Source organism: Marinifilum sp. RC60d5 (genome assembly GCF_052400665.1).
GTDB lineage: Bacteria > Bacteroidota > Bacteroidia > Bacteroidales > Marinifilaceae > JBQTGK01.
Window position 1 is genome coordinate 1 of the sequence record NZ_JBQTGK010000010.1, and the last position, 57,671, is coordinate 57,671.

Below are 57,671 nucleotides of genomic sequence, written 5' to 3' on the forward strand. Positions count from 1 at the left end.
TTTCGTGATTATTCTAGATCAGGTAATCTCCAAATCCTCACAATCAAGCTGCAAAAAATATCCCGAACCATAATTACTCCACGATTAGCTCGATCTCATGATTTTCCCAAAATCAAACATTCCCATAATCTTTTAAATCATGGTTCCGACATTTTTAACAAGTGTGAATTTATAAACAATAATGCTTAAACAAAATAATTTTAGAACATAGCTAAGGAACATAGTTGTGATTTGCTTACAAAATGTATCTTTGATGTGTTAACTTACAACGTTCAGAAAGTATTGGAGTACTTCGGGCCTGTTGTGATTTGCTTACAAAATGTATCTTTGATGTGTTAACTTACAACTTGAAACGACGGCAGCGGTTGTGGCACCTCGTTGTGATTTGCTTACAAAATGTATCTTTGATGTGTTGACTTACAACGATATGTTTGCAGGTGATTTCGATATTGGGGTTGTGATTTGCTTACAAAATGTATCTTTGATGTGTTGACTTACAACCATGCGGATAAGCTTTTGAACGAAATCAATGTTGTGATTTGCTTACAAAATGTATCTTTGATGTGTTGACTTACAACAAATCTTCCTTCTTCACTTTTACTTCGCCAGTTGTGATTTGCTTACAAAATGTATCTTTGATGTGTTGACTTACAACTTTGCAGGGATTAGAAGAAGAAATTAAGAAGTTGTGATTTGCTTACAAAATGTATCTTTGATGTGTTGACTTACAACCCAACCAACATACTAGCCGATCTGAAAACTGTTGTGATTTGCTTACAAAATGTATCTTTGATGTGTTGACTTACAACGTGTTGCATTTACATTCATTAAGGTTGTGTGTTGTGATTTGCTTACAAAATGTATCTTTGATGTGTTGACTTACAACAGAAAACTTTTTCGAAGTGTTAGGGCATGGGTTGTGATTTGCTTACAAAATGTATCTTTGATGTGTTGACTTACAACAGGGGAAATAAAAACGATTGAAAAGGCTATGTTGTGATTTGCTTACAAAATGTATCTTTGATGTGTTGACTTACAACAAAGAGAGTTCTAGAATTATTCAAGAATTGTTGTGATTTGCTTACAAAATGTATCTTTGATGTGTTGACTTACAACCGGAATTAAGGAGAATTGAGGATATTGAGGGTTGTGATTTGCTTACAAAATGTATCTTTGATGTGTTGACTTACAACGCCGTGTACATTGTCATACGTGGCTCCGTAGTTGTGATTTGCTTACAAAATGTATCTTTGATGTGTTGACTTACAACTTCCCTGTGTTTTCAAATACAGCCTTGACTGTTGTGATTTGCTTACAAAATGTATCTTTGATGTGTTGACTTACAACCCCACTCAGGATTATTGATTCTATTCTTAAGTTGTGATTTGCTTACAAAATGTATCTTTGATGTGTTGACTTACAACTGAAAAACATATAAATACAACTTTATCACAGTTGTGATTTGCTTACAAAATGTATCTTTGATGTGTTGACTTACAACGGTACATCAGAAAGCAATCCTGTTGCTGATGTTGTGATTTGCTTACAAAATGTATCTTTGATGTGTTGACTTACAACATCCCGAATAGACGGCATTCACAAATTCACGTTGTGATTTGCTTACAAAATGTATCTTTGATGTGTTGACTTACAACCGAAACAATTAACGAAGGTGTTGCAAGTAAGTTGTGATTTGCTTACAAAATGTATCTTTGATGTGTTGACTTACAACTATCAAATTATTCAATCTTTACAATTGGTTGTTGTGATTTGCTTACAAAATGTATCTTTGATGTGTTGACTTACAACAGCGTATGAAGAAATAATTGCAAAGAGTTGGTTGTGATTTGCTTACAAAATGTATCTTTGATGTGTTGACTTACAACTGATTGTGTTGTAAATAATTCCCATCCATTGTTGTGATTTGCTTACAAAATGTATCTTTGATGTGTTGACTTACAACATAAGGTGTGCAGCATCGAAAAACAATCGCGTTGTGATTTGCTTACAAAATGTATCTTTGATGTGTTGACTTACAACGATTTACGATGATTCGTTAGGTGATTCTTGTTGTGATTTGCTTACAAAATGTATCTTTGATGTGTTGACTTACAACAATACTTGATGCTTCTATTTGATTTGCCAAGTTGTGATTTGCTTACAAAATGTATCTTTGATGTGTTGACTTACAACCAACGGAATTAAAAGTGCATGAGTTATCAAGTTGTGATTTGCTTACAAAATGTATCTTTGATGTGTTGACTTACAACTTTGCTCTCATGTTAAAAAACCGGATGTTTGTTGTGATTTGCTTACAAAATGTATCTTTGATGTGTTGACTTACAACTTGGTTATTGTTGATGAGGTTCACAAGCAAGTTGTGATTTGCTTACAAAATGTATCTTTGATGTGTTGACTTACAACTGCATTACAGGGGCTAACATTGGTGCCATTGTTGTGATTTGCTTACAAAATGTATCTTTGATGTGTTGACTTACAACTCGCCTGTGGAGAAGTAGAATCAGTACTAGGTTGTGATTTGCTTACAAAATGTATCTTTGATGTGTTGACTTACAACAATAAAAGTAATTAGAAATAATAAAGAACTGTTGTGATTTGCTTACAAAATGTATCTTTGATGTGTTGACTTACAACTAGAAAAGGAATATTTTGCACACCATCACGGTTGTGATTTGCTTACAAAATGTATCTTTGATGTGTTGACTTACAACCTGGTATCCCGAATCAGTCGTTAACTATTGGTTGTGATTTGCTTACAAAATGTATCTTTGATGTGTTGACTTACAACAACATTTGGAATTTGGGCTTGTCCGGCATTGTTGTGATTTGCTTACAAAATGTATCTTTGATGTGTTGACTTACAACTTCGTTGAAAAAATAGATTTTGATTTGGAGGTTGTGATTTGCTTACAAAATGTATCTTTGATGTGTTGACTTACAACTTTTTCGTTTGTTAGTAAATAGATGTAGAAGTTGTGATTTGCTTACAAAATGTATCTTTGATGTGTTGACTTACAACTTTTGTGCGTTCGGTAACCTCTCCAAATAGGTTGTGATTTGCTTACAAAATGTATCTTTGATGTGTTGACTTACAACAAAATGGTTTTGGATATCCTTGTAGGTATCGTTGTGATTTGCTTACAAAATGTATCTTTGATGTGTTGACTTACAACATCTTCGAAATAAGGAAGTTTAAATACTAAGTTGTGATTTGCTTACAAAATGTATCTTTGATGTGTTGACTTACAACAGAATTAAAATAGGTCGATTGGCAGTTAAGGTTGTGATTTGCTTACAAAATGTATCTTTGATGTGTTGACTTACAACTCGTAGGTTTTAAATGTTTCTGTAAAGATAGTTGTGATTTGCTTACAAAATGTATCTTTGATGTGTTGACTTACAACAGTCATTTCAACCTGGGAACACAAAGAAGTGTTGTGATTTGCTTACAAAATGTATCTTTGATGTGTTGACTTACAACCGTAGGCGGGTTGTCCGTTTGGCTTGTTTGGTTGTGATTTGCTTACAAAATGTATCTTTGATGTGTTGACTTACAACAAAGGCGGTATTTCCGAAAGAACAAAGCCAGTTGTGATTTGCTTACAAAATGTATCTTTGATGTGTTGACTTACAACTTTAAAATCTCGTGTTGGTATCTACACACAGTTGTGATTTGCTTACAAAATGTATCTTTGATGTGTTGACTTACAACCAGAAGCTTACGCCGATCACGGAATACGAAGTTGTGATTTGCTTACAAAATGTATCTTTGATGTGTTGACTTACAACTCATAAACCAGGCACCGACGATGGCGATGTGTTGTGATTTGCTTACAAAATGTATCTTTGATGTGTTGACTTACAACCTATCAAAGAAAAGAAGCTTACAGTCAGCTAGTTGTAAAACGCATTAGAAATGAAAAAACCGAGGCCTTTGGGCTTCGGTTTTTCTTTTTGCGCTCGTTTTTTTGATTCTGTTTATATTACAAATTGAACAGATTGCTTCGTCGTTCCTCCTCGCAATGACAGTAAAAAATTAAGCAAAGCCGTACTAAAAAAGTTGCAATTGCTGCACCACTTCAGGCTTGTCTGCCTCTTCCCTACTGTAAAACAATTCCATCATGGCAAATTGTTTGTCGGTAATTTTCAGGATACCCACATGCCCATGCTCTGGCAACATATACTTTACTCGTTTGCTATGTACTTCGGCATTTTCGCGGCTGGGACAGGTTCGCATGTAAATCGAAAATTGAAACATGGTAAAACCATCCTGCAACAGTTCTTTTCGAAATCTGCTGGCTGCTTTCCTATCCTTTTTGGTTTCGGTAGGCAAATCGAAAAATACAAGCACCCACATACTACGATATTGACTTAAGGCTTCGTGACTCATAAAAATCGGGATATATAATTTTACGTCTATCTCCGGAAAAACATTCGTAAAGAGAACTGGTAGTGCGGCTTATGGCAACTAGTAATGGGCTTTTTTTACCACCAATTTCAACATCGGCAGTTAATACATTTAGCAATTTTGCTTTTTGTAAGGAATTTAGTTTGTCGGTACAAAACTCACCTTTATAATACATAGGCAAAACAACATCGTCGCAAAAGGGACGGTATGGCTCCATAATATCATCGGCCAAACAGTAGGCATTGTATTTGTTCCGATGAAAAATTCCAAAAGTAGGCAACAGTCCGCTGCTTACCAAAGCTCTGGCAACTGCTGCCCGTAATATGGCATAAGCATAATTCAATTGCGAATTGGGCGCATAACCAAAACGTTCGCGAACAAAATTGTCTTCCCCTAACAGTATCTGCCAATAGACTCGTGCCGCCCTTGCTTCCACATTATCGCTATCGCCCGATTTTATTTGCGGCAAAAGTGCAAACAAGCGTTTGGCATCTTTCCCCAAACGTTCCAGTAATTTGGCCTGATTTTCGACCTTTGCAGCCACAGTTTGCGCCCACAATTGCTTTTTTAAAGGCTCCGAAGCTGCAATTTGTACCCGAAAACGCTCCGTTTGCAAGGAGTTCCCCGCCAAAGGCAAAAACAAACCCACCGGATGGTGTTTATCGTTACAGGAAAGTACTGCCACATTACTGGCAATTAACTCAGAAAGTAAAGCCTGGCTCAAAGTAACCTGCGGATGATCCAATACCATCACCCCAATGTCTTCGATAGGAATACTGGCCAACTCTTTTCGAGGATCGGGCTGAATTACTTTTAACTGGCTATCCTGCCTACGCAAATAGGCAGGATTACCAAAATACAAAGTGCGTTTGATCATGATGATTTATTTTGATTTCACATACTCATTTCCAATTTTTATTTTTGATAAACTTCTTCTCCCACATATATTACTCTTCCTAAATGATCTAACCTAATTTTTACTACCCCTTCAAGATATGGAAGACTTTTAATCATCTTATATGAACAATCTTTTAATTCTTTTTTATCTAAAATCTGACTTTCGAGATGATGTCTAAACACATAATCTCTAACAGCACTTTTTCCATAAACTACTTTCGAAAACTTCTGAACCCTAAACAAATGCTTCGAAATCACCACTGCCTGCTTCTCATCCATTAAATCAATTTTATTTGGATCGAAACCATCAGCAGGAAACACAAACATTTCATTTTGTTTCATGGTAAACAGAAACTGCCAGCCTTCTTTCTTTTTATAATCGTAATCAATAACAGAAACCCCTGCATTTACCCTTGCTACAGCTTCATAGAATGAAACTACGACATCTTGCAAGTTTCCTTCTGAATCCCTGTAAATAGCCACATGATGATTATTTCCCGTACTTACAAAATCAACAGGTTTGGTTTTTCCCTCTGTATCTAATATCACATTACCTTTGTGATCTTTTTGATCATGTAATGCTTCTGCATTTTTCACGCCTGATATACTAACTCGTTTAATTTCTATACCTGCTTCCTTATTCATCCAAATTGGATTCTTTTCAAGATTGGAAAATGCTTCTTTAGCATTTCCTCCATATTGTTCCAATCTAGTTTTCAGAATTCTTTTAATTCCTTCATCAATTACCTTATCTAGCTTTAAATCTGGTCCAATTTCCTTTCTAATTGTATAATTCTCTTCTACTACATGAACTTTTACCTTTTCAGGTACTTGTTCCTGTTTTGAAATATCTGTGAAAACAGGATTTTTGGATATTGTGTTCTTGCCAGAAAAAGCCTTTTTAGGATCATTACCGAATTCAGCCAAGCGTCTTAAAATAGCATCTTTGTATTTAGGCTTACATACTTTTAATGCCATTTCAAAAGTCATTTTAGAACCCAGTTTCTCTTCCTTTGCTCCTTGTTCAATAATTCTGCTATATACTGTTTCTTTATGCAATTGCCCGCGCGGAGTCAACTGAACTTTTTTAATGGATTCTCCTCCTTTTTTATAATAATTCACATTCTGAGTTACCACCTTATTTTTGGCTTTAAACGAGATCAGCACTTGCTCTAAGTGGTTTTTGGCTTCTTGTCTAAAATTGCGCATTGGTGATTTAAATACACGTTTACTGTTACCAGAGCTTGTTTCACGTAACTCAGTAATTTTTTTTCGTATTCCATATAAATCACTTTGGGTATTACGCGATGCATGCAGATTATTCAGATACTGAACATGCGAATGAGAAGTAAAAGCAACAGTTAAGGCATCCATAGCATGATGACGATGATCATTACGCTTGGTCCAATCTTTAATTACCAATACTTTTTGATCATCCTTTCTCTCTTGTTCTTCTGTTAATCCTAAAGCTTTGTATTTAGGTAAATTCAATTCCTTCATTACATTTACCAAACCCCAATCCTCACGCAAACGATCAGTAATACTTCCGGAAGTAGAATTTACAGTTCGAATTACCTCCATTAGCATTTGCTTGGCTTTTTTGGCAATGTATTGACTGTTTCTAAGATCACGTTCTATAAAATCTTGAGGTAAATCTGCTTCTTTCATCAATAACTTCTCATACTTGCCCTTACTAATCCCTTTTACCTGTTTAGTATTGTGTGTTTTTAACCAAGCTGCATATAAGCTTTCTACCCTTTGCTTGTAATCTGGTAAATCAGAATGATATTTTTCGGTAATAAAATCAAGGGCAGTAGAATCATCTTTATCCAAATTCACTTCCCGATAGGCAAGGGTTTTATTGGTAAAGGAATCGTCAAATAATTTTGCTTTAGGGATGATGTGCTCAATATCAATGTCTTTTGAAAACAATTGAGTTGGTGCAATATAACGATTGGTAAAAACCGTCTTATAACCTATTTCGCTTAGTTCCTGATACAAACGATACTTAATTATATCATTTCTCGTTGGATTTGGTAAATTATATGGCGCTTTGCGAAGAATTTTAACAATTTCTTCATTTCTGCGTTTGGCATCATTAATCCCTTGGGTCATACGTTTGCGTTCGTCTGCATTTTTTTTCAGTTCGCGAGCCAATTCAACCCTTACTTCATCGGGCTTTCCATACACCTCAATCACTTGGTTTACCAAATTTACCATTTGGTTCAAAATCTTTTCAACCACAGGATTTCGCAAGCTATTTTTTGGCAGTAACTTCAACTGGTTCTTCAGTTCTCTACTTGCTAACTCTTCTGCATTTAATGAATGTGAATGATTATATCCTGCTTTTTCGCAAGCTTCAGAATACAAAAGCCCTTCTTTCAAATAAGGATATATTTTTTTGATTGCTCTTGCACTCAAATTTCCATAATCCTGTTGCAAATTCAAATTAGCTAGCATAGAAGCATACTCAGGTTTAAAACCAAAATCCTTATGTAATTTCTTTTTTAAAGCAACTGCAGAATTTCCATATATAAATTGATCTTCCTCAGATATTTTATCGTCATCTTCAACAGAATAAATCAAATGCCATAACAGGTAAGCTGCTTGCTTATCGAAAGCATTTCCTTTTACCTGTGCATCAAAATGCAATAAGTCTGCCGATAGACCTATTTCCGGAAATATTGCCTCCAATTCACTATTAATTTCTCCAGCAGTTTTCTTTGCCCAATCAAAGCCATACCCCTCAAAATCAGCAATCATCTGAAATGTATTATATAATTGCTGATTGGTTGTATTGCCCGATAAGCCATCCTTATAATTCAGTTTCCACTCCTTTTTAGATAAACCCAAAAGTTTTAAAACCTGATCTGATGTAAAGTCACCTCTAACATTCAATTCTTCAAACAGCAACTCCCTTTCTTTATCGTCTAACTTTCTTTTTTCTCTGTTTTTCTGATTTTGTATTTCAATACTATTTACCAGGCAAAGAATTTTAAATTCCTGAAACAATGGAGACGATTTTGGTATCGCTTTGTGCTGCTTTTCAAATTCACAATTACTTATTAAATGCTTTTGTGATTTGAGTTTCCTTTGGTAAAAAATAATAACATCTCTTACCTCTTCTTTTAAATCTGCTGTCAATTCAGAATGATATTGTGCCTGAGTTTCCCAGATCTGTTCAAACTCATCCAAATAATCCTGGCGATAGAACACTTTATTTTTTAAGCTGGTATGAAAATTCTCCTGTAATTTTCGATACAAATTTTGCCCAACAGTTTCTTTGTTAAAACGCAACTCTTTGCTTCTATCACTAATTGCACCTAAATAACCACTTGATTGATTTAAATTATTATTGATTTCTACTAATACATAAGCAACAATTTCTATTGGCAATTTTTGATTTACAGCATCAGCTCTCCATTGATAATGTTGTAATCTTTTTTCTTCTCTTTTTCCTTTATTTTCAGCAGTATAAATTTCGTGAATAGCTAAAAATAGTTTTCTACTATTTTGCAAACCTTGTCCTTCCAGTTTCTTATAGAACTCATCGTTTAAAATTTCAGGATAAAATTGCTTCTGAAAATCCCACACTTTATCAAACTCTAATCTCAAATCGGAGCGATAGAAGTCTGGAATATACTTTCTTCCTTCTTTTAATATATTCAACACATACTGTCCAGGAGTAAGTTCATTATCATACAGTTCTTTTGCAACAGACATTCCATCTATCACACTCCCTTCCTCTTCATTTTTTGCCTTTCGGCTACTTCTGTAACCTCTCTTTTTATTAATTGCAAACAATACTCTGGCAAAATCTTCTAGTTCTATTCTTTCACTTGCAGATTTTGATCGTAAATGCCAGGTTTCATGTGTTGTGAAATTTCCATCTTCAGTTAAAATAGTATCTTCAGTTATAACACCTGATTTTAATAGAAGCTCTTTGAGATTTTTTCTTCTTTGTTTGTAGCGTTGCAAATTTCTTCTGGCACCACGTTTTAACGTTCTGTCTGCATTTACCGATAAAGGGTTTCCCTTTTCAAAATCAGTTTGTTCGTCTGTACTTAGAGGATTAACACGAACACCTAACTTAATAATTTCAGATTTTTCATGTTCACTCTCTGCTTCATTTACCAAAGCCCAACCAATGGATGTTGTTCCCAAATCAAGTCCTAGTATTTTTTTCATGGTAGTATGTTGTATATTTAATTTATTGTTTCTATTTTTGATCTACATTTTGTAAGCAAATCACAATAAGGATTATTCCGTTGTGAAAACATTTAAGCCGCCTCGACTTTCCATTCGGGGCTTTTTTTATGCTTATATGTTTCATGAACTCGTTCAAAAAATTATATTGTAAATAAACATGTAAAACGGCTTTTGTTGCTTTTTTTATGCCTGTTATTTTCCGAAGTACATTTCCAGCTATAAGTGTCCATAGCAACTATACAGGCTGTTTCGTACAGACAATCAAGGTAATTATGAGAAGTTGTAATCATTTTTTTAATTGTTATTATTGGCACTTGCTGTTAACAGTATCTAAATATATAAATTTTTTTTTATGATCCCTTCCCACCCCAAAAAATCCCTTTGTAATACCCTAAAATAGCTTATCTCCTGAAAATGAAAACAGGAATAAGATTTTAATATCTTTGTAAAATCGTTACTGGATAAAAATAAAATACTACAATCCAAAAAACAGTAATAATCTGTCAAGTTATTTTAGGAAAAGTCAATTTCCGTGACACGAGGTATCCTTTCCGTGACACGAGGTACCCCTTCCGTGACAAGACCTTACCTCTTCCGTGACATAAAAAAGCTTTTCCGTGACAAGCTTTTGCTCTTCCGTGACACGCGGTGCCTCCTTCCGTGACACGATTTTCTTGTTCCGTGACACGATTTTTGCTTTCCGTGACAGCAAAAAGTTATTCCGTGACAGAGACTTTCTTATTCCGTGACATACGGAAGAGCAGGTTTGTGTCACGGAAGCCCTATTTTCACCAACGGAAACACAATGGCAGGTAACGCAAATAGTAACCTGTATAACTGAACATCTATTTTTAGATACGGAAAGCCTGCCTGGTGCAGCAAGCTAACAAACAAAAAAAAGGGAAGCACTTCTGCTCCCCTTACAAGTAACTACACAAAATAGTAATCATTATTACATCATTAATTTAGAGACTCCTAGTTTAGTTCATAATCCTCCTCGGCTTTTGATCTTCGATATTCTGCCTGACGATTTCTATTGTACTTACTGGCATAAGCTCTACGTTTCTCTTCATTTTTTCTGAAAACAAACTTTCCGTAAGACCGAACTTCGTCGACCACAGCTTTTGTAAGCGTGTAAGCTTTGTCGCGAATTAACTTGATATCATCTTCGAAATACATTCTACCATTAATTTCACCTAGCAATGTTCCCATTCGGTCGGCTATTTCGGCAGCGGTATCCAATTGGGTTAAATCAAAATTAATAGCCGTTAGCAAGTCGGGGTTTTCTTTTCCTAAAACCGATAAGCTGGCCATATCCTGTACGGTATCGGCATTAGAGTCTCCCTCTTTAATTTCTGCCAATTTCGCCAGCAAGCTATCTTCAGCTCTAAAGGCAAACTCCATATTGTCAATTAAATCATCGTGAAGGGCATACATAGCCGGGGCCTCTTTTTTCCAGTTCTCGAGGGCCATCGCTTTGGCTGTTTTTTTGGCTTCCCAATTCGATTGAGCGGTGCGCAAAGCTCCTGTACAAACCAGAAGCCGATCTAATTTTGCAGCATCAAAATTAAAGTCTTGCAGCAAAGGCAAGTCGAGTGTTGCACGAGTGTGTAAGCCCTCCGCTTCGCTAATAAATACGTTGTATGGGATATCACAATACAACACATTTTCATCGGAAACGGCTGTGATCTCTTCTAAAAGATCTGTTAAATTCTGTTGATCAGACATTGTTTTTAAATTTTAAATGAATATTATCTTCCCACAAAATCTTTCTCTTAACTATTTTTTTGATACAAGTGCCCCGGCCGAAAGCAAATGTCACTAAAACACCAACCAATTTATAACATAAATTTTTTAATTAAAAATATTTTTTAAAAATTTTCTCTTTCCTTTTTAAGTTTTATGTATGCAATAGTTAGCAGCAAACAACAAATACAAGCCTTTGCGGCTATTTAACCAGTCTGCAAAAACTAATGTAAATTAAAAATCAACAAACAATTTTTTAAATACAATTCAATGTATTTTTATTGCTGATTAAATGACGATTAGTAAACACCAAGGTATTTTTTACCCATTTTTTAAAATGCATAAAAATCACAAATAAGCACCCTTACAGTACAAAAAACCAGTAAAACAAAGTGTTTATCATTGCATCGAAAAATAAATTTTCATATTCTTATGATTATATTTAAATTGCTTTTAATTTTAGTAGTAACACAAAAAACAGCTTATGTATAAATTCGGAAAACAATCGAAGGCACGACTGTTGGAGGTGCATATTTTGCTTCAAAAGCTTGCCCATGCTACCCTCGAACAATCGAAATATGATTTTGGTATACCCAGTACGGGAGGTTTACGCACTGCCGAAATGCAAAACGAATTGTATAAAAAAGGCTTCTCTAAACTCGACGGTTACCAAAAGAAAAGCTACCACCAAACCGGTTTGGCTTTAGATTTGGTACCCTATATCAACGGAAAATACACCTGGCAAAACAAGGAAGCATTTCTTCATATTGCCCATACAGCTTTCCATGTCTGGAGTGAGATTACTAGCAGCAAAGACATCTACCTGCATTGGGGTGGTTTTTGGAGGGCCAAAGATTTAAATCAAAATCATTTTCTGGACATCAGCGACAAACTGGGTTGGGACTTGCCGCATTTCGAACTAAGAAACAAAGCTCAGGCCAACACCATGAAAATTGCTGATTTGATTACTGATTACAAGTTTTCTGACAAATTAAAAACTACCTAATCGCTTTTTATTCATGGAAAAATTTAAAGATGCACTACAAATTGTAATTGCACTATTGGTAGGAATCCTGCTAATTCAATCGTTAAGAGGAAATCCTAAACTGGATGCGGCCATTGAGAATATTGGTCTAATTAAGGCTGACCTAAGCCACTTACAAACAGACTTAGAGAATACCCGAAGCTCGATGATCGATTTAAAGAACAGGCTGATCAAAAGCGATGAAATTTTCGCTGCTCTTAGCAAGGATCGCAATAAATTATGGCTGGCAGAGAAAAACAGAAGAATAGAACTAGAAAAAGGACTAAAAAATCTGGAAGAAAAACTTGAAAAAAACAGGAAAGAAAGAATCCGTTTACTAGAGAAGGCAAACTCGTTTAAATATTAGCCGTTGCACCTGCGAACCTAGCAGGCACATCAGAAAATCAGAAAGCTTTTCCCTTGTTTTATTTGAAATTTGGAGCTTGGAATTTAGATTTTGTAGCACCCTTTGCAATTGACAATTGATCATTTACAACAGTAGACTAACGAGCTTTATACAAAACTATTGGTCGAACATCTTAAAACTTTCACCTTGTTAAAATCCTTACTTATGAAATACACAGTTCTATTTTGCCTGGTCGTTCTCAGTTTTACAGCCAAAGCACAACTACAAAGTAAAATCACCTTACTTCCCAACAGGTACAGCTCAAGTTACGAAAAACCACTTCTATTTACTGCGGGCGATACCTTACTTGTTCAGACAGATACGATTTATGTAATCAACAAAATACGTTACCAATTCTATCAAAATCTGCATAAAAACATTTTTAATGATTCGTTTATGGATTGCGAATCTACCATTGAAACACTCAAAAAACAACTGGAAGCAAGCAATTTAGCCTACGACCAATTGTATGCCAATTGCGACCAAACAGGCAAGGCTGCCCGCGAAAGCATTGCCACATCAATACAATCACTAAGCAGTATTGAAAGCAAGCTAACACATACAGAAAGCAAGCTTACTCAATCGATCTCTAAACTCGATACTACCCATGAACTGATGAAGCAAATTAAAAAGGACAAGAAAAAAGACAAGCTTCTATTTGGTATTGGCGGTATTACCATAGGAATTTTGTGTGGGATACTTGTTGGTGGCTGAGCAAAGTTAGAAGGTCTACAATCAGACATTATCACACCTTAGGGCACTAAGAATGAACACTACATCAGAATAGAACTCATTTTGTTTTACAAGTTATCAGATGTTTCTGTAAAAAAAAGAGAGGGCATCCAAAAAATGGATGCCCTCTTTCAGTATATTTAATCGAAAGCTACCTAAATAGCGTCGATAATTGCATTTAATGTAGCCGATGGACGCATCGCTTTAGAGGCTAATTCGTCGTTTGGAAGATAGTATCCACCAATATTCATTGGAGATCCTTGTGCCGCATTTAATTCAGCAACAATTTTCTCTTCGTTGGCTTTCATGTCGGCTGCAACCTTAGCAAATGTTGCTTTCAGTTCAGCATCTTTATCCTGCGCAGCCATGGCTTCTGCCCAATACATTGCCAAATAAAAATGAGAACCACGATTATCCAGCTCGTTAACTTTACGTGATGGAGATTTTCCTTCCTCTAAAAATTTACTGATTCCAGCATCTAAGGTATCGGCAAATAGCTGAGCTCTTGGATTGTTAAAGTTGTTAGCAATGTGCTCTAAAGAAACACCCAATGCAAGGTATTCACCCAATGAATCCCAACGCAAGTGACCTTCGGCCATAAATTGCTGAACGTGCTTAGGAGCAGATCCTCCGGCACCTGTTTCAAACAATCCACCACCATTCATTAAAGGAACAATAGATAACATTTTCGATGAAGTTCCTAATTCTATAATAGGGAATAAATCTGTTAAGTAATCACGCAATACATTCCCCGTTACCGAAATGGTATCTTCACCTTTACGGATTCTTTCCAAAGAGAAGGCAATAGCTTCGTCGGGAGTAAGAATGCGAATATCCAAGCCTTTTGTATCATGATCGGCAAGGTATTTTTTTACTTTAACAATAAGCTGAGCATCGTGGGCACGCTTTTCGTCTAACCAGAAAATTGCAGGAGTATGGGTTGCTTTAGCTCTGTTTACAGCTAATTTTACCCAATCCTGAATTGGCGCATCTTTTGCCTGACACATTCTGAAAATGTCTCCTGTTTCAACAGCCTGTTCCATAATAAGAGTACCATTGCAATCTACCACTCTAATTACCCCTTCGCCAGGAGCATAGAATGTTTTGTCGTGCGATCCGTATTCTTCGGCTTTTTTAGCCATTAAACCTACGTTCGATACCGATCCCATTGTGGCCACATCGTAGGCACCATTTTTCTTACAATCGTCGAAACAAACCTGATACATCGTTGCATAACATCTGTCTGGAATTAATGCTTTGGTATCCTGAAGTTGTCCGGCAGGATTCCACATTTTACCACCATCGCGAACAACAACTGGCATGGAAGCATCAATAATTACATTATTAGGCAAGTGTAGGTTGGTAATTCCTTTATCTGAATCAACCATAGCGATATCAGGACGTGATTTGTACACTTCCATGATATCAGCTTCGATTTCAGCTTTTTTATCGGCAGGTAATTTTTCAATTTTAGCGTAAAGATCTCCAAGTCCATTGTTAAAATTAACGCCTAACTCTTTAATCGTATCAGCATGCTTAGCAATGGCTTCTTCGTAAAACACCTCAACCGCATGTTTGAACATTTCAGGATCCGAAATTTTCATCATGGTTGCTTTCAGGTGAAGAGACCACAATAAGCCTTCTTTCTTAGCAGCTTCAATTTCCTTTTTATAGAAAGCGCGCAAAGCTTTTACATTCATTACCGATGTATCGATAATTTCACCAGCTAAAAGTTCAGTTTCCTCTTTTAAAACCGTTATATTTCCTGCTTTATCAGCAAACTCAATGCGCACTTTGCCAGCATTTTCCATGCATACCGATTTTTCGGAACCATAGAAATCGCCTTCGTTCATATAAGCCACATGAGATTTAGAATCTGCCGACCATTTCCCCATTCTATGAGGATTTTTCTGAGCAAATCTTTTAACAGAAGCAGCAGCTCTACGATCTGAGTTCCCTTCACGTAAAACCGGATTTACAGCACTACCCAAAACTTTAGCAAAACGTTTTTGCAATTCTTTTTCCTCAGCAGTATTTGCTTCTTCGGGGTAATTTGGAATATCATAACCATTTGCTTGCAATTCGCTAATAGCAGCTTTTAACTGCGGAATAGAAGCACTAATATTAGGTAATTTAATAATATTAGCTTCAGGAGTTAGTGTTAGTTTTCCCAACTCTGCCAAATTATCAGGAATTTTCTGATCTTCAGTCAAGTTATCAGGAAAATTAGCAATAATTCTTCCCGTCAACGAAATGTCTTTGGTCTCGATATCAATGCCCGATGTTTTTGTAAAAGCTTTAATAATTGGCAACAATGAATAGGTTGCTAAGGCTGGAGCTTCATCAATCTTGGTATAGATTATTTTTGATGTCTGTGCCATGGTGGTTGTTGTTTTTGTGTGTTAATTAAATTAAAAAAGTTTACTTTATTTGTTTACGTTAGAATTTAAGCACAATTCAAACTCTTGATAAACATAGATATTTTTTTTAGTTCCCAATTTAAAAGTGTCGTTTTTTTTAACGATTTTTTTCTTTATTTACAACTCCCTCTTACTAAGATATCTATGCGATAACAGAAGCCTTATTTGCTTTGTTTTTTTTATCCTCTAAGTCAATTTTACTTCATTTATTCGAAATCGAGTGAAAATTTCTGCTTAAGTAGTCCTAAAACCGGATTTTGTTTGCACAAATAGTTAAATCTATCGGTATCGGTGAACACTCTTTTTGTAGTTTTCGCTTTTGATAATTTTGTTTCAACTTCTATTTCTGACTTGTTAAAAACTCTTCTCAAAAAATTCTGAAGTTCAATTTTTACACCATTTATATCATCACCTTGTAAGGGATTACTGACTTGCAAAATTACTTTGTGATCTACAACTTGTGGTTTATTTACAGTAAGAGCTAAACGAACTCGATCGCTTTTCCCTTTTACCTGAATAAAATCCTTTAATTTTTTAAATACATGAGCCTGATCAAATTCAACAGTCTCAGCTATTACTTCGGCCTCTGTTCCCTTTTTATTCTGGTATTTTGATTGGGTATCTACCTTTGGCTTTTGGAATCCTTTTTGCAAGGCTTGCTTAATGGAAACCGTGCCCATATGACCATTACTCCTGCCAGAGGATACTACTTGCTTAGCTTGTGTAGTAACAGGCTTTGCTGCAGTATTCGAACTTTTAACTGCCTGCTTACTGCTATTCTGAGCTACTCTGCTTTGAGCGGGAGCAGCTTCTCTTCCCTCTACAATTATCTTAAGTAGTTTCTTCGAAGTTTTTTTTAGACTAGCTCCTTTTTTTTTTGATTCAATTATCTGGGACAATTGAATTAAACTAAGCTCTATTAACAAGCGCGGGTTTTGGCTACTTTTATAACCAATATCACATTGATTTAATATTTTGAGGGCTTCGTATAAAAAATCGACCGAACATCGTTTTGCCTGATCTACATATTTTTGTTTTACACTATCGCTAACTTCCATTAGCTGTATGGTTGCCTGATCTTTTCCAACTAACACATCTCTGATGTGTGCACTTAAGCCTCCAACAAAATGATGTCCATCGAATCCTTTTTCGAAAATCTCGTTTAGCATTACCAAAACATCAGTAACTTTTCCTTCTAAGGAGGCATCTACTATTTTAAAATAGTAGTCGTAATCCAATACATTTAAATTCTGAATAACATTGGCAAAAGAAATATCTTTTCCCGAGAAGCTAACAATCTGATCGAAGATAGACAACGCATCTCTCATTGCTCCGTCGGCCTTTTGTGCAATCACATTTAAAGCCTCTTCATCGATAGTTACAGACTCTTTCTGAGCAATATTCTGCAAATGTTTTACTGCATCATCAACTTTTATTCTGTTGAAATCGAAAATTTGACAACGCGATAAAATCGTCGGTAAAATTTTATGTTTTTCGGTAGTTGCCAATACAAATATTGCATGAGCTGGCGGCTCTTCCAGTGTTTTTAGGAATGCATTAAATGCCGATGCCGATAACATGTGCACCTCATCGATAATATAGATACTATAAGAACCAATTTGAGGTGGTATTCTTACCTGATCGATTAGAGTACGAATATCGTCGACCGAGTTATTCGAAGCCGCATCGAGTTCATGAATGTTATAAGAACGATTTTCGTTAAATGCCTTACAGGATTCACACTCATTACAAGCCTCAAAATCGGCAGATATATTCGAGCAGTTTATTGTTTTTGCAAAAATACGTGCACAGGAAGTTTTTCCAACACCACGAGGACCACAGAATAAGTAGGCGTGAGCTAAATGATTGTTCTTAATGGCATTTTTAAGCGTAGTGGTTATAGACTCCTGTCCTACTACTGTTGAAAAAGCAGAAGGACGGTATTTACGAGCTGAAACAATAAAATTCTCCATATACTATTTAAAATCGTCGGACGATTAATTTTCTTTTTTTGAAGTTCAAATATACAGAATCAATACAAATAAAACATCACGAAAGCAGGAACATTTTTCAAGCAATTTTAGATCGCTTTTGTTAGTGCCGATGCTCCAATATTTTAGCTTTTAAAATAGCGATCTGGATTTTACGTTTATCACAATTTACACCTGCAAACAAAAGCTGAATAATTTGGAATTCGAACATCAGCCCGAATTCCAAATCAAGAACACCTTTAGCTTACAGTATCGAAACGAGAGACTCTGTGAACTCCTTTAATTCTTTTTAATTTTACGATTAGCGTATTTAAATGGTCAATATTAGAAACCACAACGGTAAGATTCCCCTCAAAAACACCCCCATTTGATTCCACAGATATTGATCTCATCTGAACCCGAAGATCTTTGGTGATAACCTCCGAGATACTACTCATCATCCCTAATTCATCGTCGCCCATAATATGAAGAACAGCCTGATAGGATGCCGCACCTTTTTCGGACCAGTTGGCTTTTACTACTCTGTAAGGATATCTGCTCTGCATTTCTTTTGCATTCGAACATCCTACGCGATGAATACTAATTCCTTTTCCTATGGTTACAAAACCAAAAATATCATCCCCAAAAATCGGATTACAACATTTTGCCAGTGAATAATCCACATTTGCAATGTTCTGATCTACAATCAAGACATCCTCTCCTTGTCCTTCTACTTTTCGTTTCGAGTAGTCGGGCATATCTTCAGGACTAACTTTTTCGCTTTCAACCTCTTCGCGGGTTAATACTTCCTTAATTTCCGATAAATCATGAAGTTCTGTCGCAATGCCATAATACAAATCAACAGCTAATTTGTATTTATAGGTATTCATAAGTTTACGGATATTCTCATCGCAGAAATCAATTTTCCAGTTTTTCATTCTGCGTTTTAACGTCTCCTTACCCAGATCTGCTTCTTTCAGCATTTCTTCTTTCATCGACTGGCGAATTTTATTCTTCGCTTTGGTTGTAACCACAAAGTTCAGCCAGTCGGATTTGGCTTTTTGCGTGTTCGAAGTCGTTATGGCCACCTGATCGCCATTACGCAAAACCTGACGAATCGAAACATTTCTTTGGTTTACTGTTCCACCAATACACTTTCCTCCCAAATCGGAGTGTATCGAATAGGCAAAATCGAGCAAAGTCGCTCCCGCAGGTAATTGCTTTAAATCTCCTTTGGGTGTGAATACATATATCTCTTTATTGTATAAATCAGCCTTAAACTTATCAATTAAGTCAATTGAGTTGCCTTCCTGACTTTCTAATACTTCACGAATATCCTGAAGCCAGTTGTCCAATCCACCTTCTGCTTTTCCACCTTTGTATTTCCAGTGAGCTGCAAAACCCTGTTCGGCAATTTTATTCATTCTTTTGGTTCGAATTTGCACTTCGACCCATCGATTTTTAGGACCTAAAACTGTAGTGTGTAAAGACTCATAACCATTCGATTTTGGAATGGTAATCCAATCTCTTAGCCTTTCCGGATTTGGGCGATACAAATCGCTAACCGCAGAATACACTTTCCAGCATTCGGATTTTTCCTTTTTATGCGATGTTTTTAAAATAATACGCACAGCAAAAATATCGTAAACCTCGTCGAATTCGACCTGCTTTTTCTTCATTTTATGAAGAATAGAAGCTACTGTTTTAGTACGAGCCTTCACCTTATATTTTAAGCCCAATTTATTGAGTTCATGTTTTATTGGATCAATAAAATCCTGAATAAATTGTTGTCGCTGCTCTTCCGAATCTTTCAGTTTCTGAACAATTTCGAAATAAGTATCAGGCTGAAGGTAACGCAACGCTAAATCTTCCATATCAGATTTAACATTATACATTCCCAACCGATGAGCCAATGGAATATACAAAAACTCAATTTCCTTAGCCAGTAATTGTTGCTCCTCAACGCTTTTATGTTCCATATTTCTTATGTGGAACAAACGATCGGCTAATATGATAAGAACGACACGCACATCGTCGGCAAAACTTAGTAATAGTTTTCTAAAATTATCGGTATGCTGCGTAAGGTTCTGACTATAGATATTCGTTACTTTTACCAAGCCCTGGATAATTTGAGCCACTTTAGAGCCAAAAAGCTCAGTAATCTCATCTATATTAATACGCTCTTTTTGAACAATATCGTACAATAAGGCACAAATGAGCGAAGTTCTTCCCAGTCCTAATTCTTCTACAGTAATCTGAGCTACCGAAAGAGACCTGTATATGGCCGGATCGCCATTGCTACGCCTCTCTCCTTCATGATCTTCCAGGCTTAAATCGAAGGCTTTTCTAATCAATTTAATATCTGCTCTTGAAATTATATTTCCACAGGTTTTTAGTAAATGTTTATACCTGTATAATATCTGTCTTCTTTCCTCTTCTCTATTATTTTCTATCATAATTCTCTTACTTAAACAAGAAATATAAACACAATTGCATTTTATTAATATGCATTCCTTAAAAGGCCTGTTTTATTTTTAAATAAACTTAAAGCACTTGTTTTTGTTTAGGACTTTAAAAGTATAAAAGCTATTAAGACTTGCCAAGCAGATTAAGACTTTTTAACCTTAAAAACTCAATAATAAATGAATAGAAAAACTCGAATCAATCTGGTTTCACTCAGAATCAATACATTGCTAATTTTATTGCCCTAAGAATATAAAAAGCTGCATGGATTTATTAAATTTGTTAGCTCAGAAAACAAATAATACCGATTCATTTTTGACTATTTCATTATCTATCGGCATTAGGCTATGAATAATCGATATTAAAGTAGTACAGCGAAAAATGACATCTGTTACACCCAAAAAAATACTTTTTACACGTTCTCTATCAGAATCTCATTACAAATTCGGTAAAGATTTAGGTTTATCTTTAAGTGATCATCCTTTTATCACAATTAAAATAAATGAACTTAAATCGTGCGATATTGAGACAATCAATGCATTTCCTGATTCGGCATGGATATTTACCAGTAGAAACGCTGTTAAAAGTGTTGCTCCTATTTTATCGAAACTATCAGTAAACGAAAAAAGAAGAATATATGCAGTAGGCCAAAAAACGGCTGCCGAACTTGCAAAATTAGGCTTGTACGCAAGTGTACCATCAAATCACAATGCTAGTTCTCTGGTCGACTTAATGTCTCAAAATAAAGAGGAGTCTTACATCTATTTTTGTGGAAATATTCGCAAAAATACAATTGTTAATTTTTTCCACGATCAGGAAATCGATTATCAGGAAATCGAGTGTTATCAAACAAAACTGGTTCAACCAGATGTTACTATTGATCTGTTCGATGCCATTTGCTTTTGCAGTCCGAGTGCTGTAAATAGTTTTTTTAAAAAATACAAGCTCAGCAATTCTGTTCCGTGCATAGCCATTGGGAGCTCATCGGCCGTTAAGCTTTTAAATTATACCGAGCATGTGGTAATGTCGGATACGGCAACTATTAAATCCATGCTCGAAATTTGTAACGAATATTTAAATTATTAAATCACACAATATGTATCAATACAAAAGAAGCTCGGAGCTATTTACCGAAGCTAACAAATACATTCCCGGAGGTGTAAACTCTCCGGTTAGAGCATTTAATTCTGTTGGTGGAACTCCTGTTTTTATCGAAAAAGCTAAAGGCAGCATCCTCACCGATGTAGATGGAAACGAATACATCGATTTTATTTCTTCGTGGGGTCCAATGATTTTAGGACATGCTCAGGAACAAGTAATTAAAGCCATAAAGGCTAAGGTCGAAAATTCTACCTCTTTTGGCGCTCCTACCGAATTGGAAGTTAAAATTGCCAGGCTTATTGTTGATATGGTTCCAAATATCGATAAGGTAAGAATGGTAAATTCAGGTACCGAAGCGTGTATGAGTGCCATTCGTGTAGCCAGAGGTTATACCGGAAAAAACAAATTTATTAAGTTTGAAGGATGTTATCACGGTCATGCCGATTCTTTCCTAATAAAAGCAGGAAGTGGCGCGAGTACTTTTGGCATGCCAAATTCTCCAGGAGTAACTCCAGGAACAGCAAACGATACGCTTACAGCAAAGTACAACGATATTGAAGATGTAAAACAAGTTGTTGCAGATAATAAAGGTGAAGTTGCAGCTATTATTGTAGAAGCAATTGCGGGTAATATGGGTTGCGTGCGTCCTAAGAAGGGATTTTTAGAAGATTTACGAGAACTATGCGACAAAGAAGGCATTCTTTTAATTTTTGACGAGGTAATGTCTGGTTTCCGTTTGGCTAAAGGTGGTGCTCAGGAATATTTTGGTGTAAAAGCCGATTTACTAACTTTCGGAAAAGTAATTGGTGGTGGCATGCCAGTTGGTGCTTATGCCGGATCGAGCAAAATTATGGACGTAGTATCGCCTGCTGGTCCTGTTTATCAGGCAGGAACCTTATCGGGTAATCCTATTGCCATGATTGCTGGTTATACCCTATTAAATCAGTTAAATAATAATCCTGAGGTTTACACTGAGCTTGCCGATAAAACAGAATATCTGCACAAAGGTTTAGATAAAGTATTTACAGAATCGGGATTTAATTACAGAATTAACCGCTGTGGTTCTATGATTAGCATTTTCTTTACGGATATTGATGTAGTCGATTTTGAGACTGCAGCAACTGGTAACAACGAAAAATTTCCAAAATTCTTCCACGAAATGTTAAAACGAGGTATTTATTTGCCACCTTCATCATTCGAGAGTTATTTCCTATCGAATTCCCTGACTTACGAAATGCTGGATAAAACAATTCAGGCTGCTAAAGAGTCTTTAGAAGCTATGAAATAAAAAATTTATTAGACCTTAAAGGTTTTAAAAAACCTTTAAGGTCTCTTAACAACAACAACAACAACAACAACAACAACAACAACAACAACAACAACAACAACAACAACAACAACAACAACCAATTGTATTGACTAATCTATTTGTTTACTTTTAGTACAGGCAACTAAAACCATAGCAATGCACTCAATCCTTCCTCGAGAGACTGGCCAATAGTATCACATTTACAATCGCGGAATTAATAGTTGTGACCTATTTTCTGAAGAAGATAATTACGCTTATTTTTTAAATTTATACGATAAGTACATCCATCCGATTGCTGATACTTTTGCGTGGGTTTTGATGCCAAACCATTTTCATTTATTGGTTCGCTTAAAGGATAATGTTACGTATAAATATACCAACGCAGACGGGTCTGTCGACCCTGTCCGGTTTAATGAATAAATAGACCAAAGAATTAGTCTTGATGAAAAATTTAGTAGATTTATCCCATTCATGATTAAATAAACGCATCTAAAGAGTCCTACGAAATGAATATCACAAAAGAAATATTACTGGAAACTCACCAAAGAATAAAACCTTTTGTTCACAGAACTCCAATTATGAGCTCTCAACTGATAAATGAAATTGCAGGTTTTGAAATCTATTTTAAATGTGAGAATTTTCAAAAAATGGGTGCCTTTAAAATGCGTGGTGCCACCAATGCAATTCTTCAATTATCGGAAACAGCAAAAGAATTTGGTGTTGCAACACATTCGTCAGGCAATTTTGCACAAGCATTGGCTCTTGCTGCAAAATTACAGGGAATTAAGGCTTATGTAGTCATGCCATCGAACGCTCCCGAAATTAAAAAAACCGCTGTAAAAGGATATGGCGGAGAAGTAATTGAGTGCACTCCCACTCTTGAGGCCAGAGAAACAACTTTAAATGATGTTGTCAACAAAACCGGTGCTATCTTCCTGCACCCCTATAACAATTATCAGGTTATTGCAGGACAAGGAACCGCTGCAATGGAATTAATTGAAGAGCAAGATAATTTAGATGCTATTTTTACTCCTGTTGGAGGTGGTGGCTTGTTAGCTGGTACGGCTATGGCTGCTCATTATTTTTCTCCACATACAAATGTAATTGCTGGCGAACCTATGGGCGCTGATGATGCCTGGCAATCTTTCCAAATAGGTGAAATTGTACCGCAAACCAATCCTCAGACCATAGCCGATGGCTTACTCACCTCTCTTGGAGATAAAACTTTTCCAATTATTAAGGAACATGTAAAAGAAATTATTCGTGTGGAAGAAGAAGAAATTATTGATGCTATGCGTTTAATTTGGGAACGAATGAAGATTATTGTAGAGCCATCGAGTGCCGTCGCTCTTGCTGCCATCCTTAAGGAGAAAGAAAAATATCAAGGTAAAAAAGTCGGGATTATCCTTTCTGGTGGTAATGTGGATTTGGGGAATTTGCCTTTTTAATATGAATTATAATGGTAGAGACGCGATGAATCGCGTCTTAAACTAACAAAAAAACACCAAAATAATGTCCGAAAAATTCCAAGGCAAATACCGAATTAAATCTGCCAGGTTGGAAAATTGGGATTATTCGGAGAATGCTGCCTATTTTATCACTATCTGCACGCAGAATCGTGAATCCTATTTTGGTGATCTATCAAAGGGTAAAATGATTTTGTCAGAAATTGGTGAAATTGTTGATGCCGAATGCTTAAAAACATTTGAAATGCGCCCTGATATGAATTTAATGATGGACGCCTACGTTGTAATGCCCAATCATTTTCATGGTATTGTTACTATTGGGGATAATCCATATAATACCGAATTGGTGGTGAAACATAGAGACGCAATGCATTGCGCCTCTACCGATACAACAAAAAACAAATTCGGACCACAATCCAAAAATCTGGCATCAATAATTAGGGGTTTTAAAATTGGTGTGACCAAACATGCCAGAAAAATTCATGCGGATTTCGAATGGCAATCCCGATTTCATGATCATATCCTTCGAAATGATAAATCGTTTCAAAGAATTAGAGATTACATCAAAAATAACCCTTTGGCATGGGCAAAAGATAAATTTCACACCACAGTTTAAGTTATCATTCGTAAATTTGTTATCCGACAAAAAACAGACTGAAATATATAAATTCATGGACTTTGAAGCAATCCTTTCAACATTCCCGGGTAAAGATGCCGCTGTTCTTATAGCCAAAGAAATAGCTAGAGAGCCGAAGCACATGCCTAAACTATGGAAATTTGCCACAGGCGATCATGAAAGGTCTTGGCGAGCAACTTGGTTGATGGATAAGGTTTATGATGAAGCTCCAGACTTGATTAGACCTTATATCCCCAAAATAATAGAGCTTATGCCTAGCTTAAAGTGTGAAAGCAAACAACGTCAGCTGCTCAAACTTATTAGCTCTGAACCGCTTCCCAAAAAACTTTCTGGTGAGTTTATTAATTGCTGTTTCGATTATTTACTATCAAGTTCAACTGCAGTAGCAGTAAAAGTTCACGCCATGCAGATTCTATTCAACTTTGCACAACAAGAACCTGATATTAAAAATGAATTGGCTTTAGTGATTGAAGAATGTATGATTCATGGCACCACAGGATTTAATGCTAGAGGTAGAAAATTGCTTAAGAAACTACAAGTTTAATCCATCTAAGTTTCATTTTTATTACAGATTGATATACTATACATTTTTAATTGCCGTTAATACAATCAGCATAAGAAAATCATATCATCTTGCAAAATCAATCAAAAATGGAAGCTAAAACAAGCTATAAAAACCGTTACCACTATCTTATATTATTCACCATTTGCTTCTCATTAGTTAACTGTTCTTCAAGTGATAATGATAGTCCAAGTCAAGATTTAATTGAGATATCGCATAATGGACCCGCTGCAGGAAACCCAGATGGAGACTCTGCCATTCCTACCGAAGCAGGACTCGAAGATGTATCTCAGCCCGATCGGATTATTGGCGATGGTACTCCCGAAAGCTGCACGGCCGAAGCATTTATTGATGCAGTTGCCAAAGGTGGGAAAATTGTTTTTGATTGCGGAACCGAACCAATTACCATAAAACTAAAAGAACCTGCGAAAATATTCAACGATGCCAGCAAAGAAATAGTAATTGATGGCGGCGGACTGGTAACGCTAAGTGGTGAAGGAAAAACCCGTATTTTATACATGAACACCTGCGATCAGGATCAACATTGGACTACTTCGCATTGCCAAAATCAGGATCATCCAAAATTAAGTCTGCAAAACTTGACATTTATCAATGGAAATTCCAAATCGGAAACAGAATATGACGGTGGAGGTGCAATTTGGATTCGTGGCGGACGTTTGAAAATGGTAAACTGTCGATTTTTTAATAATGTATGTGCCGATTTAGGCCCCGATGTTGGAGGTGGTGCCGTTCGAGTATTTAGTCAGTATGAGAACAAACCAGTTTATGTGACGAACTGTACATTTGGAGGTGCCGAAGGCTATGGAAATACAGGCTCGAATGGAGGTGCAATAAGCAGTATTGGTGTTTCCTGGACAATCACAAACAGCTTATTTTCTCATAATAAAGCCATTGGGAATGGTGGTAATCCGGCACAGTCGGACACTCCAGGTGGCGGAAGCGGTGGCGCTATTTACAACGATGGCAACAGCATGAGTTTAAATATATCAGGTTCGAAAATAGAGTACAATGAAGTTGTGCAGCATGGATCTGCAATATTTTTTGTTACGAATGATCATTCCGGAGATATTAAAATTAACAATTCGGTAATTCAAAACAATATTGGTGGTTCCTGGTATCCTGTTTATCCAGCTATATCAATGCATTCCGATACGCAAATTGAAGTTAACAATTCGATTATTGAGTAAAATTTAGATTCTTCATTTCTCACTCAATTTTAGTAACTTATACTAAAGGAAGATTTATTGTCGAATTAAAAGTCTGGAAAATGAGAAAAGAAGAGAAATTATACGAAATATTCGGCGAGTTACTTTATGCAATTGCTAAAGCCGATGGGGTAATTCAAAAAGAAGAAAAAGAAAGGCTAATACAATTACTAAAGGATCATGCTCTTGGCAAAGAAATATTATGGTCTTTCGAATTTGAAGAGTCGCACAATTCGTCGGTTGAAGAAATCTACAATAAAGTAATAAATTTTTGCCATGTTTATGGACCAGCACCGCAATATCAGGAATTTATAAGTGCTATGAAAATTGTTGCCAAAGCCAGCGAAGGAATTAAACCCAAAGAAATGAAATTAATTAATTCGTTCTCAGAAGATTTAATGGAGCGCTTTCAGCGTGATATTGATAAACTGAAACAATTTGAGAAAAAAGAATATTACAGGTAGATTATTTCTATGCAACAGAATAGTACTTCCAATAAGACAAAGTTCTCTCTTCACTTGTAACAAAGAGCGTTTTACTAACAAAATAGAACCCCAAAAATAGAAGTCGATTTTTGGGGTTTATTTATGATCTGATACACTAGCAAAAAATAGCCATTTCTTTATTCCTGGGCTGCTAAAACAGCCGCACCATAGGCACCTACAAACTGTGGTGATTCCGGAACAATAATATCCTTACCAAAGGTTTTTCTTAACAGATGAACCATGCATGAATTATTGGCTACACCACCTGCAAACATTAATGGAGAGTTTAAATTCTGACGTTTGATCATCCCCACAGCACGACGACAAACAGACTGATGAATTGCCAATGCAATATCGGCTCGCTGACAACCTTTAGCCAAAAGAGAAGTAACTTCCGATTCGGCAAAAACAGCACACATGCTATTAATTTCTATTCCTTCCTGCCCTTCTAAAGCCGAAGGTCCAAGAGAGTTTTGATCGTAACCTAACGTTGTGGCCATCATCTCTAAAAACTTACCCGTACCTGCAGCACACTTATCATTCATCTCAAACTTAAGCACTTTGCCTTTTTCATTAAGAGAAATAACCTTAGTATCTTGTCCACCAATATCGAGCACTCCCCTAACTCCCGGATACATAGCGGCAGCTCCTGTTCCATAGGCTTTTATCTCGGTAACAGTAGGATAATCGAAAGCAATTTCTAGACTGGCACGGCCATATCCTGTTACCATAATTTTATCAAAAGAAATATCTGCAATTAATTCTTTAACACGATCCACCGGATTATATCCCGATTCGCTTTGTTTGTTATGAATTATTTGTCCATCCTCCAATACAATTAACTCAATACTTCGGGAACCTATATCAATACCTGCCTGTTTCATTACTTAAATTGCTTGTGTGAAAAACAAAACAGAGAAACTCACTTGCTTCTCTGCCTTTGTTCTTTTGTATCTTTTTTTTTATTTAATGATCTCAACAAATGCTTCTACTCGTGTCGATAACTGCCCCATATCTTCCTGACTATAATCAGTCTCCAGGCGCATTATTGAAATACCATCTTTTTCTAATAATTTTTCAACCGAAAATGATTCCATAATATAAGGCTGACAAAATTGAAGTCCATAATGAATTACACCATCAGCATTATAATTTTTAGTCATTTCTTTGATGTGCTCAACACGTTCCTGATTTGGAGTAAACACAGCACAATCGATTTTAAAGTATCGATCTACAACTGCATCAATTAAACCTTCAAGTGTATCGGCAGAATCATCTGTGGTATTGCGCTGTCCGCGTTCGCCAATACAAGATTCTTCGCCAACAATAACAGCACCTGTTGCTTCAATAATTGCAGGGACTTTCCAATTTGGAATCGCCATAGGACAACCAGAAATAAGAATACGAGGAGCATTTTTGGCTATTGCACCTTTCTTTTCTTTCACCAATACTTCCAATTCGTCGCAAAGCGCATTTAATTTCTCAGTAAAACGAGCTGGATTATCTAAAAATGCAATTTGATTAATTAATAAAGCATCTAATCCTGATATTGGACAAGGATCGGCAGCACGTAATTTAGCCAATCGGCTTAAAGCGGCCCGTTTAGCATTTACAGTTGCAATACCTTCTTGTAAATCTTTCTTAGTAATTTTCTTACCAGTCATTTCTTCCAACTTTGCAAGAAAAGATTTAAACTCGTGAGTTAGTAATTTTCTACCCATTGGAGCCTTATTTTGAGGCATATCCATTTGGTAAAAATTAGGAACCATTTCTTTAAAAGTCTCAAAAGCTTTTTTCTTACCATCGCAGGTGTTTTCTCCAACAATAAGATCGGAAACTTCCATGTATGGACAAACCTTAGCCAAACTAAAGCCAAAAAATGATTTAATTAATGAACATGTGTTGCGAGGCAGAACCTTTTCTACTTCTTCCTGAGCAAAATCGGCACCAGAACACAATCCTACCGAGGTACATCCTGCAGCTAATATAATTTCTTCGGGAACAAAAACACAAAAAGAGCCAATAATCTTTCGACCTGCTTCCTGCTCCTCTCGTAGCTCCTTAATTCGGAGTCCGTGAGCTTCGCTCATCACAAAATCGAAATATCCCATAGCCTCGGGACGATGCTTTTGCGACATGAAAATAGATTGATATGCTCCACCTAAATTCTCAAGTAAAGCATCATGATTATCAAGGTCTAAACCAAGACCAGTCCACATTTTTGTGTAATCTGCCATTGTAATGTATATTTTATTTATTTGGTGTGCAAAAATAAAAAGCATTACGATTCATTCCTAACAAGTGCCTAAGTTTTTCAACATAAAATATAAATCTTCATCCCATTATATAAAAATATACTTCAATTATATGCTAGCTACTTTCACTTATTACAGAACTTAATCATTGTTAATGAATTCGTATTTTCCGAGATTTACACATACAACACAAGTATTCCTAAATAATTCACTTTCCCCTTGATTTGTCGATTAAAATTTATAAATTGCTTATCATTATAAATCCGTGTAAGTTCAATAAGAACTAATAATGATAAAGAAAAAAATCACAGAAAAAGAAAGAAAAGAATTGCGTGAAAATGCCGTAGCAAAAGAGTTCTACAGACTTGGTAAATTGTTACGCAAAAAAAGCAGAGCAATAATTTTTTACAGGTTTTTTGTTGCACTTTTAGTCCTATTTTTTTGTTCCTTCCTATATTTAAGAAAGCATTCTGAAACAAATATAGAAGTAATGCAGGCCAAGTTAGTATCTAAAAAAGATCGTGTTGTAAAAAAGGACAGCCTGCCACTTAAATCATCTCCGGTACTTAATCAAAAAACCTATTATACTGTATTTTTTAAAAATGAAAATTCTCATGCTTTAGCTCAGTTTGAGGAACTAAAAAGAAGCCAGAAATTTTGCAGGTTAATAAAAAAAATGGAGTTGCCTGATACAGAAATAATTTCAGATACAATTTTTAGAGATAGAAATAAACTTGCTAAAAATACTTATCCTTACCGTTATGCTGTTCAGTTAGGAGCTTATGAGTATGATTTTTTAAAAGATTATAAAGAAAATTTAATTTGGATGATTAGTCTTGAGGATAATGATTATTACAAATACAGAGTTGCTCCTTTTTACGGATATTCGACAGGCAAAGATTTTTTGAATAAGATTAAATTAAAAGAGACTTATATTTTACCTTATGTAATGAATTAAATTTTCATATCTGCAAAAAAAGAGGTGACGTTTTACTGCCACCTCCATTACTATATTTTACTGAGCTTATCGCGCCCAATCTGCTTCTTTTACTTTTTTCACTAAATATTTTACATTTTCGACCGGAATTGTTGGTAACAAACCATGTCCTAAGTTAAATATCCATTTGTGATCTTTTCTACCATAATTAAGATAATATTCAAATTCTCTATCGATAGCTTCGGGAGTTGATTCCAAAATGCGAGGATCGAAATTTCCCTGTATAATCATCTGCTCACCTACAATTTTACGAACTTCGTGCAATGGTATTTGCCAATCGACACTAATACAATCGCATAAATCGTAATTTACCATATTGATTCCTGTTCCTAAACCTTTAGGCAGATAAATGGTTTTTACACCTTTTTCGCGCACAGCTCCCAAAATGGCCTTAACCGATGGTAAGAACACTTCTTTGTACAATTCTACGGGAATTAAACCTGCATGTGTTTCAAACAATTGAAAAGCCTTAACACCATGTTCTACCTGTTTTAGTGCATAATGAATACTCATTTCAGTGATTTTAGCAACCACTTTCTTCATTACTTCCTTATCGCGATAAATAGCAGGAACAAAATCAGGAAAATTCTGATTTCGACTAAATCCCTGATACATGTAACAAAGTGTTGTTAAAGGTCCTCCACAAAATCCAATTAATGGAATTTCAGTTGGCTTAATTTCTAAAATGCGATCTATTGCCTGATAAATATGCTCTAGTTTTTCAGGTTTATCGTTCAAAAAAGTCAATGGATCTTTCACATCTTTAAGAGCCGTAGAAAAACTTGGACCTTTTCCTTCAAAACTAAGCTCCATTCCTAAAGCCTCTGGAATTACCAAGATATCTGAAAACAAAATTGCAGCATCTACTCCTAAATCGTAAATAGGAAGTAAAGTTACTTCTGCAGCCAGATTAGGAGTTTCCATCATCTCTTTAAATCCGTATTTTTCACGCAACTTCATATAGGATGGTAATACTCTCCCCGCCTGACGCATGAACCACACAGGTGGTCGCTCTCGCTTAATGCCATTAATGGTATCCAGAAATATTGAATTTGTCATATTCTTAGTTATCAGTTATCAGAAGTTATCAGTTGTCAAAATTAAATCGCTTAAAAAGCGGGCAATTGAAAACTAATAACAGAAAACTTATATTTATCTCTTGTTTAAAATTTCGGCTACTTCCTGAGCGTGATAAGTGATAATAATATCAGCACCCGCTCTTTTAATAGAAGTCATTATTTCCATCATTACGCGCTCAGCATCAATCCAGTCTTTTTCTCCTGCAGCTTTTACCATAGAAAACTCTCCACTTACATTATATGCAGCAACAGGAATATTAAATTCGTGCTTTGTACGGTAAATAACATCAAGGTAACTTAATGCAGGTTTAACCATAACAATATCGGCACCTTCGGCAATATCCATTTCAACTTCGCGAATTGCTTCATCGCTATTTCTAGGATCCATTTGGTAGGTGGAACGATCACCAAATTGAGGAGCACTATCTGCAGCATCTCTAAAAGGACCATAAAAACCAGAAGCATATTTTGCCGAATAAGCCATAATTGGAAGTTTCTCGAAACAATTTTCGTCCAATGCTTTTCTCATGTATCCAATTCTACCATCCATCATATCCGAAGGAGCTACCATATCAACACCTGCTTTTGCCATCGAAACAGCCTGAGCAGCTAAAGTAACCAATGTTTGATCATTATCAACATCTCCATCGACAATGGTTCCACAGTGGCCATGAGTAGTATACTCGCAGTTACAAATATCAGCAATAATATACATTTGAGGATATTTTGCTTTTATTGCACGAATTGCCTGCTGAACAATACTATGATCGTGAGTTGCTACGGTACCATCTTCATCTTTCGATTCGGGAATTCCAAAAAGTAAAACTGATTTTACTCCCGATTTAAGCAAGTCTCCACATTTTTCGACTAATAAATCTACAGACAACTGATCGTTACCTGGCATACTTTTAATAGGATTTTTAACTTTCTCTCCCGGACAAACAAAAAGTGGCATAATTAGATCGTTTACAGAAATTGATGTTTCTGCAACCATATTGCGCACAACTTTACTGTAACGCAATCTTCTCATTCGTGTTTCCGGAAAAAGTGGACGTAAACTCATAGTGTATGTATTTTGTAATTTTTTAATATAATATTTGAATTTTATCTTTTAACTGTTAAAGATAAAAATTAATTCCTTTGTCTTTACAAATGGCCTTCATTTTCACAGCCAATTCTTTAGCCTTATTTACCGATTCTGCTACACCCACCTCAATCTGTTCAACAATATATTCGTTGGTTTTAACATCACCCACAATAGCAATCATTGTAAGTACATTATCCAACACAAGAGCATGAGCTGCTAATGGAAACTTACAACCTCCTTCTATTTCGGCCATAAAAGCCCTTTCGGCCAATACTGCCTGCATGGTAGGTTTATGATTTACTTTTTCTATAATTTGGATGGTTTGCTTATCATCAGCTCTGCATTCTATGGCAATTGCTCCTTGCCCAATTGCAGGAATACTCTGATCTACATCTAAAAGTAATTTCTCATCATACGTCTTACCCAAACGATTCATTCCTGCTGCTGCCAAAATAATCGCATCGTACTCTCCATCAATCATTTTCTGTATTCGTGAATCGATATTGCCTCTAATTTCTTTAAATTTAATATCGGAACGTAAAGCAGCCATTTGTACTTTTCTGCGTGGGCTTCCTGTTCCCAACACAAAACCCTGTGGCATATTTTCTATGGTTTGAGCATTTCGGCTTAGAAATACATCTCTAACATCTTCGCGCTGAGGAAAGGATCCCAATTTTAATCCTTCCGGGTGAAAACTAGGAACATCTTTAAGGCTATGAACTGCGATATCTGCTTCTCCTTCGAGCATGGCATGTTCTAATTCTTTTACAAACAATCCGGTTCCACCAAACTCTGTTAACGAACGGTTTAAAACCCGATCTCCCTTGGTACTAAATTTCTTTATTTCGAATTCTACATCAGGATTTGCTTTTTGCAATAAATCAACTGTTTGTTGAGTTTGCGTATATGCTAGCAAACTTGGGCGAGTAGCGACTACTATTTTTTTTTGAACGGACATAAAGCTTGTATCTCTGCTTGTTTATATTCTAATAATTATGGAATAAAAAAGCCATATAAAACCAGGTTTATACAGCTTTTTATCGAAAGCTTCTAAGGGCTTCACGAATCCATATCTTTAAATATCATATTTAATGTTTCCATTGGACTAGATTGCTGTTTGTGATGATCTTTAAGGTGATTGATACATGCACGTGCAATTTTATTCACAATATTATTGGTAATGTGTTCAACTTTTTTTAGTTCCTCATCACTCAATTTATTTTTGTGATAATCCAATTCTTTTTGCTGTACTTTATGGAGATTTTCTTTTAAAGCGACTATAACAGGTGATAAATATTTCACTTCCAGCCAGGCATAAAACTCACCAATGAAAGATTGAATTATTTTTTCGGCATCGGGGATACATGCTTTCCTTTGCTCTATAGATTTTGAAATGTGTTTTGATAATTCATCAACCGTAATAACCAAAACATGATCTAAATTATCAATGGCACAATCAACATTTCGAGGCACCGAAAGATCTAAAATAAGCTTACACGATTCTGCTTTTTCTAAATGATCTAGTGTAACTGTAGGTTTAGGAGCACCTGTTGCAACGATAATAACCTCGGCCTTATTAATTTCCTGCGATAACTTCTCAACGGTTTCGTACTTAATATCGAATTTATTTGCCAGAGCTTCGGCTTTTTCAATTGTTCTGTTCACCAGTGTAAGCGAACGATTATTCATGTGTTTCAGTAAATTCTCACAGGTATCTTTTCCGATATCTCCTGTTCCATACAAAAGGAAATTACTAGATTCAAGCGTACTTACTTTATCTTTAATGTATTGAACTGCAGCATGAGCTACCGAGGCAGCACCTTTGCTTATTTCTGTGGTATTTTTAATTTTTTTACTTGCCTGAAAAACAAATGAAAAAAGTCTGTTTTGAAATGCATTTACCATTCCAAATTTTTCTGATTTATGAACAGCATCTTTTACTTGTCCAACAATTTGGAAATCTCCTATAATTTGAGAGTCCAAACCTGAAGTTACCCTAAAAAGGTGCTGAATACATTCATTTCCAAAAAGTGTATAACCGTTATTGCTAAAGTCTTCGCGACTCCCTTTGCAGTATTTTAAAAACAAATCAATAATCAGATCCAGTTGCGATGAATGAGCATATATCTCAGTACGATTACACGTCGATAAAATAACCATACTATCGAGTGCATTCTCCTTAGCTTCTTTCAGTATTTTCTCCTGATCATCAGATGTTAAAGAGAACAATCCCCTAACATCTAAAGCTGATTTTCTATAGCTTATTCCTACAACAAGTAATTTTTGTAGGTTTTCACGAATTTCTTTTGACATAAAAACGCAATTTGTTTTCCGATTTACTCTTGTACTTTATATTTACAATACCAGAGCCAGGGCCAAATATAACAGTATTTATTCAAAAAACCGACCATTTTCGATAAGTATAAGTGTATTTGCTTAGCACTTTAATTATTATGAAAACAATAAAAACCCTAAAAGGATTTTAATATCTTAAATGCCAAAATAATCGAAAGCAGTTTAATAATTTTACTACTATTCATATATTTATTCATTTAAAATAAATATAAGTTTTAAGTTAGGTAATTTTACATTTTAGATATGAAAAAAACAGAAAATACAATTGGAATACTTGGATGTGGTTGGCTAGGATTACCCTTATCTGAATTTCTCATTAAAAATCACTATTTTATTAATGCTTCGGTACGAAAAAAAGAAAAATTTAAGCAACTTAAAAACTTAGGAATTACTCCTTATCAAATTCAGCTCAACCCTCACATTAATATTAATTACGACAAAAGTTTTTTTAATTCTAAAACTTTAATTGTGAATTTCCCAGCCAAAGGTAGAGATGATATTATTGATTACCACAGTCAGCAAATTGTATCGCTATTAAAAGAAATAAAAGGCACCCCGATAGAGAATGTGATATTTATAAGTTCTACCTCGGTTTACGCCAACAGCAACTCTTCGCTTGATGAAACTGATGTTATAATTCCTGAATCGAAAACGGGAAGAGCACTTCGAATTGCTGAAGATCTTTTTCTTAAAGAAAAATCATTTCGAACGACTATAATTCGATTTGGAGGATTATTTGGTTATGATCGTAAACCTGGTCGATTTTTTGCCGGTAAAAAACAAATTAAAGGCGGCCAGGCTCCTGTTAACTTAATTCATCGCGACGATTGCATTGGTATAATCCATCATATCATTAAAAATAATTATTGGAATGATATTTACAATGCTTGTTGTCCGCAGCATCCTAAAAAAAGCGATTTTTACTTACAAGCTGCAAAACGAGAAGGATTCGATTTACCAGAATTCATAAATTCACTAGATCAGTTTAAAATTATTAGTCCGGAAAAATTGATTAGCAAAACTGGCTATCAGTTTAAATTTTTAAATCCTATTGATGCTTTGTAAATAGTAAGTACAATAATTTTAATATTAACTAAAATAGAATTGACTTAAAAGATTAATTTTTTTTAAATATATCGGTCTGATTTTCTTGTTAAAATAAAAAAAAGATCTAATCATCCTGTATTTTTATCGTGTTATCAATTTACTCTGAAGACTTCAACTATTTTAATTATTTTTGATTTATATTAAGAGAAAGAAAATGGTTTATATACTTTTAAAACAGCCAACAAAAAATATTGTTTCCTGGAAAAAGGCCTTCAACAAGTTTTGGGAATACCGAAAAATTGGAGGTGAACTTTCTTGTAATATTTATCAAACTCCAAAAAAAGAAAACGAATTAATTGTTCTTTCGCAATGGACAAGTATGGATGATGCCATTGAATTTCTTGCTTCACAATCTTTTGAGATGATAAAAGATCTGGAATCGGAAAAACCATTAACGGTAAGACTACTAAATCAACATACGATAGGACATTTTATTAAAACACTACACTAATTCCTCCACCAAAACAATAAGCTCCGAATTTATTTGTAGAACCAAATTCATAAGAGCATCGCAAAGAATTAAACCAAATTTATCGGAATACAATTCCTCTTCAAGTAAAATAATCTCTTCTGATAAATCAATACCATTTTGTGCTGACTGATTTATATTTTTAAGATATTCTATGATCTGAATAGAATGTAACATACATTTGTCATCGTAGAAAAGCGGATTAATATTCAGATTATTATCTGGAAATATTTTTTTCATTTGATCGTTTACCGAGATTACATACGAATTTAATGCATCAAATAAATCTGTAAAATTTTCCTGCAAATCTTCATTTTTCACTTCTTCGAGTTCCTCAAGAGTATTAATTACCAAAGAACTCATAACAAGTAAATACTCTTCTATTTTAACCAAATCATCATCCGATATTCCTGGCTGTAATTTGTAGAAATCAATAATTTGCTGAATAATTGCATTCCTGTTTACTCCTGCTTTTCCCAATTTACAATACTTATTATATATATTTACTCAGATAAGTTTAAATGTGTAGTTTCAAAAAATTGTGGCCCTAATTTGCCAATTACATCACCTACTTTTCGCTTTTCTCCTTCTATTCCTAAAATTGCATAACCTTTATTTCCGCGGTGTCCTAAGCGTAGATCGAGAACATTGATATTTTGCGATGCCAGGGCCGAAAGTAGAATTAATAATACTCCTGAAGAGTTGTTGTGTACCGATAAAATCATCTGTTCGCTTATTGCTATTGGCAAATTAACTCCATCAACTTCGAGAAGATAATTGTCTGCCTTTTTGAGGTCAGGAATGTCAAGATTATCTCCCACTCTTATTTCAATGAAACTATTGCCCCCGGTTCCTTCAACAAATTCTACAGCTTCACGAATACCATTATCATCACCCGAAAGGGTTAGAAATGCAGTTGCAGTACCATCATTATTCGAGTTAAGATGAGCTGTTTCCACATTAATTTCTTCGGAGGCCAAAGCATTAAATATCATTGACAAAACTCCTGGTTCATCTTTATGATGAGAAAATAGTCCTTTTTGTCTTTCTTTTTGATGTACTGGTAAAGTATGGCTAATGCTAACCGACTTATTTCCTTTACGAATTCGAATAGCGTCAAAATCGCCTAAAGATGTTGAACTTTTATGATGCTCGAGAAAGGTACGAAACGATCCACCGAAAGAAAATTTAGGAATTCGCCTTTGTTTTCGATCTTCAAATCTTAAATTGAGCATTTCAATCCCCAGATTCATTACTTTATATTTGTCCTCTTTAAAACCTGTATTTCTTAATGGACGCTTTTCTGGTATGCATTTCGAGAAACTTAAATAGTGCTTGTATCCTGCCTTATAGGCAAATTTAACTCCTTCTTCATAATGATTTCCCAAATTCTGCAAGCTATGAGTATCGGTTCCTAAGGCTATTGGAATATCAAGATGTTTTGCTCTTTGCAGAATACTTAAATCGGGGTAAATGCCACAACCTTTATTAATTCCTGCCAGATTTACATCTAATGCCAAATTATATTCACTAATCATTTCCAGTAGAAAGCGCATGCGACGTGCTAAAATATGATCAGAAGTATCGAGTTCTATTAAAGCTTTAGGCATTGGCACAAATAATTTGGGCAAATCTATATGACCAACAACTTGTATCATTTCCCATGAAGAATCGACCATTTCAATTAATTCTTCTATGTATCCGGCCCAGTAATTTTCTACTCCCCCCCGTAATTTTATTAACTGATTTGCTTCCTCAATTGATCCATCATAAGGGATTCCTTCTTTAGAAAAATGCAGTGAGCCAATTACAAAATCGGCATTTTGAGCCTGAAAAATTTTTGATCTGTTCCATTGCATGCCTAAATCAGGCCCCAGCCATTCCAATTCAATTCCAAATCTTATGTTTATTTTATCTCCATATTTTTGTTTCAGCTTATCAATTTGACTGGGATAATTAAAATATGCATTATCGCCACGAATAAACTTAACACCTAAACGTTTTTCGGCAGCATACCGAAAGCGTGTTAAACGTGGTGTGTGAATTATAAATGTTATATTAGGATGAGCTTTTTCAATAGCCAGTTCGGTAATCTTTTCGAATTCATCAACCCCATGTTTAACATGATCATTGCCTGTTCCGGCATGAATTCCATGAGTTTCCCATATAAAATATTCGTGGTTTTTGTTTCTACTTTGAGACATCTACTTTTGGTTAATGATTAATTGATGAGTAAAATTAATCATTTGCTCAGAATATAAAAGACTAAGTAAAACTGATTGCATAAAAAAACCCGTCTCTCAATAAAGAAAGACGGGAAACCGAAGTACCCACTACAATAACTTCGGTTACCAAACAAGGCGTTTTTATCTACTAATAAACAGTAGTTTAGTGCTTTTATTTACATCTGTGTTTGTCATTATTTCAACAAGGTTCCGCTAATTTTCTTAATTGTAACCTCCGATAATTTTGCATCGTAACGAGCTGAAGACTTACTATTTCTGGCTTCGATCAGATTTTGTTGCGCTTCACGAAATGTTGTTGATGTTACCTGACCTAAATTGTAATACTCTTTGGTTTGGTCGAAATTTAGCTGCGCAGCTTCCAAAGCATCCTCCTGTAATGATAAAATTTTAAGGTTGTATTGATAATCAGCGTAAGCATTTACCAGTTCTTTTTCCAGTTCCAATTCTGTATTTTGATATTCAAGTTCAGAATTTAATTTCTCAATTTTTGCATTGGCAATTTGTGTTTTCTTGCGCTTACCATCGAATATGTTAAAACTCACAGTTACTCCTCCTGTTAATTGTGTATTTGAATTGGTTCCTGCAATTTCATTTTCATAATAAGAATAGGAAGAATTCAAACTCACACTTGGCAACTGTCCTGATTTTGTTTCTTTAACCTCAGTTTCTTTTTGGCGCAATTGATTTGCCGCTATTAAATATTCTGCATTTTTCTCTAAGGTTTCTTTTTTCAGACCAAGCAAACTAAACACCTGAAATTCTGAACCATCGGGTACTAACTGAAATTTCGTTTCGGCTTTTCTTCCCAACAAAACATTCATTTCGCGACTTGCTTCCTCATAACTTTGCTGAGTTTGAAGATATGAGGTACTATCGCTGTTAAAATCTACTTTAGCATTTAAAACCTCGAGTTTATTGATATTTCCAAATTCATATTTCGATTCGCTTCTTAACAAGCGCTCTTTTGATATTTCCAGATTTTTCATTGCACTTTCAAAATCGTCATAAGCTTTACTCAATTGGTAAAATCCGGAAATCACACTCGAAATGGTATTCTCAATGTTATATCTTGCCATAAGGCCGCCCTGTTCTTTTTGAAGGTTTAAAATTTGATAATTATATTTTCCTCCAAAACCATCAAACAAAGTATAAGAAAAGTTCAAGGCTCCCGACGAGCTCACTTCATCGCTACTATGTTCTGAATAATTAACACCACCACTGGCATTTAAATTTGGCAGCAAACCCGCATTTCCTTTGGTAGCATTGTTTGCACTTACTTCAGCATCATTTTTTGCCACCTTAATATTTAAATTATTATTCAATGCAATTTGCACGGCTGTTTCTAAAGTTAAAGCTTCCTGAGCTTCAAGTTTAAAAAACGATATCATTAAAATTACAATTATTATTATCAGCTTATTTTTCATCTGTTTATTTTTTCATTTTAAGGTCATTTTTATTACCTCTAAATTTCTAATCAACATTATTGATTAAGTTCCTGAACAGCTGTCTCTACACTCTCTCTTGAAGGCATTACACCAGTAGTTAGCCATTTAACTTTACATTTTAAAGAATTGACTCCTACCAGTAATACAGGCAACAACAAAAGGTTTAAGAAGGTGGCCGTAGCCAAGCCATAAGCCATAGCAATTGCCATAGGAATTACCATTTTTGCTTCTGGTTCATTCGAAATAATTAGTGGAGCAATACCTACAATAGTTGTTAAAGATGTTAACACAATGGGTCTGAATCTTGATACACTTGCATCGTAAATGGCAGTCATAAAGTCTTTTCCGATTTTCAACTGCTCATTAAAAGTACTGATAAGTACGATTGAATCATTCACCATAACTCCCATTAATGCAACCATTCCCAAATAAGACGGCATATCAAGAGCAGATGCATGAAGCCAGTGTCCCCATCCTACGCCAATAAATCCTAGAGGTACAAGGGCAAAAATTAACAGCGTTTGAGAAAAGGAGCGGAATGTAAAGATTACAATGGCAAATAATAGAACCAAAATAATCGGAGCAATCAAAATACCCGAATCTTTAGCTTTTTGCAAGTTTTCTGCATGTCCACCATATCGGAATCTCAGTCCTGGGTATTTTGCTTTTAAATCAGGTAAAATATGATCTTCAATTTCATTGTTTATTTCCGTCATATTAACACTTTCATTTGCAGCATCAGCTTCAACCGTTATTTCTCTTTGTCCTTCCAGGTGATTGATCTGAACTAAATTTCGTTCATAAATTATCTCAGCAACGTCTTTTAAATAGTACTCTCCTCCATCAGAAGTTCTGATTCTCATATTTTCAAGATTTCCTACCGACGAACGTTCATCTTTTGGGTAACGTACCCAAACTTTTATCACATCAATTCCACGTTGTAAACGCTGAACTTCTTTTCCGTAAAAACCTGATCTTACTTGACTGGAAAGACTGCTTTGTGTTAAGCCCAACTTATAAGCACTCTTTTTTAATTTCAGTTTTACTTCACGCATTCCAAGCTCATCGTTATCCAAAACATTCATCAATCCCTCCATTTTAGAAAGTTTGGCTTTGAATTCATTTTTAGCTTGATATAAATCTTCCAAGTTACTACTCTGTAAAGAAACAGATACTGCTTTTCCAAAATGACTTTCCTGAGTATAACTAAGAAGTTGAGCTTGAGGGATTTCTCCAACCTTATCTTTCAGTAAACTACTAAATTCAGTTGATAAAAAACTTCTATCCTGTGTGCCTAATAAATAAACTCTAAGTTTCCCAACATTTGAAGCAGTAATATTAAGTCCCGTTCCTTTAATAACAGGTTCTCCTGTATAACTCTTATCTTGCCACTCTTTTCCCACTTCAATTGCTGCATCTTCAATTCGTAGCATGTAACTAAGAGTTTCGCTTTCAGGCGTTCCTGCAGGCATTTCCAGCTCTACATCTATATAGTCCTTATTATCAACCGAACTGTCTCCGGTTCTGATAATTCCTCCTCTTAATCCACCAATAGTCATGGCAAATAAACCGATAGCAAAACCTACTGTTACCAATTTGTTATTCAAACAAAAACGTATTAAAGGTTCATAAGTCCATCTTCTTAAGTAGGTAACAGCCTTTAATGATATTCTCTCAATTTTCGATTCTTTTTTATCCGCCCGAAGTGCTTTCGAATGCACCACATGCGCAGGTAAAATCAGGAATGCCTCAATTAAAGAAAATGCCAGAGCAAAAATTACTACAAAAGCCAGCTCTAAAAAGAACTCTCCCATAACACCATCAATAAAGAAAAAGGCAGAAAAAGCCACAATGGTAGTAAGTACAGCCGAAAATACGGCAGGCATTACCTCTAAGGTTCCATCAATACCGGCTTGCAGCGCCGATTTCCCCCTTTCGTAGTGCTGAAATATATTTTCACAAATAACAATTCCATCATCCACCAAAATTCCAATAACAATAATCATCCCGAATAAAGAAATTCGGTTTAAAGTAAGTCCGTACATTCCTGCAATCATAAACATCCCCATAAACGAAATTGGAATACCTATAGCAACCCAAAAAGAAAGGCGATGATTTAAGAAGAGAGACAGAAACAGTAAAACAAGTATAAAACCTACAATGCCATTATCGGCTAAGATTTTCTGCATCACTTTAATTGATGAAGAGTTATCCTGAAGCACAGATAACTGCACCGTTTCATGTTGCTTATTATATGTTACGATATACTTTTTTATTGCTTCGGATATGTATAAAATATCCTCACGAGAAGTTTGTGTAATAGAAATTTTTACTGCCGGATTTTTATCAATATAAATACGGTTTGGCGTTTCGTTCCACTTGTCAGTTACAACAGCTAAATCGCCTAACAAAATAGTACCACCATTCTCTTGCGATCGAACAACAATATCTTTAAAACCTTCGGCATAATATTGCTTTTCGCGTACACGAATTCTCAACTCTTCGTCTTCACCACGAATGGTTCCTCCTGTTTGCTCTATATTTGCTGCAGCTACTGCGCTATAAATCTCATCTATAGTGATGTTGTATGCTTTTAACGCATCCTCGTTAACACTAACTTCAATTTCTTCGTCGGGGAAACCATACAAATCTACCTGCGAAATCCCATCAATTGCTCTTAAATCGTTCTCTATTGCGCGAGCATAAGTCTTCAAATCTTTTAAATTGATATTGCCACTTAAAGCCATTGAAATAGCAAGAATGGTAAATTCTTTTTTCGATACGCTGATATTCTCTACAGCTGCCGGAAATGAACTAATTCCATCAACCGCATTTTTCACATCCTGCAATGCAACATTAGGATCGTATCCAGATTCCAATTCTACAGAAATAGAACATGCACTCTCAGTAGATGATGAAGTAACCTTCTCGACTCCACTAATTCCCTTTAAATTATCTTCAATTTTTAAGGCAACCCCTTTTTCCACTTCTTCGGGCGAAGCACCAGGATAACTTGCAGTTACACTAAGCATTCCCGGGTCAATTTGCGGCATCACCGAGGAGTTTAGTGAATACAATCCAAAAATTCCAAGTAAAACAAATACTCCTGCCAGCAGATTTCCTGCGAAAGGATATTTTAAAAAGTAATTTATTAATGATTTCATACTATATTTTTCTAATGATCGTCAGGTATATCTGAACTTCTCTAAATTCAAAAAATTTATTGTTCGCGTGCACTTACAGATATTCCTTTGTGAATTCCTGAAGTTTTCAACACAAGTTGAACTCCATCTTGCAAGCCTTCAATAACAACTGCATCTTCTTTCTTTTGAACAATAGAAACTTTTTGCTGATTAATGATTCCTTTACTAACTGTAAAAACATACTCCGAATCCACCAAAAGTTTACGAGGAATTTCGATACCAAATACGTCTCTTTTTAATTGAATATCAGCATTTAAAAACATTCCTTCTTTCAAGTCACTACCCAAAATAGCAATATAAACATTCACCATTTGTGTTTCAGTATCAACCTTTTTACTAATACGGCGAACCGACCCAGACCAATTTCCATTTGTGTTGTTTGAGTAAACATTTACTTTATTACCCACTTTAATTCCGGCAAGATTATTTAAGTCGATACCCACAACCAAATCGTAAGCATCTGTATTAACAAATTCTCCAAGTTTTTGTCCACTCATAACCAAAGTTCCCGGCTTAATATTCGACTCGATAATTTCTCCTGTAAAAGGAGCAGAAATCGTATATTTATCCAACTGTTCTTCTAAACTTTTAATGTTATAATAAGTTGTATAGATATTCTTACCTGCCAAATAATATTTCTCTTTATCGTTTTTTGCATCAGGAATTGGGGCTAACTTCTTTTCCACATCGAACTCCTGCAGGTATTTTTCCCAAGCCGAATAACTTTCAGGATAATCGAATTTTAAATCTGGTAACACAGAAGCAATCTCAGTCATAAAACTACTTCGCGTAGAATAAACTTCAGCTTTGTAAGTATCATCCTGAATTGATATTAGATTCTCTCCTTTTGAAAAACGAACGCCTTCCAAAAATTGTTTCTTCGAAGATTTAAGAATACCTGAAACCTCGGCATATACTTCCACTTTATCTCTAGCTTCTAAATTACCTACAACAGAAAGCTCTAAATCAATTTTACTATTTTTTATACTTTGTACCGGAACAATTATTTCTTTTGCAACAACCTCTCTCTCTTTAGGAGCTTTTTTCATACCTGCAAATACAAAGGCAAGAACCATTGTTACAATTATTACACCTATTCCTAAAAGGATACTTTTTCTTTTTAACATGACAATACTGTTTTAGAATCTTTTGCAATAATATGCTTAGGAGCTTTAAAAAATAAATTATATCGACTAACAGCCCTAATTTAACTGCAACAAAAGAAAAACTGCAGATCATTTGGTTTACCCGTAAAATAACTTGTGTTCACAAGCAGAATTTATGAGTTTATCGATAATTAGTTGATCTATTAAGATAATTTTGTTCTTTAGCTGTATCAAACTAAATAAGAATGAATTTAAAAGACAGATTATATCATATTTTCACAATACGATGGGTTCAACACCTTTCTTTCTGGTTAGTTTTTTTGTTGCTAGAACTAGGTCGATTTAATGAACTAAAGCCTGAACAAATCCCAAGAGAAATACTATTCGAAGGTATTAGAAATACATTTACAGCATTTCTAGTTTATTTTAATTTAAGGGTTTTAATTCCACATTTTTGGAATACTGGCAAGTATGGAAAATATCTATTTGCCTTTATTCTAAGCGAAATTTTTACAATCACAACTCTAAGTTTCATATTTTATTATTTTCCAGATTTGGAGTTCAAAATGTTTATCCGGATGAGTACCACAAAAATCATCATGATGAATACTTTTAAAACAAATTTATTTGTTTTATCAAGCACATTGTTTCATTTTGTAAAGGAATGGATTAAGTTAAAAGATGAAAATTTGCGATTTACAGAAAATACCCAAAAACAATTGGCAGCTGAATTGAGTTTGTTAAAAGCTCAGGTGAATCCTCATTTTTTATTCAATACACTAAATAATATTTATTCAATGAGTTTGTACGATTCAAACAAAACTCCCGAAATGATATTAAAACTTAGTCAGTTACTTAGTTATATGCTTTATGAATGTAAAGATGAAAAGGTAAACCTGGAAAAAGAAACTCAATTTATAAAAAATTACATAGAACTTGAAGCATTAAGAGTTGAAGATACGGCTAATATAAAACTAAATATTTCTGGTGAAAATCAGCTCTATAAAATTCCACCATTACTTTTTATTCCTTTGATAGAAAATGCATTTAAACATGGAATTTCAAATGAATTAGAAAAATCTGAAATTAATATCGACTTACAATTTAGTAAGAATAAAATATTGCTGGAAATTACCAATCCCTTAGATTATTATGAAACAACAAATAAAAAACATAGCGGATTAGGAATTGAAAATGTAAGAAAACGACTAAATTTACTCTATCCGAATAAACACAGCTTTGAAGTGTTACAAGAGAATCAAACCTATAAAACTATTGTTAGTATAATTTTAAATAACAACAATGAAAATTAATTGCATAATTGTAGACGATGAAATTCATGCCCGTAAAATATTGGAAAAATACATTACAGATATTCCTCATGTAAAACTGATTAAATCATGTAAAAATGCATTAGAGGCAATGGAAATTTTACGCACCCAAACAATTGATGCAATGTTTCTAGATATTAACATGCCTAAACTTACGGGTCTGAACTTTTTAGAAAGTTTAAAAAACCCTCCAATAGTTGTAATCACAACTGCTTACAGAGAATATGCTGTTGATGCTTACGAATTAGATGTTATTGATTATCTACACAAGCCAATTCCATTTCCACGTTTTATAAAAGCAATATCAAAAATTGAAGAAAAACTTCAAATAAGAAATAACCATCCCCTTGTTACACAAGAAAAAACAGAGTATACTGCTCAAAATTTCATTTTTATAAAAGCCGATAAAAAAACTATAAAATTAAATTTTGAGGATATTAAATACATTGAAGGACTTGGCGATTACATAAAGATTCATACAAAATCGAAAATTATTATAAGTAAGCTCACAATAAAAAAAATGGTAGACTTACTTCCGGAAAATAGATTCCCCAGAGTACATAAATCTTTTATTATTTCACTTGATTTAATTGACTCCATAGAAGGGAATCAAATACAAATTCAAGAACAAAAAATTCCTATTGGCCAAATTTACAGACAATCGTTTATAGATTTAATTAATACTTTTCTTAAAAAATAGTACTTCACTCCTATTCATTATACTCGTTTTTCTTGTTTTTTATTTTTCTAACGATTGCACAAATAAATTTTATTTTTTTTAACATTTTTTAGTTCGGAACTAACCGAACTAAGTATATCTTTGCGCAGTAAGTTTAAGAAATATGAAAAATAAACAAGAATTAGAGATTAAAAAAAAATTATTAGTAGAAAGATATGGCCTTTTTATGGAGAAACAAGATAAGTTAGCTCCCATAGCTGCCCGTATTTTTGCAACACTACTAATTAATAAGGAAAATGGAACTACTTTCGACGAATTGGTTACTTTTCTTGATGCTAGTAAAAGTACGGTATCCACTAATTTAAAAACGCTACATAAAATAGAATATATAGATTTTTTCACAAAACCGGGGGATCGGAAAAAATACTTTATTTTAAATCCAGACGGATTTCTTGCAAGAATTGATGAAGAACTAAAAATGTTCAAATTAGAACATCAGTTAGCTACAGAAATAAGCGAATTTAAAATTCAGGCAAATAAAATTCTTGAAAACCCTAATGAAAAGTATTCTATTTATGATAAAACACCATACTTAAACTACTTGTCAAGCACAATAAATATCCTTAAACAACTTCGAAATGGTATTGAATCTCAATGCCAAATGTTCCAAAAAAGGAAATAAAATATTTTAAGAAAACATATACCTACACAATAATAGTTCGACTTTATTCGAACTAAAAGAAAAGAAAAATCATGAATAGAAATTATTTATTTACAGGATTAACTATAGCCTTATTAGCATTATCATCGTGCAATGAGCCTCAAAAGCAACAGGCAAGAGGTCCAATGCCTTTCCCTATTGAATCTGCAAAAAAAGATAATATTACTGTTTACAACGAGTATGCAGCAAATATTGAAGGAGAACAGAATATTGAAATTCGCCCTAAAGTTGATGGATTTATTGATAAAATATACATCGCCGAAGGTGAAGAAGTAAAAAAAGGACAAATTCTTTTTAAATTAAGTGCCGAAACTTTAAATCAACAAGTAAATGCAGCAAAAGCAAATATCGAAGTTGCAAAAGCACAAGTTGTTTCTGCTCAGGTTGAAGTTGATAAAATTAGTCCGCTGGTAAAACAAAATATCATTAGTAAATCACAGTTAGCAACTGCCAAGAGTAATTTAAATGCTGCTAATGCACAATTAAATGCTGCTAAAGCTGATTATATGAATGCACAAGAAAATCTGGACTATACAATCATTAAGAGTCCGGTTAATGGTATTATTGGAAGTATTCCTTACAAAATTGGTAGCTTAGTTGGCCGCTCCGAAACACAGGCGTTAACAACTGTATCAAACATTAGTAATGTTTATGCATATTTTACCATGAACGAAAAGCAGCTACTGCAATTCAACCGTCAATTAGATGGCAAAAGTGTTAAGGAAAAAATTAAATCCTTGCCCGAAGTTGAATTGATACTTGCCGACGGATCAATCTACGAACAAAAAGGTAGAATTGAAACCATTAACGGCATGGTAAATCCAAGAACTGGTAGTATTGTCTACAAAGCTATTTTTCCTAACTCAGCTAATTTACTTAGGAGCGGTATTAGTGGTAAAGTAAAAATACCTTCTCTGGAAAATAATGTAATTCTACTTCCACAAAAAGCAACCTATGAGTTACAAGGAAAGAAGTTTGTTTACCTTGTAAATAAAGATAATAAAGTTGAATCGAAAGAGGTTAAAGTATCTTTAGCTGTTGGACAAAATTTCATAGTACAAGGTGGAATTAACGAAGGTCAGTCTTATGTAACTGATGGCTTAATTAAACTACGTCATGGAATGCAAATTCAGCCAGTTTCAGAAAAGCATCATACTCCTGATGCCAATGCTGCAATGTCTAACAAGTAAATTCCACACACAAAAATTTAAATTACATTTAAAATGTTAAGAAAATTTATTGAACGGCCGGTATTATCGACCGTAATATCCATACTTATCCTAATTTTAGGGATTTTAGGACTTAGTTCTTTACCTCGTGAGCAGTTTCCTGAAATTGCTCCCCCTACAGTTCGAATCTCAGCAAGTTACTCGGGAGCAAATGCCGAAACTGTGCTTAAAAGTGTTGTTGTCCCCATAGAGGAAGCCGTAAATGGTGTTGAAAACATGACCTACATGACTTCTACCTCAAGTAACGATGGATCGGCAACTATTAATGTTTACTTTGAACTGGGTACAAATCCTGATATTGCAGCTGTAAACGTTCAAAATCGTGTAGCAACGGTAAACAGTAAGCTTCCACAAACAGTAACACAATCGGGTGTTACCACACAAAAAGTTCAAAACAGTGTATTATTATTCTTCTCTTTATTTACTAAAAATGAAGATTACGATGCAACATTTATAGAAAACTACGCTCGTATCAACCTAATTCCTATGATTAAACGTATCAATGGGGTTGGTGATGCAACAGTATTTGGCTCTAAAGACTATTCAATGCGCATTTGGCTGAAACCAGAGAAAATGGCTGCCTTTGGTCTAATTCCACAAGATATTGTAGCAGCATTAAACGAACAAAATTTAGAAGCCTCTCCTGGTAAATTTGGAGAAAACTCCAATCAGTCTTTCGAATACGTTATTCGTTACAAGGGAAAATTATCAAATGTGAGCGAATATGAAAATATTATTTTACGCTCTGAAGGTAATAGTGACTTTCTTCGCCTAAAAGATGTTGCAAAAATAGAACTTGGAGCTTTTAGTTATGCAACCAAAAATATCACCAATGGATATCCTTCTGCTGCAATGGCCGTGTATCAAACTTCGGGTTCTAATGCACAGGAAATTATTCAGGAAATTGAACGTACACTTAAAAAAGCAAAGAAAGATTTTCCGGAAGGAATTGATTATGTAATTCCTTACAATACGAACGACTTCCTTGAAGCATCCATAAGTAAAGTAATTACTACTTTAATAGAAGCATTTTTACTAGTATTCCTTGTAGTATTTATTTTTCTTCAGGATTTCAGATCAACATTAATACCAGCCATAGCAGTACCTGTAGCAATTGTTGGAACCTTCTTTTTCTTGAATCTATTTGGATTTTCGATTAATATGCTTACCCTTTTTGCCTTAGTACTGGCCATTGGTATTGTTGTTGATGATGCCATTGTGGTTGTAGAAGCAGTGCATGCTAAACTCGATCATGGAGCAAAAAGTGCTAAAAAAGCTACCATATCCGCCATGAGCGAGATTACCGGTGCAATTATATCTATAACCTTAGTAATGTCAGCAGTTTTTATTCCGGTATCCTTTTTAAAAGGCCCAACTGGAGCATTCTATCAGCAGTTTGCAATTACCCTTGCTGTTGCCATTGTAATATCAGCAATTAATGCCTTAACATTAAGTCCGGCTTTATGTGCTTTATTATTAAAACCTCACAACCCTAGCGAAGAGCACAAAAAAGGTTTGGCAAACAGATTTTATACAGCCTTTAACACAGGTTTCGATGCCATTAACGAACGCTATAGTAATTCTGTTAGCTTCTTAACTCGTAAAAAATGGATAAGCGGTGCTATTTTAATTGTTTTTCTTGCTTTAACAGGATGGTTCTTTAGCACAACACCGACAGGTTTTATTCCTAACGAAGATCAAGGAATGATATTCTGTGACATCACTCTTCCTCCAGGAAGTACACTAGACAGAACTCACGAAGTAGCCGATAAAGTAGGCGCCATTGTTGATGAGATTGATGTACTACAAGAAAAAATGTTTGTAATTGGTTTTAGCATGTTAAGTGGTACCAGAGGAGGATCTAAAGCCTTTGCCGTAATCAAACTAAAAAATTGGAAAGAAAGAAAAGAAGACCATCAAAAAGTAAAGGCCATAATTGGACAACTATTTGCAAAAACAGCTGCAATTAGCGATGCCAAGATTTTATTCTTTGCCCCTCCTACTGTTCGTGGTTTTGGTAATTCCGATGGTTTTGAAATGCAACTACAAGACAAATCGAACGGCGAGTTTAGCGATTTAATGGCAAAAAGTGGTCAATTCCTGGGTGCTTTAAATCAACGTCCCGAAATTAAGTATGCCATCACCTCTTTCAATACAGGATTTCCTCAGTACGAAATGGAAGTAAATGTTGAAAAAGTAAAAGAAGCAGGCATATCGGTAAATAATTTATTTGCAACCCTACAGGGATATTATGGAAGTTGGTATGCAGCCGATTTTAATCGATTTGGAAAACAATACCGCGTTATGATTCAGGCCTCGCCCGAAGATCGTGAAACCATTGAATCGATGAACCATATTTATATTAAAAATGTACAAAACGAATTGGTGGCTGTTAGTCAGTTTGTTAACATGAAAAAAGTAAATGGTCCCGATGTTGTAAACCGATTTAACCTTTTTAATTCTGCAACAATTAACGGCAACGTAAATCCTGGCTACAGCACTGGAGATGCCATTAAAGCAATCGAAGAAGTAGCTGCACAGGTTTTACCATCGAACTATGGATATGAATTCTCAGGAATGACCCGAGAAGAACAAAAAGCAGGAAATCAGGCTATTTTAGTATTTGCCTTAAGCTTGATATTTGTATACTTCTTGCTAGCTGCTCAATACGAATCTTATATCTTGCCATTTGCAATTCTACTGTCTCTTCCTATCGGGATTTTTGGAGCCATCTTCTTTGTTAAGATAATAGGTTTGGAGAACAACATTTATTTCCAGGTTGCCCTAATTATGCTAATTGGTTTGCTAGCGAAGAATGCTATTTTAATTGTAGAGTTTGCCCTTCAGCGACGCCATCAGGGAATGGAGTTATTGCAAGCTGCTGTAGAAGGAGCTAAAGCTCGTTTACGTCCTATTTTAATGACTTCATTTGCTTTTATTCTTGGATTGGTTCCTTTAATGATTGCAAATGGTGCCGGAGCAGTTGGAAACAGATCGATAGGTACTGGTGCAGTTGGGGGAATGCTAATTGGTACTGTATTTGGAGTATTTGTAATACCAGCCTTCTTTGTAGTCTTCCAGCTTATACAAGAAAAAATTAGCGGAGCTCCAAAACCCGAAGAAACTGATGAAAATGAAATGGCAATTACAGAATAATCAATAAAAAATGAGGACTAAACAAATTATAATAGGATCGGTATTTACGGTACTTGCTTTAACAAGCTTACAATCTTGTTTTGTGGCAAAAAAATACCAGACTCCTGAAATCGAAATAGAGGATCAATACAGAAATATCTCAACCAACGATTCTACTACATTGGCAAATATGCCATGGAAAGAATTGTTTACCGATCCTAAATTAAATTCACTGATCGATGAAGCATTAAATTCCAATTTGGATTTATTAATGGCTGTAGAACGAGTAAATGCTGCCGAAGCATACTTTAAACAAGGAAAAATGGGCTACTTACCTACCCTTAATTTGGGTGGAAATGGCGGAAATTACGAGCTTTCTGATAATAGTTATTCAGGAGTTTCGGCTGGCAACGATGGCCCTAGTTACGAAAACTATCAGTTAAGCGGAACAATTTCGTGGGAAGCTGATATCTGGGGAAAAATCAGAAGTAATAAAAGAGCTTATCAGGCAAGCTATTTAAAAAGCGAAGCATCCAGAAGAGCTGTAGAAAGTGCTCTGGTTGCAAATATGGCATCGGCTTACTATCAACTTCTGGCATTAGATGCTCAGGTAAATGTAGCTCGTAAGACGGTAACAACCCGAAAAGAAAGTCTGAAAACCATGAAAAGCTTAAAAGAAGCTGGACAAGTTACAGAAGCAGCGGTAAAGCAAACCGAAGCTCAGCTGTATAGCACCCAAATATTATTGCTTGATTTCAAGCAAAATGTATCCTTGCTTGAAAATACCATATCACTTTTACTAGGTAGAAACGCAGGCACTATCAATCGTGGAACTCTTTCGGAACAAAAAATTAGCACGGAACTAAACACCGGGTTTCCTGCTCAATTGTTAAGAAACCGTCCTGATGTTATGGTGGCTGAATATGGTTTAATGAATGCCTTTGAGTTGGCAAATGTGGCTCGCAGTAATTTCTACCCCAGCATTAGCCTTAGCGCCAGCGCTGGTTTTGAAAGTATCGATTTTGAAGATTGGTTTAGCTCTACTTCTATTTTTAGCAATTTAATTGGTAATCTTACACAGCCCGTATTTAATTCGAGAAAAATACGTTCGCAATACGAAGCTGCCAAAGCAGGTCAGGTCGAAGCCAAATATAATTTCAAAAAAACTTTATTAACAGCCAGCAAAGAGGTTTCCGATGCATTGTATAAGTACAATACCGAAAAAGAAAAATATCAAGTTCGATTACAAGAATTAGAAGCCTTACAGCAAGCCGTGGTATACTCCGAACAATTACTAAATAGTGGTTATAAGAACACAACTTACCTGGAAGTATTAACAGCACGCAGCAATGCGCTTAATTCGGAAATTAATACAATTGATAATAAATTTCAGCAACTAAATTCTTTAGTAGATTTATACTTATCCTTAGGCGGTGGCTGGAATAAAAATTAGCCTAAAACTTTATACTTAGAAATACCCAACTATAAGTAGATTATACTTTTCAAAGTAAAACTTAGTAATATAGTTCGGTCAAATCTTTTTTAGCATATCAATAAAAGCATCAACTTTTTAATAGGTTGATGCTATTTTATTTTATACTGATTATAAAATCTATATTTTTTAATACTACTGTCATTAAAAAAATAATTACCTTAACTTTAAATACGATTATAAAATTCTCCTCAACGATGCACACAAATAAAGTAGAATATACAATTGAAGATTTATTTCTATACAGAAAATTTTATGGTGATATTAGAATAGAAGATTTAAGAAAATCATTAGACCATATAATAAAAAACGAAATGATACATAAATCACATAAAGGTCTTATTTCTGATTTTAGTGATGTGAATTTTCTATTTAGTCCAAAAGACTTATTATCTATAAAATCATTATTTACAAAAAATCACCAAATACTCAGTAAACTTAGACTGGCTCAAATTGTTACAAGTCCTCAAATCGTTCTTCCGGTTCTTTTTGCCGATGCAAATCCCGATGTTGTTTCAAAATCATTCAGCACTTTTGAAGCTGCCCGCAACTGGGTTATCGCTGAATAAATACCCTCATAAGCATTTTATTGTAATCTAACTCCTCTGTTTCTGCTGCATCCGATTATTGACAATAATTAGTCAAAAAACACCAATAATAGCATCTCACTTTTCTCCTTAACTATTTTACAGATAGATATTATCTATTCCTGCATTTATTATTTGAATTGAGAATATTCTCTTTTTGTTCGCAAAATAAATATCTTTACCAAAGAAATTAGATTCAATTAGTCAAACAATAAAAAAAAACAACAATGGGATGTGACACAGGTTTAAAACCTAGAAAAAAAATTCAATCAGAACAAACAGAAAATTCAAATCAACAATTAAAAGAAGAAAAAACTATGAGCTCAACAATGGTAAGACAAGAAATGCCTAATTTTACAATGGATGCTTACGATGCAGCAACCGGACATTTTAAAACAGTATCAAGTGATGATTATAAAGGAAAATGGGCTGTTGTATGCTTCTATCCTGCCGATTTCACTTTTGTTTGTCCTACCGAAATTGCAGCTATGAATGCCAAGTATGATGAATTTCAGGCTTTAAATACTGAAATTTTAGCCGTATCGGTAGATACTAAATTTTCGCACAAAAGATTTGTTGAAACAGAACCAATTCTTAAAGGATTAAAACTAACTATGGGTGCCGATGGAAATCAGGAAGTAAGTCGTGCCTTTGGTGTACTTGTTGAAGAAGAAGGTGTAGCTCTTCGCGGTAGATTTTTATTCAATCCTGATGGTGTTTGCGTTGCTCAGGAAGTACAAGCTGACTCGGTTGGTAGAAACGTTAATGAATTTTTACGTCAGGTACAAGCTTGGCAGCATGCAACAAAAACAGGCGAAGTTTGTCCTGCAGGTTGGAGACCAGGTAAAAAAACATTACCCGTTAATACCGATGTAGAAAAAATGACCGGACGTGTTGGAGACTACATTACTATTGAAGAGATTTTAGACTAAATTTATTTCACATATAATTATAAAGGCAGCTAAGAAGCTGCCTTTATTTTTTTATATCTATGCACTGATTAAAATTAAACAATATTTTTGTAAATCAACACATTAACAAAAAAAGTAAAATACATGATTCAATAAAAATATCACTTTTACAATAAAGCTAAATATTAATAATATGATTTTTATTACTTATTTTCCCGTAAATATCTTTGCTAAATATGTATAAGTTTGCAGGCTTTTTTGAATTCCCAATCCGCTTTTCATCCAAGCGTACAATATAGGTTTTACCAATAGCCTTTTTTCTAAAATTACGGTTGTCTATCTCAATATCAAGTACTGCTTCATAAGCAAGCTGTAATTCGTTTAATGTAAATTTATCAGGAAGGAACTCAAAAATAATAGGTTCGCTCATTACTTTTTGCTTTAAATCTTCAATAGCACGAGAAATAATTTCCTTATGATCGAAACCTAATTGTGGTAACTTTTTAACAGGAAACCAGCTTGTATTATCATCTTTTAATTCGATTAACTGGGCTGGCAATAAAAAATAATATGCTACCGACATTGTTCTTGGATTAACGCCCAAACTTTTAACCCACAACAAGTCTTTTTCATTTTTTATCCGTTCCGGATTCCCAAAAGTTCTAAATTGCTTTTTATAAACTTTTTCTAAACCAGTTAAACCTTTAAAAATACGAACTGCAGATTCATCTAAACGCTCACTCTTAAAAACATGATCGCCAGTTAAAACCCAATCATCAATAATCGGATATTTCTCGTCGTACATTTGCAATTTACGCTTCGAAAGAAGAATGTTAATGCAAGAGGTATCGAACCCCAAAACCACACAATCAACAGAAATATTAGGTATTTTTCTAAAATCCATACTAAAATTAAACGTTATTTATACGCTTTGTTTTTAAAAAACTCTTCCAAACAAATATAGTAATCTAATTTTTCATATCCCAATTTTTACAGATAAACAGCACAACACACAAAACGTACAAAAAACGTATTATAAAATACCATCACTTAAAAAAGGTTATGAATTATTAAGAATTACCGAATTAAAATCTATTTCAACACCATCACAACAACCTATATTTAAGTTGTATATATTATAAATTGTAATTTATTTTTGTATTTCCAAAAAATAATTTCATATATTTGCAACAATAAACGTACTTATTACGTTTTAACAAGTACAACAAATAACCAAATCAAAAACCTGGATGAAAACACAAAATGAAACAATCGAAAATCTGACAATAATTTGTCGGAGATTTAAAATCCATTTTATACGTTTAAAAATCAACAAAACTTTTTTTGTTTTAGTTTTACTTGTTCTTGCATTAGGCTCAACAACAACAAAAGCTCAATCTCTGGATTCTATTGCAGTTAATTTTAATATTAGCCTAAACCTTAAAAACATGCACCTTTGGCACGGATCAATAGTTACATCAGGAGCAATGATGGCTACCAGCTTAGAATATCAATCTACAAAGCAAAAATTTGTACTTGGATTATGGGGAGGATCAAGTTTCGATGGTGATTACAAAGAATTTTCCTATTATTCAAAATACAATTTTACTGATAATTTCTACACCGAATTAGTAAGTCATAATAATTACAGCGACAAAGAAAATCCAGATATATTTAGCTACAACAAACACACATCTCCTAACTTTTTGGACATTGCGTTAGGGTATACAATCTCAGATAATTTTCCTTTAAAAATATATTGGGCTACCATATTATTTGGAGGGGCAGGCGATTACGAAAACGATGTCGACGGATCTGAAAACAATTCCTATTCTAATTATGTAGAGCTTAGCTATCGTCTTTTTCAGAACAAAAACAGCAAAATAAATATTTTTGCCGGAGGTGCTTTTTCCTTTACTACCGACAAAACTTTTTACAGCGAAAAAGCAAACCTAATTAATTTAGGAATGAGCCTTGAGCATAAAATTAAAATACTTTCGAAAACCTTTCCGGTAACCGGGACAGCATTCTGGAATCCAGAAACAAAAGTCGGAGCTTTACAAATTGATATATCACTTTTTTAATTAAAAATTCCTCAATTTTATAGATATGAAAAATGAATCAACACGAAATTTCGCCCATCTGGATGAAGAACAATTGCCAATAGCACAGAATAAACTTCATGGCGGAAAACATTTTGCTGGTCTTTACGCCGGAGAACATGTAGCAGCTACAGAATTTGTAATCGGTGCTACTTTTGTTTCTCTTGGTGCCAGCACTCGAGATATATTATTCGGATTATTAATTGGAAACATCCTGGCAGTATTAAGCTGGACATTCTTAACCTCTCCCATTGCTGTTCAAACAAGACTTAGCTTATATACTTACCTGAATAAAATTGCTGGCGATTCAATGACCAAGCTATACAACTGGGCCAATGCAATTATTTTTACTGTCATTTCAGCAGCCATGATTACCGTATCATCTTCTGCTGTGCGTTTTCTTTTCGACATACCAGCACAATTAAACTGGTATTCAACAAATATATCGTTTTTACTTATTGTTGTTGCCGTTGGAATTGTTGTTGTATTTGTAGCTATTTATGGCTTTAATACGGTTGCCGATTTTTCAAGTATTTGCGCTCCTTGGCTATTTACATTGTTTGTTGCAGGTGCATTCGCACTCTTACCTGCACTAGCTCACTCTGTTATTGGATCAACATCAATTACAAACTGGAATGAGTTTTTACAGATTGGAGATCAGTCGATATGGAAAGGAGTAACAGATACTGGAGAGTCAGGCATTGGATTACTCGAAGTAATTGGTTTTGCCTGGGCTGCCAATACAATTACTCACGTTGGACTTATAGATATGGCTATTCTTAGATATGCAAAAAAATCAAGCTATGGAGTTTATTCAAGTTTTGGAATGCTATTTGGTCACTATATTGCATGGATCGCAGCAGGAATAATGGGTGCAGGAGCAGGTGTTTTATTAAACAAACCTGTAATATCTTTAGATCCTGGTGATGTAGCCTACTACGCATTAGGAGCTTCGGGATTCGTTATTGTTATTGTTGCTGGCTGGACAACTGCCAACGCAAATTTATATCGTGCTGGTTTAGCTGCCCAGGCAATCTTTAAAAACCATTCACG

General features: G+C 34.8%; 42 protein-coding genes and 1 CRISPR repeat array (1 of these 43 running past the window's edge). Of the genes, 23 read left to right on the forward strand and 19 right to left on the reverse strand.

Annotated features, from left to right (window positions below; all coding sequences use genetic code 11):
• Positions 1-223: 223 nt before the first annotated feature.
• Positions 224-3,887: direct repeats of the CRISPR family, unit length 47 nt; unit sequence GTTGTGATTTGCTTACAAAATGTATCTTTGATGTGTTGACTTACAAC.
• Positions 3,888-4,072: 185 nt separating this feature from the next.
• The 4 genes from cas2 to ACT3CE_RS15820 all read right to left on the reverse strand — a co-directional run bounded on the left by cas2 (position 4,073) and on the right by ACT3CE_RS15820 (position 11,263).
• On the reverse strand, positions 4,073-4,411 hold the full coding sequence (gene cas2, locus ACT3CE_RS15805; protein WP_444710740.1) for a CRISPR-associated endonuclease Cas2: 339 nt from the start codon (positions 4,409-4,411) through the stop codon (positions 4,073-4,075).
• Positions 4,380-5,306, reverse strand: a complete 927-nt coding sequence (cas1, locus tag ACT3CE_RS15810; protein ID WP_444710741.1) for a type II CRISPR-associated endonuclease Cas1 — start codon at positions 5,304-5,306, stop codon at positions 4,380-4,382. Before cas1 ends, cas2 begins: the two co-directional genes overlap by 32 nt.
• A gap of 38 nt (positions 5,307-5,344) precedes the next feature.
• Complete coding sequence (cas9, locus tag ACT3CE_RS15815; protein WP_444710742.1) at positions 5,345-9,514, reverse strand: type II CRISPR RNA-guided endonuclease Cas9; 4,170 nt, start codon at positions 9,512-9,514, stop codon at positions 5,345-5,347.
• Positions 9,515-10,510: 996 nt separating this feature from the next.
• A complete protein-coding gene (locus ACT3CE_RS15820) occupies positions 10,511-11,263 on the reverse strand; it encodes a hypothetical protein (RefSeq protein ID WP_444710743.1) in 753 nt (250 codons plus the stop codon).
• 502 nt (positions 11,264-11,765) lie between these two features.
• Between ACT3CE_RS15820 and ACT3CE_RS15825 the strand changes: the two genes are divergently transcribed.
• The 3 genes from ACT3CE_RS15825 (at position 11,766) to ACT3CE_RS15835 (ending at position 13,425) form a co-directional block, all read left to right on the forward strand.
• Positions 11,766-12,287, forward strand: a complete 522-nt coding sequence (locus ACT3CE_RS15825; protein ID WP_444710744.1) for a hypothetical protein — start codon at positions 11,766-11,768, stop codon at positions 12,285-12,287.
• Between the two features lie 13 nt (positions 12,288-12,300).
• On the forward strand, positions 12,301-12,672 hold the full coding sequence (locus ACT3CE_RS15830) for a hypothetical protein (protein ID WP_444710745.1): 372 nt from the start codon (positions 12,301-12,303) through the stop codon (positions 12,670-12,672).
• Positions 12,673-12,876: 204 nt separating this feature from the next.
• Entirely contained in the window at positions 12,877-13,425 is a 549-nt protein-coding gene (locus tag ACT3CE_RS15835) for a hypothetical protein (RefSeq protein ID WP_444710746.1), read from the forward strand.
• A 173-nt stretch (positions 13,426-13,598) separates the two neighbouring features.
• Here the strand turns inward: ACT3CE_RS15835 and ACT3CE_RS15840 are convergent, their stop codons facing one another.
• The 3 genes from ACT3CE_RS15840 to ACT3CE_RS15850 all read right to left on the reverse strand — a co-directional run bounded on the left by ACT3CE_RS15840 (position 13,599) and on the right by ACT3CE_RS15850 (position 20,289).
• Positions 13,599-15,824, reverse strand: a complete 2,226-nt coding sequence (locus tag ACT3CE_RS15840) for an NADP-dependent isocitrate dehydrogenase (protein ID WP_444710747.1) — start codon at positions 15,822-15,824, stop codon at positions 13,599-13,601.
• A gap of 245 nt (positions 15,825-16,069) precedes the next feature.
• Positions 16,070-17,836, reverse strand: coding sequence for a DNA polymerase III subunit gamma/tau (locus tag ACT3CE_RS15845; RefSeq protein ID WP_444710748.1), 1,767 nt, complete (start codon positions 17,834-17,836; stop codon positions 16,070-16,072).
• A gap of 257 nt (positions 17,837-18,093) precedes the next feature.
• Positions 18,094-20,289: a RelA/SpoT family protein gene (locus tag ACT3CE_RS15850; RefSeq protein WP_444710749.1), complete on the reverse strand. Its 2,196-nt coding sequence runs from the start codon at positions 20,287-20,289 to the stop codon at positions 18,094-18,096.
• Between the two features lie 388 nt (positions 20,290-20,677).
• Between ACT3CE_RS15850 and ACT3CE_RS15855 the strand changes: the two genes are divergently transcribed.
• The 7 genes from ACT3CE_RS15855 (at position 20,678) to ACT3CE_RS15885 (ending at position 27,061) form a co-directional block, all read left to right on the forward strand.
• Positions 20,678-21,382, forward strand: coding sequence for a uroporphyrinogen-III synthase (locus ACT3CE_RS15855; RefSeq protein ID WP_444710750.1), 705 nt, complete (start codon positions 20,678-20,680; stop codon positions 21,380-21,382).
• A gap of 10 nt (positions 21,383-21,392) precedes the next feature.
• Positions 21,393-22,685, forward strand: coding sequence for a glutamate-1-semialdehyde 2,1-aminomutase (hemL, locus tag ACT3CE_RS15860; protein WP_444710751.1), 1,293 nt, complete (start codon positions 21,393-21,395; stop codon positions 22,683-22,685).
• 527 nt (positions 22,686-23,212) lie between these two features.
• A complete protein-coding gene (locus ACT3CE_RS15865; RefSeq protein WP_444710752.1) occupies positions 23,213-24,154 on the forward strand; it encodes a pyridoxal-phosphate dependent enzyme in 942 nt (313 codons plus the stop codon).
• Between the two features lie 64 nt (positions 24,155-24,218).
• Positions 24,219-24,788: a transposase gene (locus tag ACT3CE_RS15870; protein WP_444710753.1), complete on the forward strand. Its 570-nt coding sequence runs from the start codon at positions 24,219-24,221 to the stop codon at positions 24,786-24,788.
• Positions 24,789-24,843: 55 nt separating this feature from the next.
• Positions 24,844-25,353: a hypothetical protein gene (locus ACT3CE_RS15875; RefSeq protein ID WP_444710754.1), complete on the forward strand. Its 510-nt coding sequence runs from the start codon at positions 24,844-24,846 to the stop codon at positions 25,351-25,353.
• Between the two features lie 107 nt (positions 25,354-25,460).
• On the forward strand, positions 25,461-26,579 hold the full coding sequence (locus ACT3CE_RS15880) for a hypothetical protein (RefSeq protein WP_444710755.1): 1,119 nt from the start codon (positions 25,461-25,463) through the stop codon (positions 26,577-26,579).
• A gap of 80 nt (positions 26,580-26,659) precedes the next feature.
• Complete coding sequence (locus ACT3CE_RS15885; RefSeq protein WP_444710756.1) at positions 26,660-27,061, forward strand: TerB family tellurite resistance protein; 402 nt, start codon at positions 26,660-26,662, stop codon at positions 27,059-27,061.
• 158 nt (positions 27,062-27,219) lie between these two features.
• On the opposite strand, the gene ACT3CE_RS15890 is transcribed toward ACT3CE_RS15885, so the two are convergent.
• Both ACT3CE_RS15890 and ACT3CE_RS15895 read right to left on the reverse strand, forming a co-directional pair.
• Positions 27,220-27,966, reverse strand: coding sequence for an acyl-CoA dehydratase activase (locus ACT3CE_RS15890; RefSeq protein ID WP_444710757.1), 747 nt, complete (start codon positions 27,964-27,966; stop codon positions 27,220-27,222).
• Positions 27,967-28,044: 78 nt separating this feature from the next.
• Positions 28,045-29,319: a double-cubane-cluster-containing anaerobic reductase gene (locus ACT3CE_RS15895; protein WP_444710758.1), complete on the reverse strand. Its 1,275-nt coding sequence runs from the start codon at positions 29,317-29,319 to the stop codon at positions 28,045-28,047.
• 307 nt (positions 29,320-29,626) lie between these two features.
• Here ACT3CE_RS15895 and ACT3CE_RS15900 point away from each other — a divergent pair, with 307 nt between their 5' ends.
• Complete coding sequence (locus ACT3CE_RS15900; protein WP_444710759.1) at positions 29,627-30,295, forward strand: hypothetical protein; 669 nt, start codon at positions 29,627-29,629, stop codon at positions 30,293-30,295.
• A gap of 66 nt (positions 30,296-30,361) precedes the next feature.
• Here the strand turns inward: ACT3CE_RS15900 and hemE are convergent, their stop codons facing one another.
• The 4 genes from hemE to hemA all read right to left on the reverse strand — a co-directional run bounded on the left by hemE (position 30,362) and on the right by hemA (position 34,813).
• Positions 30,362-31,393: a uroporphyrinogen decarboxylase gene (hemE, locus tag ACT3CE_RS15905; RefSeq protein WP_444710760.1), complete on the reverse strand. Its 1,032-nt coding sequence runs from the start codon at positions 31,391-31,393 to the stop codon at positions 30,362-30,364.
• 93 nt (positions 31,394-31,486) lie between these two features.
• The gene (gene hemB, locus ACT3CE_RS15910; protein ID WP_444710761.1) at positions 31,487-32,476 is read right to left on the reverse strand and encodes a porphobilinogen synthase; all 990 of its coding nucleotides are present in this window, start codon (positions 32,474-32,476) and stop codon (positions 31,487-31,489) included.
• Positions 32,477-32,531: 55 nt separating this feature from the next.
• Entirely contained in the window at positions 32,532-33,458 is a 927-nt protein-coding gene (hemC, locus tag ACT3CE_RS15915; RefSeq protein WP_444710762.1) for a hydroxymethylbilane synthase, read from the reverse strand.
• 101 nt (positions 33,459-33,559) lie between these two features.
• On the reverse strand, positions 33,560-34,813 hold the full coding sequence (hemA, locus tag ACT3CE_RS15920; protein ID WP_444710763.1) for a glutamyl-tRNA reductase: 1,254 nt from the start codon (positions 34,811-34,813) through the stop codon (positions 33,560-33,562).
• Between the two features lie 285 nt (positions 34,814-35,098).
• Here hemA and ACT3CE_RS15925 point away from each other — a divergent pair, with 285 nt between their 5' ends.
• Together ACT3CE_RS15925 and ACT3CE_RS15930 are read left to right on the forward strand one after the other, a co-directional pair.
• Positions 35,099-35,920, forward strand: coding sequence for a hypothetical protein (locus ACT3CE_RS15925; protein ID WP_444710764.1), 822 nt, complete (start codon positions 35,099-35,101; stop codon positions 35,918-35,920).
• Between the two features lie 196 nt (positions 35,921-36,116).
• Entirely contained in the window at positions 36,117-36,413 is a 297-nt protein-coding gene (locus tag ACT3CE_RS15930; RefSeq protein WP_444710765.1) for a hypothetical protein, read from the forward strand.
• On the opposite strand, the gene ACT3CE_RS15935 is transcribed toward ACT3CE_RS15930, so the two are convergent.
• The 5 genes from ACT3CE_RS15935 to ACT3CE_RS15955 all read right to left on the reverse strand — a co-directional run bounded on the left by ACT3CE_RS15935 (position 36,405) and on the right by ACT3CE_RS15955 (position 44,452).
• Entirely contained in the window at positions 36,405-36,911 is a 507-nt protein-coding gene (locus ACT3CE_RS15935; RefSeq protein ID WP_444710766.1) for a hypothetical protein, read from the reverse strand. The two genes, ACT3CE_RS15930 and ACT3CE_RS15935, sit on opposite strands and share 9 nt — an antisense overlap.
• A 23-nt stretch (positions 36,912-36,934) precedes the next feature.
• Complete coding sequence (locus ACT3CE_RS15940) at positions 36,935-38,635, reverse strand: histidinol-phosphatase HisJ family protein (RefSeq protein ID WP_444710767.1); 1,701 nt, start codon at positions 38,633-38,635, stop codon at positions 36,935-36,937.
• Between the two features lie 215 nt (positions 38,636-38,850).
• Entirely contained in the window at positions 38,851-40,101 is a 1,251-nt protein-coding gene (locus tag ACT3CE_RS15945; RefSeq protein WP_444710768.1) for a TolC family protein, read from the reverse strand.
• A 56-nt stretch (positions 40,102-40,157) separates the two neighbouring features.
• Entirely contained in the window at positions 40,158-43,286 is a 3,129-nt protein-coding gene (locus ACT3CE_RS15950) for an efflux RND transporter permease subunit (protein WP_444710769.1), read from the reverse strand.
• 56 nt (positions 43,287-43,342) lie between these two features.
• Positions 43,343-44,452, reverse strand: coding sequence for an efflux RND transporter periplasmic adaptor subunit (locus ACT3CE_RS15955; protein WP_444710770.1), 1,110 nt, complete (start codon positions 44,450-44,452; stop codon positions 43,343-43,345).
• Between the two features lie 557 nt (positions 44,453-45,009).
• Here ACT3CE_RS15955 and ACT3CE_RS15960 point away from each other — a divergent pair.
• The 8 genes from ACT3CE_RS15960 (at position 45,010) to ACT3CE_RS15995 (ending at position 54,537) form a co-directional block, all read left to right on the forward strand.
• Entirely contained in the window at positions 45,010-45,744 is a 735-nt protein-coding gene (locus ACT3CE_RS15960) for a sensor histidine kinase (protein ID WP_444710771.1), read from the forward strand.
• On the forward strand, positions 45,734-46,462 hold the full coding sequence (locus ACT3CE_RS15965) for a LytR/AlgR family response regulator transcription factor (protein ID WP_444710772.1): 729 nt from the start codon (positions 45,734-45,736) through the stop codon (positions 46,460-46,462). Before ACT3CE_RS15960 ends, ACT3CE_RS15965 begins: the two co-directional genes overlap by 11 nt.
• A gap of 142 nt (positions 46,463-46,604) precedes the next feature.
• Positions 46,605-47,123 (forward strand): GbsR/MarR family transcriptional regulator, encoded by a 519-nt coding sequence (locus ACT3CE_RS15970; protein WP_444710773.1) that lies wholly within the window; start codon positions 46,605-46,607, stop codon positions 47,121-47,123.
• A gap of 71 nt (positions 47,124-47,194) precedes the next feature.
• Entirely contained in the window at positions 47,195-48,352 is a 1,158-nt protein-coding gene (locus tag ACT3CE_RS15975) for an efflux RND transporter periplasmic adaptor subunit (RefSeq protein WP_444710774.1), read from the forward strand.
• A gap of 33 nt (positions 48,353-48,385) precedes the next feature.
• Complete coding sequence (locus ACT3CE_RS15980; protein WP_444710775.1) at positions 48,386-51,547, forward strand: efflux RND transporter permease subunit; 3,162 nt, start codon at positions 48,386-48,388, stop codon at positions 51,545-51,547.
• Positions 51,548-51,557: 10 nt separating this feature from the next.
• On the forward strand, positions 51,558-52,979 hold the full coding sequence (locus ACT3CE_RS15985; RefSeq protein WP_444710776.1) for an efflux transporter outer membrane subunit: 1,422 nt from the start codon (positions 51,558-51,560) through the stop codon (positions 52,977-52,979).
• 236 nt (positions 52,980-53,215) lie between these two features.
• The gene (locus ACT3CE_RS15990) at positions 53,216-53,587 is read left to right on the forward strand and encodes a hypothetical protein (protein WP_444710777.1); all 372 of its coding nucleotides are present in this window, start codon (positions 53,216-53,218) and stop codon (positions 53,585-53,587) included.
• A 245-nt stretch (positions 53,588-53,832) separates the two neighbouring features.
• Positions 53,833-54,537 carry a peroxiredoxin gene (locus tag ACT3CE_RS15995; protein WP_320119604.1) on the forward strand — a complete coding sequence of 235 codons (705 nt, stop codon included), beginning with the start codon at positions 53,833-53,835 and terminating at the stop codon, positions 54,535-54,537.
• A gap of 157 nt (positions 54,538-54,694) precedes the next feature.
• Here ACT3CE_RS15995 and ACT3CE_RS16000 read toward each other — a convergent pair whose 3' ends face one another.
• Positions 54,695-55,420, reverse strand: a complete 726-nt coding sequence (locus ACT3CE_RS16000; protein WP_444710778.1) for an NUDIX hydrolase — start codon at positions 55,418-55,420, stop codon at positions 54,695-54,697.
• Positions 55,421-55,766: 346 nt separating this feature from the next.
• Here ACT3CE_RS16000 and ACT3CE_RS16005 point away from each other — a divergent pair, with 346 nt between their 5' ends.
• On the forward strand, positions 55,767-56,600 hold the full coding sequence (locus tag ACT3CE_RS16005) for a hypothetical protein (RefSeq protein ID WP_444710779.1): 834 nt from the start codon (positions 55,767-55,769) through the stop codon (positions 56,598-56,600).
• Positions 56,601-56,625: 25 nt separating this feature from the next.
• On the forward strand, positions 56,626-57,671 hold the 5' portion of the coding sequence (locus ACT3CE_RS16010; protein ID WP_444710780.1) for a purine-cytosine permease family protein. Its footprint extends 667 nt past the window's final position; the window shows 1,046 of its 1,713 coding nt (coding positions 1-1,046); its start codon is at positions 56,626-56,628; its stop codon lies off the right edge, out of view.

What these genes read in the sequence shown, in the direction of transcription:
- ACT3CE_RS15840 (WP_444710747.1), bottom strand. Translation starts at nt 15,824, where the DNA reads ATGGCACAGACATCAAAAATAATCTATACCAAGATTGATGAAGCTCCA.
- ACT3CE_RS15820 (WP_444710743.1), bottom strand. Translation starts at nt 11,263, where the DNA reads ATGTCTGATCAACAGAATTTAACAGATCTTTTAGAAGAGATCACAGCC.
- hemE (WP_444710760.1), bottom strand. Translation starts at nt 31,393, where the DNA reads ATGACAAATTCAATATTTCTGGATACCATTAATGGCATTAAGCGAGAG.
- ACT3CE_RS15980 (WP_444710775.1), top strand. Translation starts at nt 48,386, where the DNA reads ATGTTAAGAAAATTTATTGAACGGCCGGTATTATCGACCGTAATATCC.
- ACT3CE_RS15995 (WP_320119604.1), top strand. Translation starts at nt 53,833, where the DNA reads ATGGGATGTGACACAGGTTTAAAACCTAGAAAAAAAATTCAATCAGAA.
- cas1 (WP_444710741.1), bottom strand. Translation starts at nt 5,306, where the DNA reads ATGATCAAACGCACTTTGTATTTTGGTAATCCTGCCTATTTGCGTAGG.
- ACT3CE_RS15975 (WP_444710774.1), top strand. Translation starts at nt 47,195, where the DNA reads ATGAATAGAAATTATTTATTTACAGGATTAACTATAGCCTTATTAGCA.
- ACT3CE_RS15865 (WP_444710752.1), top strand. Translation starts at nt 23,213, where the DNA reads ATGAATATCACAAAAGAAATATTACTGGAAACTCACCAAAGAATAAAA.
- cas2 (WP_444710740.1), bottom strand. Translation starts at nt 4,411, where the DNA reads ATGAGTCACGAAGCCTTAAGTCAATATCGTAGTATGTGGGTGCTTGTA.
- ACT3CE_RS15845 (WP_444710748.1), bottom strand. Translation starts at nt 17,836, where the DNA reads ATGGAGAATTTTATTGTTTCAGCTCGTAAATACCGTCCTTCTGCTTTT.
- ACT3CE_RS15875 (WP_444710754.1), top strand. Translation starts at nt 24,844, where the DNA reads ATGGACTTTGAAGCAATCCTTTCAACATTCCCGGGTAAAGATGCCGCT.
- ACT3CE_RS15870 (WP_444710753.1), top strand. Translation starts at nt 24,219, where the DNA reads ATGTCCGAAAAATTCCAAGGCAAATACCGAATTAAATCTGCCAGGTTG.
- ACT3CE_RS15990 (WP_444710777.1), top strand. Translation starts at nt 53,216, where the DNA reads ATGCACACAAATAAAGTAGAATATACAATTGAAGATTTATTTCTATAC.
- ACT3CE_RS15855 (WP_444710750.1), top strand. Translation starts at nt 20,678, where the DNA reads ATGACATCTGTTACACCCAAAAAAATACTTTTTACACGTTCTCTATCA.
- ACT3CE_RS15885 (WP_444710756.1), top strand. Translation starts at nt 26,660, where the DNA reads ATGAGAAAAGAAGAGAAATTATACGAAATATTCGGCGAGTTACTTTAT.
- ACT3CE_RS15950 (WP_444710769.1), bottom strand. Translation starts at nt 43,286, where the DNA reads ATGAAATCATTAATAAATTACTTTTTAAAATATCCTTTCGCAGGAAAT.
- ACT3CE_RS15890 (WP_444710757.1), bottom strand. Translation starts at nt 27,966, where the DNA reads ATGAAACAGGCAGGTATTGATATAGGTTCCCGAAGTATTGAGTTAATT.
- cas9 (WP_444710742.1), bottom strand. Translation starts at nt 9,514, where the DNA reads ATGAAAAAAATACTAGGACTTGATTTGGGAACAACATCCATTGGTTGG.
- ACT3CE_RS15825 (WP_444710744.1), top strand. Translation starts at nt 11,766, where the DNA reads ATGTATAAATTCGGAAAACAATCGAAGGCACGACTGTTGGAGGTGCAT.
- ACT3CE_RS15940 (WP_444710767.1), bottom strand. Translation starts at nt 38,635, where the DNA reads ATGTCTCAAAGTAGAAACAAAAACCACGAATATTTTATATGGGAAACT.
- ACT3CE_RS15960 (WP_444710771.1), top strand. Translation starts at nt 45,010, where the DNA reads ATGAGTACCACAAAAATCATCATGATGAATACTTTTAAAACAAATTTA.
- ACT3CE_RS15970 (WP_444710773.1), top strand. Translation starts at nt 46,605, where the DNA reads ATGAAAAATAAACAAGAATTAGAGATTAAAAAAAAATTATTAGTAGAA.
- hemA (WP_444710763.1), bottom strand. Translation starts at nt 34,813, where the DNA reads ATGTCAAAAGAAATTCGTGAAAACCTACAAAAATTACTTGTTGTAGGA.
- hemB (WP_444710761.1), bottom strand. Translation starts at nt 32,476, where the DNA reads ATGAGTTTACGTCCACTTTTTCCGGAAACACGAATGAGAAGATTGCGT.
- ACT3CE_RS15880 (WP_444710755.1), top strand. Translation starts at nt 25,461, where the DNA reads ATGGAAGCTAAAACAAGCTATAAAAACCGTTACCACTATCTTATATTA.
- ACT3CE_RS15945 (WP_444710768.1), bottom strand. Translation starts at nt 40,101, where the DNA reads ATGAAAAATAAGCTGATAATAATAATTGTAATTTTAATGATATCGTTT.
- ACT3CE_RS16005 (WP_444710779.1), top strand. Translation starts at nt 55,767, where the DNA reads ATGAAAACACAAAATGAAACAATCGAAAATCTGACAATAATTTGTCGG.
- ACT3CE_RS15955 (WP_444710770.1), bottom strand. Translation starts at nt 44,452, where the DNA reads ATGTTAAAAAGAAAAAGTATCCTTTTAGGAATAGGTGTAATAATTGTA.
- ACT3CE_RS15930 (WP_444710765.1), top strand. Translation starts at nt 36,117, where the DNA reads ATGGTTTATATACTTTTAAAACAGCCAACAAAAAATATTGTTTCCTGG.
- ACT3CE_RS15965 (WP_444710772.1), top strand. Translation starts at nt 45,734, where the DNA reads ATGAAAATTAATTGCATAATTGTAGACGATGAAATTCATGCCCGTAAA.
- hemC (WP_444710762.1), bottom strand. Translation starts at nt 33,458, where the DNA reads ATGTCCGTTCAAAAAAAAATAGTAGTCGCTACTCGCCCAAGTTTGCTA.
- ACT3CE_RS15830 (WP_444710745.1), top strand. Translation starts at nt 12,301, where the DNA reads ATGGAAAAATTTAAAGATGCACTACAAATTGTAATTGCACTATTGGTA.
- hemL (WP_444710751.1), top strand. Translation starts at nt 21,393, where the DNA reads ATGTATCAATACAAAAGAAGCTCGGAGCTATTTACCGAAGCTAACAAA.
- ACT3CE_RS15850 (WP_444710749.1), bottom strand. Translation starts at nt 20,289, where the DNA reads ATGATAGAAAATAATAGAGAAGAGGAAAGAAGACAGATATTATACAGG.
- ACT3CE_RS15925 (WP_444710764.1), top strand. Translation starts at nt 35,099, where the DNA reads ATGAAAAAAACAGAAAATACAATTGGAATACTTGGATGTGGTTGGCTA.
- ACT3CE_RS16000 (WP_444710778.1), bottom strand. Translation starts at nt 55,420, where the DNA reads ATGGATTTTAGAAAAATACCTAATATTTCTGTTGATTGTGTGGTTTTG.
- ACT3CE_RS15835 (WP_444710746.1), top strand. Translation starts at nt 12,877, where the DNA reads ATGAAATACACAGTTCTATTTTGCCTGGTCGTTCTCAGTTTTACAGCC.
- ACT3CE_RS15900 (WP_444710759.1), top strand. Translation starts at nt 29,627, where the DNA reads ATGATAAAGAAAAAAATCACAGAAAAAGAAAGAAAAGAATTGCGTGAA.
- ACT3CE_RS15985 (WP_444710776.1), top strand. Translation starts at nt 51,558, where the DNA reads ATGAGGACTAAACAAATTATAATAGGATCGGTATTTACGGTACTTGCT.
- ACT3CE_RS15895 (WP_444710758.1), bottom strand. Translation starts at nt 29,319, where the DNA reads ATGGCAGATTACACAAAAATGTGGACTGGTCTTGGTTTAGACCTTGAT.